This is a genomic window from Arthrobacter sulfonylureivorans, from assembly GCF_047607445.1.
GTDB lineage: Bacteria > Actinomycetota > Actinomycetes > Actinomycetales > Micrococcaceae > Crystallibacter > Crystallibacter sulfonylureivorans_A.
The window spans coordinates 1-56,458 of record NZ_JBLKRT010000016.1; the positions used below are offsets into that span (position 1 = coordinate 1).

Genomic DNA, 56,458 nt, shown 5'->3' on the forward strand with positions numbered 1-56,458 from the left:
GGGGGGGACGCCCCCAAAAACCCCCCCCCCCCCCCACCCATCTGGTCAGACGGTCTCGGGCCAGTGGAAGAAGCCGCGGCCGGTCTTGCGGCCCAACTCCCCGCGGGCGACCATCTCCCGCAGCAGCGCCGGAGGCTCGAAACGCGGCCCCAGCGTGGCCGCCAAGTGCTCGCTGATGGCCAGCCGGACGTCGAGACCGACCATGTCCGTCATGCGCAGGGGGCCGACGCCGTGCTGGTAGCCCAGGATCATGCCATCGTCGATGTCCTCCGCGGTGGCGATGCCTTCCTCGACCATGCGCATGGCTTCCAAGCCGATGGCGACCCCGAGCCGGCTGGTGGCGAAGCCCGGCGAGTCCTTGACCACGACGGGCTTACGGCCCAGCCCGATGGTGCAGGCGCGGGCCAGCTCGAGTGAGTGTTCGGAGGTGGCCGCCGTCGTAATCAGTTCGATGAGCCGCGTTTTCGGTACCGGCTGGAAGAAGTGCATGCCGAGGAAATGCTCCGGCCGTTCAAGCGCCAGCTGCAGTTCGCCGATGCTCAGCGAGCTGGTATTGCTGCACAGCAGCTCGGGCTGAAGCACCCGCTCCGCCTGGGCGAGCACGGACGCCTTCAACTTCGGGTTCTCCGGCACCGATTCGACGACGAATCCGGCCGGTTCAAGCGCTTCGACGGAGGCCACCGGATTGAGGGTGCCCGATCCGCCCGCTTCGGTGACGCGTCCGGCGGCGGCAGCCCGCTGTTCGTCCGAGGGGTCAACCAGGTCGACGTGCCAGCCGGCGGCAACAAAGGTTTCCGCGATGCCGGCGCCCATGGTGCCTGCGCCGAGGACCACGGCCCGGTGGTTGAAGTGGTAGGCAAAATCGATCAATGTATCCATCCCTACAGTTTTGGAGCGAGTTGGAGGCCGCCGGCGACGTGCAGCACTTCGCCGGTGATGAAGGAGGCGCCGTCACCGGCAAAGAAGGCGGCGGCCCGGGCCACATCGTCCGGCGAGGCGGTCCGCCGCAGGGGCGTCTGCTCGATGTAGCGCTCAAAATTCGCGGCACGGTCCGCGCCCATGCCCATCCCGTCCACGAAGGCGGTGTCCACCGGGCCTGGCGCGACCACGTTGCAGGTGCCGCCGAACGGGCCGAGTTCCTGGGCGACGCTGCGGCACAGGCCCACGATCCCGGCCTTGGACGCGGTGTAGGCCGGGTTGCCGCCGGAGAGCCAGGTGCGCGATCCGATCATCACCACCCGGGGCGCCTCACTGGCCTGAAGCCAGGGCATGGCGGCGGAGGTGACCAGATAGGAGCCGCGCAGGTTGATGGACAGGGTCCGGTCAAAGGCATCCAGCGCTGTCGTCGTCATGCCGCCCGGCGGGGCGACACCGGCATTGTTAACGACGACGTCGATGCGGCCGAGTTCTTCGCCGATGCCGGCAACGGCCGTGTGCACCGATTCCGCGCTGGTGACGTCCATTTCCTTGGAGGAGGCGCCCGGAATCTTGGCGGCGGCCGTGGCAGCACGTCCGGCATCCGCGTCGGCCAGGACAACGCGGAAACCGTCTTCGGCTAGCCGGGCGGCGATTGCGCTGCCGAACGCGCCGGCGCCGCCGGTGATCACGGCGACGCGGGATGATGCAGACATCGGAAGTGGTCCTTTCGCAAGTTGGGGTGAGGAAATTTTAGGCCGCTTGTAGGCGGACCACGGCTTCTTGACGGCGACCTGTAACGACCCGGCGCGGCCCGGTGAGCGCGGCCGCGAGGTCCGGTCCGGGTACGTCCACGTAGAAGGGGCCGCCGCCGAGGGCGCCGAGCTTCTCCGGCGTGCAGACGATCAGCATTTCGGCCGGGGACAGCCTGGCCAGCAGGGCCTCGTCGAGTTGCTGGTTGCCCCGCCCGAGCAGGAAGCCCTGACCGCCGACAGGGGAGAGCAGCACCTGCAGGCGGTGGCCGGCCGTGACCTGATGCAGTTCGGCGGCCGAGCAGTCGGTGGCGACCAGCCGGCCGCGGTGCAGTACGTCGACGCCGAGCAGGGTGGAGTCCAGGCCCATCCCTGCCGCCACGGCGGCCACGGTGGTTCCCGGGCCGAGCAGGCACATGGCCTCTGGGTCGATCCGCCCTGCGCACTCGGCGGCGATCCCGCCAAGCACCTCGCGCGGCTCGGAACGAGAGCCGACCTTGCCGCCCTGCATTTGCGCCCGGGTGCCCAGCACGCGCAGCTGCCCATACAGCGTGGAACTGATGATGCCTTCGCGCCGGGCTTGCTCGTCGATGTCGACCACCTCGGCCACGCTGGTGGTGCCGACGCCGCGGGCGGCGTCGGCCAGAATACCGGCCGCGGACTCAGGGGAGCGGGCGAAGACCCCGGACTGCATCTTGACCCCGGCGGGCAAACCGAGCACGACGTCGTCGGGACCGAGCCCAGCCGCGACATCACGGGCGGTGCCATCGCCGCCGGCGAACACCAGCACGTCGACGCCGCGCGCGGTCAGGGCCGCGGCGGCCGCGGTGGTGTCCGCCGCGGTGGTCGGCGCGTGCGGGGTGGCACCGGGCCACGGCACGACCGCGTCGGGCTCCCACCCGGCGGCACGGGCCGCGTCTTCCCCCAGCGGTCCGGGAGCCGCCAGCAGCCACACCGGAACATCGCGGCGGCGTAGCTCGCGCAGCATCCGGCCCATCCTGGCAGCACTGCGCGGCACCGAACCGCGGCGCAGTGCCTCGGCTTGGATATCCGTGCCGTCGCTGCCCTTAAGACCGGCGGGCCCGCCCAGACCGGCCACCGGATTCACGATCAGGCCGATCCGGAGCGGGCCCGCCGCGGTGCTCATCGGTGGTGTGCCTTCGGGGGCCGCTGCCGCACCGGCAAGTCGGTAGCCGGCTGCCAGCGCGGTACCGCGGCGAACTCCTCGCCCTGGTACTTGCGCCGGTAGGCGCGCCACGACGTCGCCCAGGTGTCCGGGTCAGTGGTGGCGTCCACATCCACGGTGTGGATGCTGCTGCGGTAGGGGGCTTCCTGCAGCAGCGCCGGGTTGCTGCGGGCCTCGGCCGCGGTGTGCCGCAGCGCCTCGATGTACTCGTCCAGCTCGCGCTTGGAGTAGGACTCGGTCGGCTCGAGCGTGAGCGGCTCCGGGACCACATAGGGGTGGTGGCTGGTCCAGTAGTGCATGCCGTAGTCCGCCATGCGGGCTCCGATCTGCGAGGAGCTGACGCCGGTCTCGCCGGCGAGCTTCTCCCACGAGTAACGCACCTGCTCGATCCGGTGCTGGCCGGCCGCATAGGGGGCGGTGACGCCGTCGACCTTCAGCAGTTGGGCCAGCACGTAGTTGTTGTTCAGTACCGCGATCTCGGAAACCTGCCGCAGCCCTTCCGGGCCGAGCGAACGGATCCAGGTGTAGGCGCGGATCAGGTTCGGGATGACTCCGTGGAACGGGCGGATGTCGGCGGTGGCCGACTCCGAGGGCTTGGCCCAGGCGTAGCCGTCGGAGGTGCGCTCGACCCGCAGCCCGGGCAGGAACGGCGCCAGTTCGTCGGTCGCGCCGATCGCGCCGGCCGCGGGGCCGCCGCAGGCGTGCGGGGTAGAGAACGTCTTGTGCAGGTTGAAGTGGCACAGGTCGAACCCTGCTTCGCGTGCCCGGGCGATGCCCAGCAGCCCGTTGGCGTTCGCCTGGTCGTAGACGCAGATGCCGCCCACGGCATGCACCGCGTCCACGTATTCGGTGATCCGTGGGTTGAAGATCCCGGTGTCCTCCGGGTTGGTGATGAACAGGGCGGCGGTCCGGTCGGAAATCACTGCCTTCAGCGCATCCAGATCGGGGAAGCCGTTCTCATCCGGGTACAGCGTGATGACCTTGTACCCGGCGGTCTTGGCGGTGGCCGCGTTGGAGGGGTGGGAGAAGATCGTGGTGATGATCTCGTCGCGCTGGTCGGCCTCGCCGCGGCTTTCGTGGAAGGCCTGGACGATCTTCACGTTGCCGTAGATGGCGGCGGAGCCCGATCCGGCCTGCAGGCTGACGGCATCCATGCCGGACACCTCGGCCAGGTAGGACTCCAGCTCGTGCAGGATCTGCAGGGTGCCCTGCATGGTGGAGGTGTCCTGCAGCGGGTGGGTGTGCACCGACTGCCCGGAGCCGGCGAAGCGCTCGTTGACCTTGGGGCTGTACTTCATGGTGCAGGTGCCTTGGCCGATGTCCACGTTCAGGTCCGCGCCCAGTGTCTCCTGCGACAGCCGCAGGTAGTGCCGCAGCACCTGGGACTGGCCGATCTCGGGCAGGCCCGGTGCGTCGCTGCGGCGGAAGACGGACTCGGGGGTGGCTTCGAGCGCGGCGGGATCTTCGGCGGGCACGTCGATGCCGCGGTGCCCCTCGGCGCTGAGCTGGAAGATCAGCGGTTCGTCCCAGCGGGCCGCGTGGTAGTCGCGCAGCAGCGGCTTCTCCACGGGCAGGGCCGGGAGCGGCGCTGCGACGGCGGTGGGTTCGGTGTCGATCACGGTCATGACAGGATGTCCTCCAGTGCGCTGGCCAGCAGGGTGATGTCGCCGAGCGAGTGCAGCTCGGTCACGCAGTAGATGGCGGTGTCCTCGGCTCCGGCGCCGAGCACCGCGGGGGCAGCGGCCCCGCCGTAGATGCCGCGTTCAAGCAGCGCGGCGTTCACCTCGACAGCGGAGCGGCCTGGGAACCGGACGGCGAACTCGCGCCAGTGCGGGCTGTCGGTGTGCAGCACTTCGACGCCGTCGACCTCCGCCAAGGCGTCCATCGCCTGCCGGGTCCGCACCGCGATGGTGTCGCCCAGCGTGCGCATGCCCTCCGGACCCATCAGCGCAAGGTAGGCGCCGGCGGTAATGCCCCACAGCGCCGCCGCCGTGCCGACCCACTCGATGCCTTCCTCGCGCATGGCCAGTGAAGTGCGCTCGTAGGCGACGTCGCAGAACCCCAGCTCGCCCTCGACACGGGTGGGAGCCAGCCCGAACAAGCGGGACGGGAATTCGAAAACGAAGCGTTCGTCGTCGTGCGTGGCAATGAAGCCGCCGTGCGCGCCGCCGAAGTGCATGCCCAGGCCCAACGACTGAATGTCGCCGCAGACAATGTCGGCGCCCCAACTGGCCGGCGCCGCGGTAAAGCTCAGGCTCAGCGGGTCGGTGGAGCAGACCAGCAAGGAGCCGTTGCCGTGCGCCAACGAGGCGATAGCACCGGCGTCGGCTTCGATGACGCCGAGCATGTTCGGGGTCTCCAGGAACACGGCGGCGGTGTTCTCGCTGAGGAGGGCGGCCACGTCCTCCAGATGGATGCGGCCGGTAGCCGACCGTGGTGCAACGAAGTCGATGTCCAGCGCACCGGCCAGGAAGGTCTGGATCTTCGCGCGCTTGCCGGCGGCAAGGGTGTCGGCGACGATGACCCGGCCGCGCCCGGTGATCCGGCCGGCCATCCGCAGTGCTGTTGCGGCGGCCTGGTAGCCGTCGTACGTGGGGACGTTCACCACGTCCATCTCGAGCAGCTCGGCCATCAGCGAGGTGTACTCGAACAGGGCCTGCCACTTGCCGTGGTCCTCGTAAGGCTCGCCGGCGTAGGCGGTGAGGAACTCGGCGCGCTGGTTGATTTCATCGCACACGGCCGGGACGTGGTGCGGGTAGCAGCCAGAGCCCAGGAAGGACAGTGCGACGGTAGTCGGCTGGTTCTTTGCCAGCAGCCCGCTCATGTGGCGCTGGAGCTGCGACTCCGCCGACAGTGCCGGCGGCAGGTCCAGCGGGCGCTTCATGCGCAGTTCGTCCGGGATGGACTCGAAGAACTCGTCGATAGATCCGACCCCGATGGTGTCGAGCATGGCCTGCTTGGTAGCGGGGGCCGAGTTGGGGACGTAGGGGTGCACGGGCACAGTTCCTTGGTCCATGGATACCTCCTGGTGGTGCGGCGGGTGCCGGAGCGTGTTGAGTACGAACCTACGTGTCGACGGCGACACAGGGTGTATCCGCGGTGGACAAACTTTCGCCAATGTTGTCCATGCTGGACATTCGGGTCCTCGCGGCGTGATGCCTAGAGTGGGGAGGGTGAAGCTGGATCTGATCATCAAGAACGCCAATGTCCTCACGCTCGACGACGAGCGCCCACACGCACATGCCGTGGGCGTTTGGAACGGGAGGATCGTCGGCCTCGACGACGATATTTCGGAGCTGCCCGCCGCGCGCATTATCAACGCCGCCGGGGCCACCGTCACGCCCGGTTTCCACGACGTGCACAACCACATGGCGGCGTTCGGCCAGCAGCTGCAGGAAATCGACGCGAGCGGATTCACCTCCGCCGACCAGCTCTACGACGCGGTCGCTGCCGCGGCCGCCGCCGAACCCGGCCGAGAATGGATCACCGGCTCGGGCTATGACCAGACCCGGATTGGCGGCCACCCGGAGCGGACCAAGCTGGACGCGGCGTCGGGCGGGCGCAAGGTCATGTTCATCCACCGCACCTCGCACATGCTGGTGGCCAGCACCGCCGTGTTCGAGGCGGTCGGCGCGCTGAGCCCGTCCTTCCCGGTCCCGTCCGGCGGTTTCATAGAGCGCGACGGCGATGGCTCGCCTACCGGCTTGGTGGCCGAGCAGGCGATGACCGCCTTCCGCGACTTGCGCAAGCCGTTCAGCGAGGCCGACCTGATCCAGGCGTTGGGGCTGGCCGGCGACCGCTACTTGGCCGAGGGGCTGACCTCGGTTGCCGAGGCCGGGATCGGCGCCTCCCCGCTGGTCGGCTCGTCACCGGTGGAGCTCGCCGCCTACCAGGCAGGGCACGAGGCCGGACGGATCCGCCTGCGCACCCAGCTGATGGTGGCGATGGAGAACTTCCACTCCGTCGTCACCGCGGCGGCGGATGACTACCATCTGGGCCTGGACCTGGGAATCCGCACCGGGCTGGGCGACGACCGGCTTTCGGTGGGTCCGCTGAAGGTGTTCACCGACGGGGCGCTGATGAGCCGGACCGCGTCCATGACGGAGAACTTCTGCGGCCATGACCATGCCGGGGTGATGCAGTTCGGCCCCGAGGAGCTGCGCGACCTCACCGTGCAGGCGCACCGCGGCGGCTGGCAGTTGGCCGTGCACGCCATCGGCGACCACGCGGTCGACGTCGCGCTGGACGTGATCGAGGCCGCGCTGTCCTCGCGGCACCGGCCGGACCCGCGGCATCGGATCGAGCACGCCTCGGTGGTGCGGCCCGACCAGCTGGAGCGCTTCGTCGCGCTCGGCATCATTCCTTCCCCGCAGGGCCGCTTCGTCTATGAGATTGGCGACGGCGTGGCCGAAGTGATCGGCGAGCAGCGCCTGCCCTGGACTTACCGACACCGTTCCTTCCTGGATGCCGGGCTGGTGGTCCCTGGCGGTTCCGACCGCCCGGTTGTGCAGGGTGCGCCGCTGCCGGCGATGCAGGCCATGGTGGAACGGCGGACGTCCTCGGGACGCGCGTTCAACCTGCACGAAGGGGTCAGCGCACTGGAGGCGCTCAAGAGCTACACCGTGGACTCCGCCTACGCTTCCCGCGAGGAGCACAGCAAGGGGCGGATCCGCGAGCGGTTCCACGCCGACCTTGTGCTGCTGGACCAAGACCCCACCGCCGTGCCCACCGAGCAGATCGGGGAGACGCAAGTGCTGGGCACGCTGGTGGGCGGCGTCGCCGAACACGACCCGCAGGGGATGTTCGCGGGTTGAGCCGGGCGGCCGGCCTGGACGCTTAGGGGTCTTCACGGGTCGAGCCGGGCGGCTTTGATGCTTAGGCTTCTGCGCGTGCCAGCGCGCAGGGGCCCTTGGGCGGTCAGTTGGCTTCGCAGGCCGGCACGGGCTCGTGGACGGTCAGCTGGCCTCGCGGGCCAGGGCGCGGAACTCGCAGGCCAGCCAGAGTTCCAGCAGGTCCGCCGAGTTGCCCAGGTCGCGCTGGGTCAGTTCCGCGATCTTTGCCAGCCGTGCCCGCATGGTGTGGCGGTGCACTCCGAGCTGGGTGGCCGCCGCCTCCACATTCGAGGTGTTCTCCAGGTAGGCGTGCAGCGCCTGGACCAGATCGCTGTTCCCGCGGGCGTCCTGCTCATCCAGCGGGGCCAACACGGTGTCCGCAAAACTGCCCCGTTCGGCCGCGTCGCCGAGCATCAGCATGGCGCGGTAGCCGGCGCTGTCCGGGAGCACGACGCAGTCCACCTTGCGGCTCGCGGCCAGGGCTTGGGCGCGGCGGGCTTGGCGGAGGCTGAGCGCCGCGCGCTCCGGGCTGACTTCGGTGCCGATGCCGGCCGGGCCGGCCCCGGTCCGGCCGATCAAATCAGACAATGCGGCAGCCACACCCGGCTCCGGGTCGCACAGCAACAGCACCCACTCGTCGGTGCGCTCGCGGGCCAAGACATCCGTGCACTGGCCCTGCAGTTGCGAGACCAGCGACGTCACCCGGGGTTCCCCGAGCGCGGCCGGGACCGCCACGGCCTGAAGCGCGGAACATTCCACACCGGCCCGGGCCAAACGCACCGTGGCCTCGACCTCCGTCAGGTTCCCGGCCAGCAGTGAATCGACCGCCCTGTCGCGTGCCCTACGCTGCTGGTACGTGCTGGAGTGCCGCAGCTCGAGCAGCACGCTCAGCAGCGAGAACACCATGGCCAGCAGAGCCCGGTCGTAGGTGGTCATGGCCCCGGACTTGACCGCGATCATCACCCCGCGCAGCCGTCCTTGCGAGCCGAGCGGTGCCACCACCGTGGACTCCGCGGCGCGGTCATCGGCAATGGTCCAGCGCAGCCCTTCGAGTGTCCGGGCCGAAATCTCGGAGCGCCGGGCGGCGAACTGTGCCTCGGCGGCGGCCCCGGTGCTCGTCAACCGCAGCAGGGTAGGGTCATAGACCGCCGCGGTAATGGTCGTATTGGCCGCCAAGGCCTGAAGCACGGCAGTCACGCCGTCGGGGCCGGTGGCGGCTTCGCTGAGCTGGCGCTGCGCCAGCAGGGCGCGGCGCAACGGCTCCATCTGCTCTTCGTTCAGGGCATCGCTGACCCGGCGAACCACCGCTTGCAACGGGGTGCTTTCGGGCACGTGAACCAGATCCAGGCCGGCGTTCTCCGCGGCGACCGGCAACCGTGGCGGCATGTTCGGATGCGGCAGGGAAGCGCCCGTGCTCAACCCCAAAGCGGCCACGCCAGCCGCGGCCAGCCGGGCGCAGTAGGCGTCGGTGGAAGCGTCATCCCGGAAGAGATCCATGCCGGTAGTCAGCAGCAGCTCGTTGCCGGCCAGCCAGGGCGTGGGGTCGGGCAGTTCACTCACATGGGCCCACTTGACCTCAGGGTCTGCGCCGATGGCGAGGCCGACGCGGGTCAGCCCCAGCCCCGGCGAAACCAGAACCGTGGATAGTCGTAACACTCTTGCCGATCTCCCCTCTGCTGCCTGCCTGCCGGGTGCTGCCAACCCGAGGTCCCAGCTTGCGTGCCGCGGCCCGTCCAAGCACTGTCCGCCACGGATAGATGGCTCCGGCAATTGTACGCGGGGGCGATGTTAGGCGGTCGCCGCCGGCTGGCAGGCTTCCGTGATACAGGTCAAGACCGCAGGAGGCGGTCGGCACTCGCATCAGGAGACCCACATGTCATCCACGAGCACTACTTCGCCCCGCGAGCTGAGGCGTGTCGCAGCGTCGGCGTTCGCCGGCACAGCGATGGAATGGTACGACTACATTCTCTACGGCACAGCGTCGGCCGTCGTTTTCACGCACCTCTTCTTCCCCGCCCACGACCTCGCCGTGGCCACGATGCTCTCCTTCGCGACGTTTGCCGCCGGCTTCATCGCGCGGCCGTTGGGGGCCGTCATCTTTGGGCACCTCGGCGACCGGATGGGCCGACGTGCCGCCGTCGTCGGATCGATCGCGCTGATGGGTCTGTCCACCGGCATCATCGGTCTGCTTCCGCCGTACGCGACGGCCGGGCTGCTGGCACCACTGGCGCTGCTGCTCATGCGGCTGTTCCAAGGTATCTCCGCCGGCGGCGAATGGGGCGGCGCCATGGTGCTGGTGCTGGAGCACGCCCCCAAAAAGAAGCACGGCATCTACGCCGCCATCCCGCAGCTGGGCTCACCCGTGGCCACCCTGATGTCCACCGGCGCCTTGGCTATCGTCGCAACCCTGCCTGAGGACGACTTCCTGTCCTGGGGCTGGCGCATTCCGTTCTTGCTGGCCTTCCCGTTCCTAGCCGTCGGGCTGTACCTGCGCTACCGCGTCGAGGAATCGCCGATCTTCAAACAGCTGCAGGCCACGCAAAACGTGGTGAAGGTCCCGCTGGTCGCCGCCGTCCGCCACACCGGCGGCCGGATGATCCTCGGCGGCATGGCCGCGCTGCTGGGCGGCTCCGGTTTCTTCATCATCACCACCTTCATGATCAGCTACGGCACAACAGTCCTGGGCATGGAGCGCCAGACCATGCTCAATGCCACCCTGCTCGGCGCGCTGGCCCAGATCGTGGTCATCATCGTCTCCGGCCGGCTGGCCGACCGTTTCGGGGCCTGGCGGATCTGCGCTTCCGGCGCCCTGATCTCCGCGGTGCTGGCTTTCCCTGTCTTCGCCCTGGTGGACACGGCCAACCCCGTGCTGGTGACCCTCGGCATCATCATCGGCATGGCCTCGCTGACCATCCCCTACGGCCCGATCGGATCACTGCTCGCCGGAATCTTCCCGGCCCAGTACCGGTACAGTGCCATGGCCGTCTCCTACAACGTCTTCGGCATCATCGGTGGCTTCCTGCCGATCATCGCGCAGACACTCCTGGTGGCCAACGGCAACTCCTCGTGGGGCGTGGCCCTGCTGCTGATGGCAGTCTCGCTGGTGAGCATGATCGGCGCGATCGGCGCCGGTTCCCGCAAGGTGGCTGCCAAGCGCGAAGCCGAGGATGAGGCCGCCGCGCTGGAGTTCGACGGCGAACTGACCAGCACCGGCCGGCACTAACAAAGCACGGAACCATTCAGCGGCACCAGGCAGAACGGACAGCAGTGAACGCAGTACAAGAAACCCCGACCACCAGCGCAGGACACCTGATCGTGCGCCAACTTGAAGCACTGGGCGTTCAGCGTGTCTATTGCGTGCCGGGGGAGAGCTACCTCGACACACTCGATGGACTCTACGACTCCACGATCCGCACCGTGGTGTGTCGGCAGGAGGGCGGCGCCGGAATCATGGCGCTGACCGAGGGGCGGCTCACCGGAACCCCGGGCATCGCCATGGTCACCCGCGGGCCGGGAGCGGCGAACGCCATGATCTCCGTGCACACCGCATGGCAGGACGGGACACCGATGGTGCTTTTCGTCGGACTGATTCCTACAGACCAGCGCGGCCACGAGGCCTTCCAAGAGTTCTCGTTGGAGGGCTGGTTCGGTTCGACAGCCAAGCGGGTTTACGTACTCGATGCTCCGGACCAAGCCGGATCCTTGGTGGCCGAGGCAATGCACGTGGCGGTGTCCGGGCGGCCCGGCCCGGTCATCATCGGCCTGCCTGAGGAGGTGCTGCGCGAGCAGGTATCCGCTCGCGTGGCACCTGCCCGCCCTGTGGCCTCTACCGAGGTCTCCGACGCGGACCTGGCTGCCGTCGAAGCCCTGATCGACGCGGCCGAGCGGCCGCTGGTGATCGCCGGCGGGGAGCGCTGGAGCCCGGACTCTGCTGTCGCGCTGGCCAAATGGGCCGAAGCGAAGGCTCTGCCGGTCGCCACTGATTTCCGCGCCTACGACGTGATCGACAACGACAGCACCAGCTACGTGGGCATGCTGGGCTACGGCCGCAGCAAGCAGCTGAGCGATTACGCCGGACGGGCGGACCTGATCGTCTACCTGGGAGCCGTGCGCTCGGACGTCCTCAGCGACGGCTACACGCTGGGGCTGGAGGCGCGCACCGTCGTGATCAGCGCCGACCCAGAAGCCACCGCGCACTTCGGCCGCACCGATCTGCAGTTGCTGGTCTCCCCGTCCCGCTTCGTCGAACGGGCCGCCGTCCAAGCGCAGTTCCGGGAAGATGCCCAGGGCTGGCTGGCCGAGGGCCGGCGGAACTGGGACACCTACTCCACGCCACTGTGCGACGGCGGGAGCGGTGTGGACCTGAGCGCGGTGATGGAGCAGCTCCGTTCGCTGCTGCCGGCCGACGCAGTGGTCACCTATGGCGCCGGCAATCACGCCATCTGGCCGCAACGCTTCCTGCCCTCGCGCTCCTACCCTTCCGTCGTGGGGCCGAAGAATGGCGCGATGGGCGTGGGCATCCCTGCTGCTGTCGCGGCGAGTCTGGTCTTTCCGGAGCGGCAGGTGCTGTCCGTCGCCGGTGATGGCTGCTTCCTGATGAATGGGCAGGAACTGGCCACCGCCGTCGCGCAGAAGGCCAACGTGGTGGTGCTGGTGGTGGACAACTCCTGCTACGGGACCATCCGGCAGCATCAGGAGCGGGAGTACCCGGGCCGCCCCAGCGCCACCGAACTGGTCAATCCCGACTTCGCGGCGCTGGCCCGGGCCTACGGAGCCTACGGACGGCAGCTGACCGACGCCGCCGACTTCGCCGAGGCCTACGCGGAGGCCGCAGCGTTCGACGGCCCTGCCCTGATCCACCTTGTGGTCGACCCTGAGACACGAGGACCTGCTATTGAAAAGGAGAGCCTGACGGCATGATCACGCTCGGAAATGTCATCAATGGGCAGGTAATCACCTGCGATGAGGTCTTGACCTTCCACGACCCGGCCACCGGCAAACCGGTGGGCACCTCGCCGAACAGCTCCGCCGAGGTGGTCGACGACGCCGTGCGGGCCGCGGCCACCGCTTTCAAGACTTGGAAGGGCAGCACGCCGGCCGAACGCCAGCGCGTGCTGCTGAAGCTGGCCGACCTGATCGAGTCGAATGCGGATCTTTTCACCGATGCGGAACTGACCTGCACGGGCAAGCCCCGCGACGCCACCCGCACCATTGAAGTGCTGCGCTCCGCCGACCAGCTGCGGTTCTTCGCCGGGGCAGCCCGCACGCTCACCGGGATGGGGCAGGTGGAGTACCTGTACGGCTTCTCCACCCACACGCGGCGCGAGCCGATCGGCGTCATCGCCCAGATCACGCCGTGGAACTATCCGCTGATGATGGCCGTATGGAAGATCGGCGCGGCGCTGTCCACCGGAAACACCCTGGTAATCAAGCCGGCCGAAACCACTCCCTACAGCACGGTGCTGCTTGCACAAATGGCCCAGGAGTATCTGCCGCCCGGAGTGCTGAACGTGGTCTGCGGGGACCGGGAGACCGGCCGAGCGCTGGTGGCGCATCCGCTTCCTGAACTTGTGGCCATCACCGGCAGCACCCGCGCCGGCCGCCAGGTCATGGCCAGCGCCGCCGACGGTCTCAAGGACGTGCACCTGGAACTGGGTGGAAAGGCGCCTGCGCTGGTGTTCGACGACGTCGACATCGCCGCGACCGCGAAGAGTATTGCCCTTCACGGGTTCTTCAACGCCGGCCAGGACTGCACCGCGATCACCCGCGTGCTGGTGCACCAGGACGCGTATGAGGAGATGTGCGAGCAGCTGGCCAAGGCAGCGGCGGCGACCACATTTGGCGGACCTGCGGATGGGGTGTCCGACATCGGGCCGCTCAACAGTTCCGCCCAACTGGAGCGGGTCAAGGGCTACCTCGACCGGTTGCCGGAACACGCCCGTGTGCTCACCGGCGGCACGGTGCACGGGCCGGGAAATTTCCTGGCCCCCACGGTCGTTGCCGGGGTCCGGCAGGACGACGAGATCGTGCAGGAGGAGCTCTTCGGGCCCGTGATCACCATTCAGCCGGTGGCCGATGAGGACGAGGCGATCGCGCTCGCCAACGACAGCAACTACGGGCTGGCGGCCAGCGTCTGGACGCGCGACCTAGGCCGCGCCAACCGGGTGATCAACGCGCTGGACTACGGCGAGACGTGGATCAACTGCCACCAGGTCTGCCCGGCCGAGGCGCCACACGGCGGCTTCAAGCACTCCGGCAACGCCAAGGACCTGTCGGTGTACGCGATGGAGAGCTACACCCGGGTGAAATCAGTGACCACAGCGCTGGCCTGACCAGAACAGTAGATCGAAGCGGCTGTCCCGGTTCTCATGCGGAATCGAGACAGCCGCTTCTACGTGATGGCCTACGCGCGGCCACGCAACGGGGCCCGGCCACGCAACGGGGCCCGGCCCTGCAACGGCGCCCGGCCATGGAACGGCGCCCGGCCTGCATGAGCAGAGCCGGGCGCCGTTCGGGTTTGCCGTTGCTTGGATTACCGAGAGGTGTAGCCCGCATCCGCGTGGATCGTGGTGCCGGTGACGTAGGACGAGGCGTCCGAGGCGAGCCAGAGGCTGGCTTCGGCGATCTCGCGGGCGTTGCCGAAGCGGTTGAGCAGGCTCAGCTGCGGGGCGTAGGCCTCCGGATCAATGCCCATTTCCTCCAGCGCGCCGCGGAGCATCGGCGTGTCAATGGCGCCGGGGGCGACGGAGTTAACTCGGATGTTCTCCGGGCCGTTCTCCAGGGCGGCGGCCTTGGTCAGGCCCACCACGCCGTGCTTTGCGGCGATGTAGGCAGGGTTGCCGGGCTGCGGCCGGAATCCGCTGACCGAGGAGATGTTGATCAGCGAGCCGCCGCCGCCTTGGGCGCGAAGCTGCTGGATTTCGTACTTGAGGCTGAGGGCAACGCCCTTGAGGTCGACGGACATGATGCGGTCCCAGTACTCCTCGTCGAACTCGTGGATCGGGGCCTGGTCCGGAGTGAGCGCTGCGTTGTTCACGGCGACGTCGAGCCGGCCGTACTTCTCGACCGTGGCGGCGACCATGGCCTTCACGTCTTCGCCCTTGGAAACGTCGACCTTGACAAAGAAGGCGTCTCCGCCGGCAGCCACGATGTCGTCAACCACCGACTGGCCCTTGTCCTGGTTGAAGTCGGCAACAACTACCTTCGCGCCGGCCTCGGCGAACAGGCGGGCGGTAGCTTCGCCCATGCCCTGCGCTGCGCCAGTCACGATGGCGACTTTGTCCTGAAGAACCGGGAATGTCATTGCGTCTCCTTAGTTTGAAGCCGTGGGACGGCGGTTTCGCCTCCCACTGATCACAGCGCCGAGCGGCAGATCGATATTCCATGCATATGCATGATGTATGCCACTTGTTGGGACGAGCGGAGGGGCCACGGGAGGCGGCTCCCGGGACGCCCCATGGAATGACTAGGATGTGGGGCATGCTGAAAGGTTCATCCACCGCGGTCGATACCGCCCGTGCCGACGCTCTTCATGCTCTGGAGATTCTCGATACCCCTCGAGAGGAGCGTTTTGACCGGATTGTCCGCGCTGCACGGGCGGTTTTTGATGTGCCAATGGTGGCCATGAACTTCATCGACCTGGACCGGCAGTGGACCAAGGCGGAGGCCGGGTTGCCGGGTCTGGAGAACACGCCGCTTGAGGAAGCGATCTGCTGGCATACCGTCCGGAAAGACGACGTCCTCGTCGTGCCCGACGCGTCGCTCGATGAACGGTTCAGCGATTATCCGTTCGTCACGTCGAATCCGAATATTCGCTTCTACGCCGGACAGCCGCTGAGGGCCTCGGGCGGAGAGCCGGTCGGTTCGCTATGCATCCTGGACACGAAGCCACGCCTCCTCAGCGACAGGGAAACCCAGGTGCTGGCCGAAATGGGACGCTGGGTCGAGCAAGAACTGGAACTGCAGCGGGAGCTGGACCACGCGGCCGAAGTGCAGCGCGTCCTCCTGCCGCGAACTGTCCCGGACCTGCCCGGATACCAGCTGGCAGGGCAGTGTGTGCCGTCGCGGTCGCTGAGCGGGGACTTCTATTACTGGCACCCGCTGCCCAACGGGCAACTCCAACTCCACGTGGTGGATGTGATGGGCAAAGGGATCCCCGCCGCGCTCATTGCGGCGTCGCTGCGGGCGACTCTGGCGGGCGCTGCCCGGTTCAGCGACCAGGGCCAAGCATTCCACCGCGCGGCCATCGCTTCGGAACAGCTGCTTTTCGACGCCGGCTCTTTCGGCACCGTCTTCTCGGCCCGCCTTGAACCATCCACCGGACGCCTTGAGTACGTGGACGCCGGCCACGGACTGGCCTTCGTCTTCAGTGCCGCCGGCTACCGCCGGCTGCACCGATCCGGGCCTCCCATGGGCGTGCTGCCGGACCAGCAGTGTGAGGTCCACAGCACGGTCCTGGAACCGGGGGAGACGCTGGTCGTGGTGTCGGACGGCTTCCTCGATTTCTTTCCGACCCTGGAGGAAACCCTCGAGCAGGTCCTTGCCGCCGGAATCGGCATCTTGCCGCCCGAACAGTTGGTGGACCGCGCCATTGCCGACGCCGGGACGAAGGGGCATGACGACGACGTCACCGTCGTCGCACTCAAGCGAGAGTAGGACGGCTAGGGTCACTTGCGAAAGGTCCGGCGTCCGGAAATAGGTCCCGTCCTACTGCGTGACTACCCGCATGGCTGCCATCGCCTGTCCGGGTAGTTGTCGTCTTAGGCTCTGGAATCCGGCCACTGCTGCTCGACGTATTCGTCGTCCGGTGAATCGCCCATGTCATCGTCCGCATGGTCGAGGTACCAATCATCGATTGATTCAGTCATCGCATCTCCTAGGCCGGGTTCACAGCTATTACGCACATTTGGGTAACGCTTATTGAACCAAAATCACCAGAAGACCGCACGTATTCGGCTAGGTAGGCGGTCGGGGTCGCCCTGTTTTGAATGGTTCGCCTGGACACTGCGTGATCTGCTAGATGGCCACTGTTTTGTGGCCCAGCGAGATCGGCACTGCAGACCGTCTATGGGACCGTGAGTTCCGATCGAGCAATTGGATTACGATGACCATTCGCCATATCAGCAGGTTCACTTCGGAATGACGAATACTATTGGTTCTTGTGTATATCGAAATGCAGAAGCCGGGGGTTCAGGGGGCCGCCTCTGTAGGGGCGCCAGGTACGTGGCGGGAGCCGGACCGGGACGTCTTGTTTCCGTTTTCTGAGGCGTTGAAGCTCTGGACGATGGAGACCATCCCCATTCTTGAGGAAGTTGCTTCAACCTACGGCGGATACATTTTCTATAAAGACCTGGCTCAACAACTTTTCGAGAGGACAGGCGTTCACACGCGGACTCAGCTTGGGAACTGGATTGGAAAGCCTTTGGGGGCCGTGTTGGGCCACTGCCTGAAGCATGACCTTCCGGCCCTGTCGTCTTTGGTCGTGCGTGCCGAAAGTGGGATGGTCGGCCACGGTTTCAACGAGTTTCTCCGTATGTCGGGCAAGGACTCGATAGAAGACCCGCTCACGTTGGAGCGCGTCGCGGCAGAGGAACGACTGAAGTGTTACCGACATTTTGGCAGTGTTCCTTTTGATGCAGAGCCCATGCTCACCCGGGAATACGCGGAGAAACTCAGCCGCAGCGAGCCGCGGCCGATGAAGTCGCAGCCAGCGTGTTCCAGCTGCGCCATGCTGCTGCCTGTTTCCGGGCAGTGTGACTACTGTGCCTAGGAGCTAAAGCTGCGGTCCAAGAATGGTGAGGATCCACATCGTCGGCCTTTCGTCTCGACGTCCGCTAGATACTCCCGGAAACAACCCACGAGATGATGATGCCGGGTAGCGTGGGAGTGTCACAGTCCCGGGCCGTCCGGGCCGGGAGAGGAGAAGCATCGTGTCCATCGTCGTCATCAACGCGCTGAAGGTTCCGGAAGGTTCGGGTGCGGAGTTGGAGTCCCGCTTCGCGGCACGGAAGCATGCGGTGGATTCCGCTCCCGGTTTCGAGGGCTTTCAGTTGCTGCGTCCCGTCGCCGGCGAGGACCGCTACTTCGTGTACACGCAGTGGGCCACGCGCGAGGACTTCGAGAACTGGCGCGACAATCGGGCGCCGCGGGACCACAACAGCACGCAGCAACCGGTCGCCAGCGGCGCGGAGTTGCTTGAGTTCGAGGTTGTGGAACTCGCAGACTAAGCGGAGGGCCGCCGTCCACGAATCAGCCCGGTGAGGCCGCCGAGGATGAGGAAACCGGCGGCCAAAGCGGCCAGGACAACCGGCGACATGGCCCCGCGAGCCAGTCCGAAGCCGGCGGACCCCAGTGCTTGTCCGGTGGCCAGCGCAATAAACAGCATGGAGGTGCCGGCACCGGCAGTGCCCGGCCACACGGTGCGTGCCCACAGGATGAGCACGCCGGAAAGGCTCATGTAGCCGGCGCCGAAGACGGCCATGCTGGCATACGCGATCAAACCGCTGCCGGTCAGCACAGACGCCGCGACGCCAGCGCTGGCGAGGGCTAGTGCGGCGGCGAAGAAGCACCAGCCGCCCCGGGTGCCCAGACGTCGGACCAGCGTTCCGGTGAAGATTCCGAGGAATCCGCCGATGCCCAGGGTAATCCACAGCCAGCCGGCCCGCTCGGGAGCGACGGAACCGGCCTCGGTGAGCAGCAGCGGGCCGAACGTCCAGATCAAGGCTGAGCCCGCACCGGCAATGACAGCTGCCACGCCAGGGACTGCCAAGAGACGCCACCGACGGCTCCCGGCCAGGGGTGACGACGCCGCTTCCATGTCCCTGCCGGCCCAGGATGTCGACGGCGGTTTCTTGCTCCTGTTGCCCGGGAGCCTCGACGTCGGCCCCGCAGTTGCTCGGGCGGCGGCCCCTAATTCCGCCCGCGGCCCGGCGGAATGCCAGACGGCTACCGCCGTCGTCGCGCACATCGTCGCCATGAACACCCAGGCCGGACCGACCGACGATGCTGCGGAGGCCACCAGTCCGGCGACGATCACGCCGACAGCCGTTCCGGAATTCACCAGCGATTGCGCCGTGGCGGAGGCACGACGCGGGACGGCCGCGTCGATCACCGGGACCAACGCCGGAGAGGCGAAGCCGCCGCCCATTCCGCCGATGAAGACGGCCACGACGAATATCGCCGGAGACCCCGCAACGGCAACCCCGAGGCACCCAAGAGCAGCGGTGGCACCGGCGAGCAGCAGGCCGGCGCGAGGAGCGCGGTCAACGAACCGCGCGGCAGCCAGCGCAGCCACGGAATAAGAGGTGAACTGCGCTGCGGCTGCCCAGCCGAGAACCTCCGCGAGTTCCGGCCGTTGCACTGCCAGGAGCGGAGCGAAGAGGCCGACTCCAAAGCGGGCCATGCCGTAGGTTGCGGCGATCAAGAGCATCCCGGCGAACGCCACGCCGAGGCCGGACGTCCGGGCTTCGCGCCCGATGGTTTCCCTGCTCATCCCCACCTCCCACTGCATAACGACCGTTACACCATAACGAGCGTTATACTAGCCCCATGGCAGTCCCTTTGAATACCCGCGACCGCATCCTGAATGCGGCCGAGGAGTTGTTCTTCCAGCAAGGAATCAGCGTGACCGGCGTGGACCGGGTGGCGGCAACGGCCGGAGTGGCGATCGTGACGCTCTACAAGCACTTCGGCTCCAAGGACAACCTGCTGCGCGAAGTGCTCGCCCGGCGGCTGGACAACTGGACCCAGCACTGGGACGAAGCGATCGCCAACGCCGACACCTCAGAGGAGCGGCTACTGGCGGTTTTCGACGCCGTCGAAACGTTCCGCGCCGCGGCCAATCCCACCCAGTGGTGCAGCTTCCTGGCCACTGCGTCGGAGCGCCCCGCGCCAGCAGCCGGCCAAGAAGATCCGGTGTTCGAGCTGATCCGTCAGGACACGCAGATGATCACGGAGCGGCTGGCAAGACTGGCGAAGGAGGCTGGCTGCCCGGACCCGGCTACCGTGGCCGCGGTCCTGCTGCTGCTGTACAACGGAGTGCTCGGCAGCCTGCTCCGCGGCGAACCCAGCAACCCGGTGGCCCACGCGCGCACTGCAGCACGCTCGATTATCGGGACCTCTCCGGCCCCGGCGCTGACGGGATGATTCTGCGCAAGGACGTCGAGGCTGCGCTCGCCGGCCCCGGTGACCGACCGGCCCCTGGGCGGCACCGACCGCGCGGTGGTCGACCGGTCTCTGCTCGGCGCTGGCGCGCCTCCTTCGACCACCGTCGGCACCGCTATCGCACGGTTTTAGCCAGGCGCCGGAAATCCAGCGGCCAAGCGCCCCGAAGGCCTCAAGGCTCCTCCCGATCAGGTTTTCTTCGGTATAGGGTCGGGCGGTATGGCGCTGCGACTGGTTCAGGTGAATTTCAAGGCGGAGGACGGCTCGGCCCTCGGCAGGTTTTGGGCGGAGGCGCTCGGCTGGGGTGTTTCCAGCGAGGGGCCAGGGGTGACCAATGTTGAGCCCGTGGGGTTCGACTGGCCGGACCCATCCGCCGTCTGCGTGGACGTGGTCAAAGTCCCGGACCCTGGGACGGTGAATTACCGGGCGCATCTCGATCTCGCCACCACGTCCGAGGCCCATCAGGTGGAGCTGGTCTCTCGCTTGCAGGAGCTCGGTGCGACGCCCGCGGACATCGGCCAAGGTGACGTGCCGTGGTCGGTGATGGCCGACCCGGAGGGCAACCTGTTCTGCGTGCTGGAGCCCCGGCCGATGTACCGGGACACCGGGCCGATCGCCGCGGTGGTAGTCAACTGCAACGATCCGCGGGCGATGGCCCGGTTCTGGGGCCAGGCGATGGACTGGACCCTGCACGAGGTGACCGACGACCATGCGCGGCTGCGCTCGGCCGAGGGCGTGGGACCGTACCTGGAATTCCTTCGCACACCGGATGCCGCGGCGTGCGGCCGAATCCACCTGGACCTGAAGCCGTATCCCGGTGACGACCAGGCGGCCGAGGTGGCCCGGCTGCACGCGCTGGGCGCTACCGAGGCCGACCTCGGCCAGGGCGAGGTGCCGTGGGTGTGCCTCGCCGATTCCGAAGGCAACGAGTTCTGCGTCCTCAGCTCCGGCTGACGCAGAACTCCTGCGCCAACCGGCCGCCGGCTGCTCGCATGGCGTCAGCATCCGAGGCAACGACGATGCTGGCGAAGTTCTCTGCGTAGCCGCCCAGATCGGGGCTGACCGAGCCCACGACGGCGTGCACCGGCTTGCCGGGGTTGCGGGCCAGGATGGCGGAGATGATCTTGCCCTGCCCGGTCTGCGAATCCAACTGCCCTTCGCCCACCACGATCAAGTCCGCCTCAGCCGCGAGCCGGTCAAAGCCGACCGCGTCGAGGATGTACTCCGCGCCAGGCACCAGCTCGGCGTCGTACTGCGCCCACATGCCGCCGCTGAAACCGCCGGCGGCCCCGGACCGCGGCACACCGCGGGGGTCCCGGGGGAGGGCAGCGGCCTGGCGGTGCAGCCGTTCGGTCAGGTCCAACACCTGCTCTGGGCCGGCACCCTTCTGCGGCCCGAACACCGCCGCGGCGTCCTCAAAGGCTGTGGTGACATCGGTGAGCACCCGAACCCGGGCGCCCCGCAGCCCGCCGTGTTCCTCGATTGCGGCGATCGCGCCGCTGCCGCCGTCCGTCGTCGCGCTGCCGCCGGCCGCCACCAGGATGGTCGATGCCCCGCGCCGCACCGCGTCGACCATGAGCAGCCCGGTCCCATAGGTGTCCGCAGCCAGCGGGTCGCGCTCGCCGGAAGTTGGCAAGGTGATCCCGCTGGCCGCGGCCAGTCCGATCACGGCCGTCCCGTCCGCGCTCAGCGCATAGGACGCGCGGAGCGGATCCCGCCATGGCCCCACACTGTCCGCCTCCACGAGAGCTGCCGCCGTCGCGTCCCGCAGGATTTCGTAGGTGCCTTCACCGCCGTCGGCCACGGGAAGTTCGACGGCGGTGCCGCCGGCTTCCCGGACACCGGCGGCAATGTGGGCGGCCACCTCGGCGGCGGTGTAGGTGCCCTTGAAGCTGTCGGGCGCGATAAGGATTTTCATGCCGTGGCTCAGAATCCGACGTTCTCGCGGCCCTTGAGGTCCAGCATCTCGCGGGCCTCGTCAGGGGTGGCGACCTCGAAGTTGAGTGCTTCGACGATGGTGCGGATGCGGCTGACCTGCTCGGCGTTGGACGCGGCGAGCTGGCCGGGGCCGATCCAGAGCGAGTCCTCCAGCCCGACGCGGACGTGCGAGCCCATCGCCGCGCCGATCGTGGCCAGCGGCATCTGGTTCTTGCCGGCGCCGAGGATGGACCATTCGTAGGCATCGCCCAGCAGCCGGTCCGCCGTGCGGCGCATGTGCATCAGGTCCTCCGGGTGGGCGCCGATGCCGCCCAGCAGCCCGAAGACGGACTGGACAAACAGCGGTCCGCGGGCCAAGCCGCGGCCGTGGAAGTGGGCCAGATTGTTCAGGTGCGAGATGTCGTAGCACTCGAACTCGAACCGGGTGCCGTTGCCGTTGCCGATGTTCAGGATGGTCTCAATGTCCTGGAAGGTGTTCTTGAAAACCAGGTCCCGGGACTTCTCCAGCCCTTCGCGCTCCCACTCGTGCTCGAACTCCTGGAAGCGGTCCAGCATGGGGTAGAGGCCAAAGTTCATCGAGCCCATGTTCAGTGACGCCAGTTCCGGCTTGAACGCCGCGACCGGACGCATGCGTTCCTCAACGGTCATGTGCGGCGAACCGCCGGTGGTGATGTTGATGACCGCGTCGGTATTGGCTTTCAGCTTGGCCAGGATGGGCTCGAAGTGTGCCGGGTCCTGGGACGGGCGGCCGTCCTTCGGGTCGCGGGCGTGCATGTGCACGATCGCGGCGCCGGCGTTGGCGGCGCCAATGGCTGCGTCGGCGATCTCATCCTGGGTGACCGGCAGGTGCGGGGACATGCTGGGGGTGTGGATGGCGCCGGTAACAGCGGAGGTGATGATGACTTTGCGCTTGCTGGCCATGATGTTGTTCCTTTGGTGGTGCGGGGTGGATCAGTAGAGCTTTTCGGTGTTGCCGTCCACGGCCATCGCCTGGCCGTTGACGTTGCGGGCCAAGTCGCTGGCCAGGAAGGCCGCCATGTTGGCGATGTCCTCGGCCTCCACCAGCCGCTCCAGCGAGGACTGCTTGTGGTACAGGTCGGAGACTTCCTCCAGCGGGCGGCCCAGCATGGTGGCCTTGGCCTCGATCACGGCGTCGATGCGCGGACCGTTGACCGCGCCGGGGCAGATGGCGTTGGCGCGGATGCCTTCGGGGCCCAGCTCGATGGCGAGCGTCTTGGTCAGGCCCACGACCGCCCACTTGGACGCCGAGTAGGGGCTGCGGCCAGCCATGCCCAACCGGCCGGCGGCGGAGGAGAGGTTGACGATGGCCGCGTCCTTCGCCTCGCGCAGCAGCGGCAGCGCGTGCTTGATGCAGTAGAACTGGCCGTGGACGTTGACGTCGAACGTGGTCCGCCAGGCGTCCGAGTCCAGCGTCTCGATGGGGCCGGTGGGCCCGGCGATGCCCGCATTGTTGACCAGCACGTCCAGTCCGCCCAGTTGGGTGCGGACTTCTTCCATCAGCAGGCGGACCTGGGTCTCGTCGGACACATCGCTGAGTGCCACGGCGAAGCCGTCCTGCTTGGCGGCGTCCACCGCGTCAGGGTTGATGTCGGTGACCATGACCTCCGCGCCGAGGTCGCGGAAGCGGGTGGCGATGGCACGGCCGATGCCGGCGGCGCCGGCGGTGACCAGGACCTTGCGTCCGGTGAAATCCATGGGGTGGTGCTCCTTGGGTAGTGCAGGTGGGGAAGTGTCAGAGGGGACAGTACGACGGCGGTGCGGCACCGCCGTCGTACGCGTCACCTGGGGTCAGTGGCTGCTGATGGTGGCCTTGGACGGGTCCTCGGCGCCGCGCTTGAGCAAGCGGGTCAGCAGCGCGCCGATGAAGCACATGCCGACGATGAACCAGAGGCCGGAGAGGGCGTTGCCGGTGGCTTCCTCCATGAAGCCCATGACGTACGGGCCGAGGAATCCGCCGAACAGGCCCACCGTGTTGACGAACGCGATGCCGCCGGCCAGCGCCGCACCGGAGAGCCTCGTGGCGGGGTATGTGAACAGAATCGGCTGCAAGGCGAAGAAGTTGAACGCGGCCAGGCAGAAGCCAATCAAGCCCATGACGGGTCCGCTGATGGCTCCGAGGGTGAAGCCGGCGACGATGCCCACCATGGTGCAGGTGGCGATCAGCCGCGACCGGGAGGCGTTGGTGGCCAGGCGCGGCAGCAGCAGGGCGCCGGCGGCGGAGAAGATCCACGGGATGGAGGTGAGCAGGCCAATCTGGATGCTGTTCAGTTCGCCGTAGCTGCCGATGATGGACGGCAGGAAGAAGCTCAGGGCGTAGACCGCGATCTGGTGCGTGAAGTAGATGGCGACGACCAGCAGGATCTGCTTGTCCTTCAGCACGTGGCGCAGCTTCGAGTTTCCGGCCGCCCGGGCGCCGGCTTCTTCCTCGGCGGCGATGCGGGCCTCGAGGTCTTCGGCTTCGGCACGGGTCAGGAACTTGGCGTCGGTCGGCTTGTCCGGCAGGAACTTCCAGACCACGAATGCCAGGACGCAGGCGGGCAGGCCCTCGATAATGAACATCCACTGCCAGCCGTGCAGTCCGCCGATCCCGTCCATGGTCAGCAGCAGGCCGCCGAGCGGAGCGCCGACGATGTTGGCAATGGAGACGCCCAGCAGAAACATGCCGTTGGCCTTGGCGCGGTCGTTGGCCACGAACCACTGGGTCAGGAAGTAGATCACACCCGGGAAGAGTCCGGCCTCGGCCACGCCCAGCAGCATGCGGAGCAGGTAGAAGGACCATTCGCCCTGGACGAAGGCCATTGCTGCGGAGATCAGGCCCCAGGTAATCATGATCCGCATGATCCAGAAGCGGGCCCCGACCTTGTGCATGATCAGGTTGGAGGGGACCTCGGACAAGGCGTAGGTCAGGAAGAACAGGCCGGCACCGATGCCGTAGGCCGTCGCAGAGATGCCGAGGTCGATCTCCAGACGGTCCTTGGCCATACCAATGTTGGTGCGGTCCAGGAACGCCATCACATAGGAGGCGATCAGCAACGGCATGATGCGCCGGAAAATGATCTTGTTGATGACGGCTGGCGGCCTCTTCGCCGTAGCCTGCGACGTAATGGACATAGCAGAGTCTTTCCTGTTGAAGGGCATGGGGGATTACTTGAAGTGCGTGGTGGGATCACCGGACGACGCCGGTGCGGTGCTTGGGTGACTAGGGTTCGGGTTTCGGCGGACCGTCCGGCTTGCAGCCGCAGGTGCGCCCGATGTGGAGATGGTGCTTGCAGAACGTGTGGGTGAAGACGTTGCCGGGCTTGGTGATCTGGGCCAGCAGCAGTTCGAACGACTTCTCCGCCATCTCCTGCACCGGCTGCACGATGGTGGTCAGGCCAATCAGGGCCGACCGGCTGTGCGGGAGGCCGTCGCTGCCGGCCACCGCCAGGTCTTCGGGAATGCGCAGGCCGAGTTCGAGCGCATGTTCCATCACGCCGATAGCGATCTCGTCCGACCCGCAGACGATGGCGCGGGGCGGATTCGGTGATGCCAGCAGCTTTTCGGCAGCGACCCGGCCGCCGTCGCGATTGAGGCGGGTGCTGATCTTGCGCTCGCCGGTGATCACCACGCCCTGCGCCGCCGCGGTACCGACGAACGCCTGTTCGCGTGCCAGCGAAGCGGTGGAGAACCGTGGACCAATGACGGTGGCAATCTCCTGGTAGCCGTGGTCCAGCATGTGCTGCATCAGCTGGGAGGCCGCCCTGAAATCGTCGATGCCGACGAAGTCGCCGGGCAAGTGGTCCGACCTACGGGATAGATAAATGTAGGGGATCCGGCGCTGCCGGAAAGTGCGCAGCGCGCGAGAGTCCTCGCGCAACGTCGCGGCGATGATGACGCCGTCCACGTTGCGGGCGGCCAGCGTGGCAGCCACCTGGGCCAAGGTGTCCGGATCGTCGCGGGTGGTGGCGACGAACACTTCAAAACCCTCGCGGGCCGTTGCGGAGATGATGCCTTCCGCCCAGCCCGTGTACATGTGGTTGACGATGTTGGGCAGAATCAAACCGACGACCCTGTTCAGGTGCGGGTCATCGCCCTGCTTCTTGGCGTGCCCGGCGGGACGGAAACCCAGTTCATTGGCGACTTTGATGATGTGCCGCCGGGTTTCTTGGGACACTCCGCCCTTGCCGTTCATGACATAGCTGACGGTGGCCGCGGAGACGCCGCAGACGCGGGCCACCTCTGCCGCCGACACCCGATGAGGACGTACCGCGGTTTCAACAGTTGAATTCACGATGCCTCCTCTCCCTGTCGCCTTCGTCACGTGATGACCATTACAGAGTAGCGAGAAGGGTTAAGCAACGTTAAGACGTTTCACTGGCGCGAAGACATTGCTACGCCGCGTCGGCCTCGTCCTTTCGTCACAGTGTGCGACCGGCGTGATGAGGCTAGGAACTTAACGTCTCTTACAGGATTCGGACCATCGGGGCCGCTTGAGGGCAGGTTCTGGCGCGGCGGTCCTGCCTCGGGCCCCTCTACGTTGCCGGCCGGACGTTAAAAACGACGGCGTCGGCTGCTTCAGCTCAGCAGTCGACGCCGTCGATGGTGCGGTTGTTACCGCCAGTGCGGCGGTCAGGCGGGGGACTCGACGAGGGCAGGCGTCTCGACGAGGGCGGGGGCGGGGTTGGCCAGGCGGCGCAGCTTGGGGATGGGGATGCGGTAGTTGAGCGCGACGGCGGTGCCGGAGCCGTCGGCGTGCGTCCAACGCATGAGCGCGGGGCCGCCGTCGGGACCGCCTTCGAGGTACTCCGGGGTGCCCTCCAGCGGGAGGAATCCGCTGGCCTTGAAGCTAAGGCCGAACTGTTCGGTCCAGAAGTACGGGCGGAACTCCAGCTCCGGGGCGTCGTCGCCGTTCAGCAGGGCCAGGGCGGCGGTCTTGCTCTGCTCGATGGCGCTGGTCCAGAGTGGAATCCGGCCGACGCCGCGGGCAGTGGGGAAGGCAGCTACATCGCCGGCGGCGACGATGTCCGTGCGCACCCGGCCGCGGCTGTCGACTTCCAGCCTGCCATTGGTCAGGAGTCCGCTGTCCGCCAGCCAGCCGGTGTTCGGGATATCGCCGATGGCGCTGACCACCAGATCAGCTTCAAGCCTGGAGCCGTCGGCCAGTTCCACCAGCGGGTGGCCGTCTGCTTCGCGCAGGCCAACGGCCTGGGACGGGGCAAGCTTGAGGCCGTGGTCCCGACCGGCGGCGAGGAAGACCTCGGAAAGATACCGTCCTAGCTGCTGGGCCATCGGCTGGCGGTGTGAAGCGAGCGTGACGTCGCAGCCCGCGGCCAGGCAGCCGGAGGCAATCTCCATGCCAAGGGCGCCGCCGCCGACCACCACCACCGAGGGCTTGTCCGCAATCCGGCGCCGCAGTTCTAGTGCGTCCTCCAGGGTGCGCAGGGTCAGCTCGTGTCGGCGCGCGGCCGGGTCTGCGCTGGCCAGACGGCGTGCCCGTGAACCGGTGGCGACGACCAGTCCGTCATACGGAAGGATGCTGCCGTCGTCGAGCACTACCGACTTGAGTTCCGGGTCCAGCTGCAGCGCCCGGATGCCCAGGAGTTCGCGGGCCTCGTGCGTCGAAGCGGGAAGCTGGTGGGAGGTCATCTCCTCTGCGTCCAGCAGCGCGGCCTTGGAGAGCGCCGGCCGGCTGTAAGGCGCGTGGTGCTCGTCGCCGACGATGGTCAACTCGCCGTCGAATCCCGCGGCGCGCAGCGAATCACTGGCCGTCAGCCCGGCAATGCCGTTGCCGACGACGACGATACGTTCCAACCGCACAGTCAGCCCAGGCGGAGTGCGGCGACCGGGCATACTCGGGCGGCCTGCTTGGCTGCTTCGAGCTGGTCCTCGTTGACGTGCACCACGTCCAGTACCAGTTCGCCGTCGTCGTCCAGATGCATCAGCTGCGGTGCGACTTCTTCGCAGAGGCCGTGCCCTTCGCAGCGCGGCCGGTCCAGGATGATTTCCATGTTGTTCTCCACTCGAATCTGCGTGTGGCTTGCTTCACACGCCGGGCTTATTGCAAGCTTGGCAGCGCCACTGGTGTTCGGCAAATGAATAGTTTTCATCCGTGGTGTGCAGCTGATGAATAGATGGTTAGACTGGGCGGACGGTGCTGGACATGCCCGCGCTCGCTCCAACGGAGGTTTCGATGTCGTCACTCGATCCGCTGGCCGATGTCCGGCCGGAGACCGCAATGGACGCCGATTTGGCGCGGCTGGCCTCCATCGACCTGAACCTGCTGGTGCCGCTGCTGGCCCTGCTGGAGGAGCGGTCGGTGACCAAGGCCGCCGGCAAGGTGGGGCTGTCCCAGCCGGCGATGAGCCACGGGCTGAACCGGACCCGCCGGCTGCTGAATGACGAGCTGCTGGTGCGGCAGGGCAGGGGGATGGTGCTCACGCCGCGTGCCGCGGAATTGATTGCTCCGTTGCGGCAGGCGCTGCACCAGACGGCGCGCATTATCAGCGCCTCGTCTTTCGATCCCGCCGTGGACACCCGGCAGATCACCGTGGCGATGACCAACAGCACCGCCTTCGTGATCGGTAGTGAGCTCAGCCGGCTCTTGGCGGAGCGCGCGCCGAACACCGTGCTGCAGTTGCGCACCACCAGCGTGGCGACCAGTGCGCCATTCGTGGAGGACGCCGCCGACGTGGTGCTGTTGCCGGAGGCGTTCCCCTCGCCTCATCCCCGCGAGCGGCTGTACGACGATCGGTGGGTGGTGGTGGCGTCGTGGAACGAGCCCCGGGACGCCGACGCCCTGCAGCTGCTGGAGCAGGTGCCGCACGTGTTTCCCGACTCGCCGTCGGAGCGGCTGCGCCCGTACGAAATCCTGGACGAGAAGAGCATTCCGTACCGGGTGCGCCAGCGGGTCTCCGACCACCTGTTCGTGCCGCACCTGATCGCGCAGTCCGGCAGCGGCGTGGCGATCCACCGCTACCAGGTGGGGCTGGAATTCGAAGGCCGGTTCGACCTACGGGTGGAGGAGTTCCCGTTCCCGGTGGAGCCGCTGGGCATCGACATGGTCTGGAACCCGTGGCTGGCCGACGGCGCCTTCAAATCCTGGCTACGGGAAATCCTGCTCGAGGCGGCCGAGCCGCTGCAGGCCCGGTACAAGCTGCCCAGCTAGCCCATCCTTCCCCATTGTGGGAGGCATCTTGGCTGCACTCATCGATGTAAGCAGCCCGTATGTGGCCTGCCTGCCAGCGCCGATCTCGGCGCCCTTTGCTGGGAGCTAGAGGTATTTCGCGTGCGGGTGCCGAGCCGGGCAAACCGGATTTTCTGGGGGCGCAGTGGCTTCGCCTCGCCGATAGGTGCTGGCCCGATACGGCATGCACCTGGCGTTAGGTTCGCTCGGCGTAGGTCGCCATGGAGACGAAGTGCGAATCTCGGTCATGTAAAGCAAGAAATGTTTGGATTACAGTCTTGATTTAGACATAAGGTGTCGATACTGTACCTCTCATGAACCCCACCAGTGATTTGCATCACAAGACTGTACTTGACCCGACAACCTTCCGTGCTGCCATGGCCGACCTTCCTGCAGCCGTATCGATCGTTACGACTACGGCCGAAAATGGGACACCCCATGGGGCGACCGTCTCAGCCGTCAGTTCGTTGTCGATGACGCCGCCTCTTGCCCTTGTCTGCCTGGATGCGTCATCGGAGACGCTCGGCGCTATGGCAGTCGGCCGTGGCTTTCTCGTCCATATCACCGCCGATGGACAGCAGGATGTCGCTTTCGCGTTCGCTAAGAAAGGGCCAGCGAAGTTTGAACAGATCGACTGGAGGCTGAGTGATTCCGGACAACCACGGCTCTCCGGATCGGCAATGGTCATGGACTGCATTGTCGAGGATCTGCTTCCCGGTGGGGATCACACTATCGTCGTCGGACGCATCGTCGACATTGATCATGACGACAGCCTTACACCGATCGTCTATCACCGACGCCAGATGCTCGCCTCGCCAGCTGCCTAATCGATTTTGGTATCGTCTCCGCCGCTCTTAGCACCGGCGGTTCGACAACTTATGACTGACCCAGAACCCACACAAAGGAGCATCTGCCCCATGGCTACTGCACTCGAATCACTCATGGACCAGCGCGCCCACGCCTTCGCCACTGCGGAACACGGAGCGTTCATCGACGGTGCGGAAATTGCACCGAGCGAAAAAACATTCAGCACCGTCGACCCGGCCACGGGTGAAGTCATTACGACAGTCGCAGAATCTGAGGACAGGGTTGTCGACCAAGCGGTCCAATCCGCTGCCAAGGCCTTCGAAGGCGAGTGGGGCAGTATGCTGCCGGCTGATAGGGAAACGGCACTGCACCGCTTTGCAAACCTGGTTGAAGAAAATGCGGCCGAATTGGCGCAGTACGACGCACTTGAAGGCGGCAAACCGATTGCGCAGGTCGAGGGCGTTGATCTTCCCTTGGCCGTCGAGCAATTCAGGTACTACGCCGGATGGCCGACCAAGATTCAGGGTGCTACCGTCCCAGTTTCAACCCCCAACGCGCATGTCTACACCCGCAGGATGCCTCTGGGCGTCGTGGCGGCTATCACCCCTTGGAACTTCCCGCTGTGCCAAGCTGCCATCAAGCTAGCTCCCGCCCTTGCAGCCGGCAACAGCGTGGTGCTCAAACCGTCCGAACTGACGTCGCTGTCTTCCCTGCGACTGGCGCAGTTGGCGGTCGAAGCCGGCCTGCCGGCAGGAACTGTCAACGTTGTAACTGGTTCTGGCGCCGGGACGGGACAGGCGCTAATCTCCCATCCGCTGGTCAATAAGATCTCCTTCACCGGATCCGAAGCAACCGGCCGACATTTGGGGGCCGAGGCTGGTCGCTCCCTGAAGCACATTTCGCTGGAGCTCGGCGGAAAGAACCCAAACATCATCTTCGCGGACGCAGATGTGGCCAAGGCGGCAGCGTATGCCGCGACCACCGCCTACTTCTACTCGGGGCAGGTTTGCTTCAGCGGGTCGCGTCTCATGGTCGAGCGCAGCGTTGTAGACGAAGTAGTTGAAGCCGTGAAAGAACACGCGAGCGCGCTGGTACTTGGCCATGGGCTTGAGCGAGCGTCGACCATGGGGCCTCTGGCCTCAGCGCATCACCGGGAAAAGGTAGAGCGTTACCTGAATACTGTTGAGGGCACCGGGGGTACTGTCGCCTTTGGCGGCTCACGTCTGGATAGGGCCGGGTTCTTCCTGCAACCCACTGCAGTGATTGGTTCTGCCGATTCGGATCCCGTGGTTGCCGATGAAATTTTCGGTCCAGTGCTCGCAATCCAGCCGTTCGATTCACTCGAAGAACTGATCCCCCGGGCGAATTCCGGCAAGTACGGCCTGTCTGCCGGAGTCTGGACGAATGACGTCCGCAAGGCCCATAACGTGGCACAACAACTAAGGGCTGGAACCGTCTGGGTCAATACCTACGCGGACTACAACGCAGCCGCTCCCTTTGGCGGGACGAAGAGTTCCGGCTTGGGTAAGGACTGTGGACCTGACGGATTGGACAAGTTCTTGGAGTCTCAGACGGTCTGGATGTCGTTGGCGTGACCGTCATTTCCCAGATCGTGGCGGGGCTGCAGCGCCTTGTAGTGAAGGTCCATGTACAGCCAGGTTTCAATTTCTCGGATTCCCGGCAGAGCCCGCACTTCGTCGTCAAGTACGCGGAGAAGGTCCTCTCCCGTGGACGTGACAACTTCGGCCAGGACATCGAAGCGGCCCGCCGTGATCGCCACGTAAGAAACAGCCTGGAGCCCAGTGAGCGACTCGGCGACGTCCGCTGCCTTCGCACCCTGTCCCAAAGTGAGCCCCACCCAGCAGGAGAACTGAAGTCCAAGCCTCAGCGGGTTGACGATGCACATCACCCGTACGGCGCCGGAATCGACCAATCTGGCGTACCGCTGCCGGATCATGGTCTCGGAGACTTCCTGCTCGGCCGCCAGTTCCCGGAAAGACGCACGGCCGTTTCGGGCAAGGCGGGCAATGATTTCCCTGTCAGTAGAGTCCAGTGCGCGGGGGCGCACCCCGGGCGTCGTGTCCTTCTTGACTCCGGAGAATCTTGCCTGCTGGTAGTGAAGCCGCAGGAACGGAAGGATTTCCACAGCCCGCACACCTGCAGTCGTGCGAATCTTTCCAGCGACGTCGTGAAGCTCCTTGCCATCCCGGCAAATGACCTCAACTTGAAGGGCGAAGGGGCCGCTTGTCACGGTGACGTAGTCGATCTCAGGGAGAGAAACCAGATACTCCGCCAAATCAGACGGAGCCCGGCTTCCGTCGACGGTGATGAGTATGAGCGCCAAGGAATGGAATCCGAGGAGGCCGGGGTCGGTAACAGCCGATATCTGTATGTAGTTTTCGGCCAGGAGATGGCTGACCCGGCGCCGCACCGTTTTCTCGGTGACTCCCACCCTCCGCGACAGTTCGGTGAAAGGGATCCGGCCGTCCACCTGCAACTGTTCGATGAGGTTCAGGTCAAGCTGGGTCAGCTCGCCGGCGGCGTCCGAACGCAAAACACCGGGAAGCTCCAGCGGCACCAGGGCCCCTCGCTCAGAGGACATAGCAGCTGCAGCATCAATGTAGTCGGCGCGTGGTCCCATGCACACCACTTTATAAGACCAGCCGGACCCCCGGTCCAGCGGAACATGCGCCACGGCAAGTCATTTATTTAACTAGTCATTTATAGGAGGAATTATGAAGGTAGGACTCTTACAAGAGGGTGATCTCGCGGGCACGACTGCCTATCACCGATATCACCAGCTTATAGACGAGGTGGCACTGGCCGATAGTCTGGGTTTCTCGACATGGGGAACCTCCGAGCAGCATTTCAGTCCGCCTAACTTTTCGGTGGCGGCGCCGGAGGTGCTATATTCCGCCATTGCCATGAGAACGCAAAACATCAAACTGCGCACCATGGCTTCTGTAATGCTTAAGTGGAACCATCCCGTTATGGTCGCTGAAAGGCTGGCTACACTCGATATCGTTTCCCACGGGCGCGCTGAGATCTGCACTGCGAGATCCAACAACTTGACTACCCTTGGCGCCTTCGGTGTAGATCCTAAAGATACCCGCGCGCAGTGGGAAGATTCGATGGATGTGCTCATGAAGGCGATGACGGAGACCAAACTCGCACACGATGGGCCGGTCTGGAAAATACCCACAGTTGAGGTCGTGCCGAAACCGGTCACGTCCCCGCATCCGCCGGTTTCCGTCGCCGCATCCAGTGTGCAATCGCACGGCAATGCCGGCCAGAGGGGGATAGGGGTCATTACCTTCGATAACTACTTTGGCTTCGATTATCTGCAGGAATGCCTGACAGCTTACAGGACATCATTTGATGCCGCGGACCATTCCGCGGTTTTGGCGCCAAACGATTACTGTGGCCTCTACGTCGCGACAGCATATTGCGCAGAAACCAGGGAAGAAGCCAGAATGATAGCCCGAGACGTGGCCATGCGCTATTTCCGTTTCATCTTGGATCTCTACATTCCGTTGTCCAAAAACCCGGCGTACGAGTATTTGGACACCTTGGAGGAACTTGTCAAGAATCAGGATGATCTCGACTGGCTCTGCAATTTCACGCCCTCCGTGATGATTGGGACGCCCGCCGACTTTATCGAACGTATAGAAAGGCTTGAGCACATGGGGATCGATGAGGTTCTCCTCCGCATCGACGGGGTCGGGCACGAAAACATCCGCAAGTCTCTCGATTTAATCGGCCGCGAGGTCATCCCGCAGGTAGACCGTTCCTTCGAGGAGGCAGTTCGATGACAACGACGCCAGCAAACCAGCAGACGCCGCCCGACACTGCGGACGTGCTTGAGGCTCAGTTGGCCCAGCTTGTCCAAGCCATCTCTGAGCCCGAAAACCAAGGCGAGGCGATGACGGCACGTGACTATGTCGCACTCCTCTTGGTCACCCTTGCCATACCCGCCATCATGATCCTCATTGGGAGCCTGCTATGAGTCTGAAGAATGATTCTGTGACCAGCGCCAAAATCAGCGCGACGGCAGTGGAAAACGGCTGGCCACAGCTCAAATCCCAACGGGCCTGGGGCCCTTTCGCGGTTTTCTCAACCTCCGTGTCCACCGCTATTGCGACGTGGTGCTTCATCATTGGCGGGTTCGCTGCATACTACCTGCCGGCAGGCCAGGGAACTCTTGCAGTGCTGGCTGGTTCCTTGATCGGAATCCTGTTCATCGTTTTGGCCTGCATGCCGGCCAGCGCGAAATACGGCATTGATGCGGTCTCCGGATCTGCTCCCCAGTTGGGCAGCCGTGGGAAATCTTTAGCCGTAGTGCTGATTTACCTGGCCACCCTGGGTTGGAACGTCTACTTGTTCGTCCTCCTGGGGCGTGCAGTCGTGTCGATTGGCGGTGCTTTTGGTGCGCAGTTGCCGACGTGGACCGTAGGCTTGGCCGGCATCGCAGCGGTAGCCGTGGTCCTCGTGCTGCTGCGCAAGGGTGCGGCGGCCGTCAGGAACTTCAGCCAAGTAATCGCAATCGCAGTTCTGATACTGGCCTTTGTGATCTTGGCACTCCTGATTAACAGCGCAGGGATGAGCAGTTTGTTGGCTGCGCCCGCTGTCGCACCGTGGGAAGAGCCGAGCGTCAACTGGGCCAGCGCCATGGAAGTTCTTATCGCGTCGAATCTGTCGTGGTGGGCCTACACCGGCGCCATGGTCCGGAACTCACCCAGTGCACGCAAATCGCTGTGGCCGGTTGTCCTAGGGCTCGGGTTGGCCGTGGGAGTAGGCTCCTTGACCGGACTTTATGGCGGACTGCTTGTGCCGGATTCTGCAGGGGACCCGACCCAGTTCCTCGTGGACGTCGGTGGTCCGGTGTTCGGGGTTATTGCTCTGGCGTTCATCATCCTTGCCAATATCGGTACCGCTGTTGTGGGAGTATACGCCGCGACGCTCGCCGTCCGGCAGTTGGCGCCTGTCCGGAAAACTTCGTGGACTACGTCGATCTGGATAGCCACTCTGCCAGCCTTCATCTTGGCGGGATTCTTCGCCCAAGCCGTCTTTGATAACTTCAGCATTTTCCTTGCTTTCCTAGGGATTGCCTTTGCTCCAATGTGCGGCATGCAGATAGTGGACTACTTCTTCCTTCGACGCCAGCAGTACGACGTCGGAGCACTGTTCAGTGCCAAATCATCTGCGACGTATTACTACTGGGGTGGGATCAACCCGGTGGGGATGGTTGCCTTCGTCGCAGGGGTCGCTACCTATCTGTACTTGCTTGATCCGGTCACTTATGTTTCGCGGGCGCCGTTCCAATTCACCACTGCCTCCATTCCAACCATCCTTGTCGCCGGTGTGATCTATTGGCTGGGCACAAAGTTCATCTTGATCCCGCAGAACAAGGGCGGCTATACGCAGAAGACCACTGCTCCAGGGCGTACGTTCTAATTTCCCTTTGATGAAAGGTGCTCGACCCATGCATGACATCTTTGTGCTCTACAATAAGCCGCAGGACCAGGAAGCGTTTGACCGTTATTACGCGTCGACACACGTAGGGCTCGTCGGTGAGCTCCCCCTCCTGAAGGAATTCACTTGGGGCAAGGTCGTAGGTGACGAGCATGACTGTTATCTAGTGGCACGCCTGACCTATGCCTCGAAGCCGGATGCTGATGCGTCTTTGGCATCGGAAGCCGGACGGGCCTCGGTGGCTGATCTGGCGAACTTCGCCCACGCCGGAGCCACGGTCATGAACGTTCCGCGGATCGGCGAGAGCTAGCCATGACTCGCAATAGCGCCGCAGACACGGTTATCCGCGCTGATCGCGTCATCACTTTAGGTGCCGTGGAACTCGAAGGGCCCGCGGCCGTGTGTATCCGCGACGGGTTGATTCAGGCTGTTGTCCCAGCCTCCGACGTCCGATCTTGGGTGGGGGACGGCACTACCGTTGTGGATCTGGGCGGACGGACGCTGATGCCAGGATTCGTTGATCCTCACGCTCATGCCGAAGTGGCTGCCAAAGCCAGCTATCAGATGGTGGATGTCCGGGCGCCGCAGTGCCCGGACATCGCCGCGGTGCTTAGAACCCTACGGGACCATCTTGCACATGCCCGCGAGGGATGGTTGGTTGGCCAGGGGAACCTATTTTTTGACCAGAAGTTAGCGGACCAGCGGTTTCCTACGCGGGAAGAGCTCGACAGCGTCAGCACGGAGATCGCGATAGCCATCCGCGCCGGCGGTCATCTAAGCATCCTGAATAGCCGCGCTTTGGAGTTGAGCGGCATTGACGATGACTATGAGGCCGTCGAGTATTCCATCACCGGGAAGCCCGCCGTCCAACGGGACGAACGAGGCCAACCCACAGGTGTCGTGACCGAAATGGACAAGCTCCTGCCCTTCCCCGGCCTAACGGCGGAGGAATCGCGCGCGGCGCTGGAGTCAGGCATCCGCGAGCTCTTCACCGCTAATGGCGTAACGACAATTGGGGAGATCTCCGAATCCCGAGACGGGCTGAAAGCCTATGATGACGCACTGGCGGAGGGGCGGATGGCAGCCCGCATCCACGTGTACCTGTGGACGCCGGGGACGGTCAGCCTTGAGGAGGCCTGCGCCCATTCGACGTGGACCGATTTTCGGTCCGCAGAGTCCTTGATCAAGATTCAGGGGGTCAAAGCTTTCTCCGACGGCGGATACTCGGCTGCACGGGCGGCTCTCAGCAAGCCCTACGCCATCGACGGGCACAACTGCGGCGAGCTGGCGTTGACGAAAGAACAGATTATCCGGCTGGCTCGCAGAACCCAGGAAGCCGGACTGCAGTTGGCTGTTCACGCCAATGGGGACCGAGCCCAGCTGGAAGTCTGTGAGGCATTGGCCGGCGTGTCGGATGAGTACCCGGAAGGGCCTCGGATCAGGATCGAGCACGCTGGCAACTTCGTCCCGGACTACAAGGGGCTCAGCGAGGCATGGAAGGCAGCTGCCATTGTGCCGGTGCCGCAACCGGTGTTCATCTACAACTTTGGTGAGTTCGTCCCCACCTACGTGGGAGCCTACGCGCGCGATTTGCAGTTCCCGTTCCGCCGCATGATCGACGATGGCTGGACGATCTCCGGCAGCTCGGATGTGTGGGTCGGGTCGGAAGTCAGCCAGACTAACCCCTTCTTGAGCATTGCCAGTGCTGTAGCTCGCCGAACTTTCCATGGTGAAGTGCTGACCCCGGACCAGGGCGTCTCAATCTATGAAGCCCTTCGCATGCATACGGTGGGAGGGGCTTACGCCCTAGGCGAGGAACATACGCGCGGAAGGCTGGAACCAGGTATGTTGGCCGATCTGATCGTCTTGGACCGCGATCCGCTGGCCGTGCCCCCCGAAGAGCTACTGGACATCAAAGTTGAAGAAGTTTTCCTCGGGGGAAAACACGTCTATAGCACCACCTCGACCCCAGGGATCGGGAATTTCTCCGCGCTGGCAGCGGCAGAGTCCTGACAATTCCGCGCGCAGGAACAGTCGACGGCGGCGCTCGCCATGGCGAGCACCGCCGTCGTTGTCCCTGTGGGGTTAGCGCGTGGTGAAGGGCAGCACCAGCCGGGACTGGTGCTCGGCGTCGCGGTAGATCTTGTGCGTGACCGGCCGGCCCACCGGCAGGTGGAAAGCATCCGGCGGGAGCAGGGCGTTGTGCTCGTCGGCCAGCGGCTCGCCGTTGGACAGTTCCACCACCAGCTTGTGGCCGGGCTTGAACGTGTTGGCGAACGGATAGAGACGGACCACGTACTCTTCGATCTTGCCCGGCTCCACCGGCACCGAGCGGGTGTGCGGGTGGTACGGGTTGCCCTCGGTGGTGCGCTGCTCGTCGAGTTCGCGGTGCGAGGCCTTGAGGTAGCCGGTGGTGATCAGCTGGCGCTTGCCGTTGGGCGCGGCATCCCAGAGGCGCAGGATGAAGTTGGTGTCCGGCTGGTCGATCTCAGCGAAGATGTGCGCCGCACCGGTGCCGATCATCTCGGTGGCCTCTTCGAAGGTTTCGGTGCTCCAGTTGATGATCTGGACCTTGTCCGTCACGGTCAGCGGTGCCTGGTAGAAACCGTCCGGCGCGGCGTACTCGGCGCCCATCAGCTCCGGCTCGGCGGAGAGCTTGTGGCGCGGACGCAGGTACAGGGGCTTGTACTCGATCTCCTTCGGCGGCCACGCCTCGGCGGTGACCACTTCGCGGGAGCCCTCGACGAAGACGCTGACGGCGGGCTCGTCCATCACGCCGTTGTCGATGCCCTTGATCCAGTAGTCGTACCAGCGGAACATCTTGTCGTGTTCTTCGATGAAGGGGCGCGACTGCATGGGCGGGTAGGGGCCAATGTCCAGCTTCTTGGGGCCCTTGAGCGCGTTGTACAGCTCGATGGTGCCGTCAAGGGTCCAGCCGCGGCCCTGGTCCAGCTGCAGCCAGACCGGGATGTCGATGTTCGGGGCCAGCGTGATCGGGTTGCGTTCCTCGTACCACTCGCCGTCGAGTTCGTTCATCACGATGTCGAACCAGGCCTCGTGGTTCTTCGGGTAGTTCAGCACGTGCACCAGGTTGGGCCAGGCGGCGACATCCGGGTCCTGCAGGCGCTGGGCGACGAGCTTCTTCAGCTCCTCGGGGGAGTACTTCTCGATCATCCGGGACTTGACGCCGTCGGTGAACGCCCAGCCGGAGTCGCCGCCGCGGCCTTCGCGGGCGGCGCGCGGCATGAACCACATGACGCCGCCGTGGTAGGTGGTTTCGTAGAAGTCGTAGTGGCCGCCGGAGACGAAGATGGCCTTCAGGTGCGGCGGACGCTCGGCCGCGGCCAGCACCTGCATGGAGCCGAAGTAGGAGATGCCCACCATGCCGACGTTGCCGTCGCACCAAGGCTGCTCGGCGACCCACTCGATGAAGTCGTAGGCATCCTGGCCCAGCGAGACGCCGCCGGCGTTGTAGTTGCCGATGTGTTCGCCGCCGGAGGCACCGGAACCACGCAGGTCGCCAATGACGTGGACGTAGTCTTCCTTGACGATCCGGGCAATGTCGCCGGCCTCGATGCAGCCGTCCCACATCGGGCTGGGGCGGCGCTGCGGCGGAGTGGTCAGCGCCAGCGCCTGCAGCTCCTTGCCGTAGGGGCTCAGGGCCACCAGCGCCGGGCGTGGCTTCTCATCCATGCCCTGGTAGGCGTCCGCGGCGAGCTCCACGCCGTCGCGCATCGGTACCCGGAGGTCCTTGCGGATGGCGATCTTTTCCCCACCGGCATTCCACGTCGTGAATTCAGTCATGTGTGCAAACTCCTTGTCAGCGGCCGAGTGCCCCGAGCCGTTGCAGGCGGGCATTCGCTCCAGACATATTATTATAATAAAGTGGATGTGGGCAAGGCCACAGCGGCTGGGCCCACAATGGTTGGGGGCTATCCAGCCGGTTTTGAAGTTGAGGAGAGCAGCATGACGCACGATGTGAAAGTCCATCCGCTGGTGTCGCCGTGGGGCCGGTTTGGCCTCTACAGCTTCTTCATCGATGCCCCGGAGCCGGCCATTGTGGACACCGGCATCACCACTTCGCCGGTGGAGGGCATGATCCCCGAACTGGAGAAGCTGGGCCGCCGGATCGAGGACGTGCGTTGGATCCTGCTGACCCACGGCCACATCGACCACCTTGGCGGGGCGCACGCGCTGTGGGAGCTCACCGGACGCAAGGCGCAGGTGGTGATCCACCAGGGCGACGCGCCGCTGCTGCGCTCCCGCCGCGCGCACGTGGACAACTACGTGCAGGTGCGCCTGCAGTACCTGGACAACCCGAACGCGATCGAGGAGCAGACGCAGGCGGCCAACAAGGTGATCTCCGGCGAGATGGAGCCCACGCTGCTGGTGCAGGGCGGCGAGAAGCTGGACCTTGGCGGCGGCGTGACCGTTTCCGTGCACCACATTCCCGGCCACACCGCCGGCTCCGTGGCGTACGTGATCGACGGGCAGAACGACGTCTTCGTCGGCGACGCGGTGCAGGCGCACGGTGCCGCCAACGGCTTCCCCGGCTATGAGGATCCGGCCGCCTACCGCAAGAGCCTGGAATACCTGCGTGACGAGGTCCGGCCCAACCGGCTGTTCCTGGGCCACCCGTACCGCGACGCGAACGGGGTTCCCTACGAGATCGGTCTCGACGCCGAGCGTGCCCGGGAGGCCCTGCAGTTCAGCATCGACCTGGAGTCCCGGATCGCCGACGCTGCCCGGCAGTGCCTGCAGGACGGGCTGCAGGCCACGGACTCCGCGTACTCCCCGTTCGAGCCGGTTGCCGAAGCGATCGGCTACACCGGGAACCCGGCGCTGGAGCCCTCCCCGTTCTTCACCACCCTGCACGGCTACCGCCAGGAGTTCGAAGCACGGCAGTGACCCTCCGGCACCGTTGATCGACCAAGGGCCGCTAGGCCCGCGTGGAGATTCGAGGCGTTCCCATAGCCCCTACCTTCCCCTCTTCCTCAAGCACTGTACGGATATGGCCCCTTTTCGCGCCGGAGAGGGGCCATATCCGTACAGTCGTTTGGGCAGGGGCGGCAGCTCGAAGAACGACGGCGGTGCGCACCTTCTGGGGTGCGCGCCGCTTTGCTGGGAGGGGCTTTGGCGCGAGGCGCTGGGAGGCGGGCTTCGCCGTCGTGCTCTTGATGATGGCATCCGGGACGTGAAGAGAAGCCGGCGGCGACCTTATGCGGACCGCGAAGCAGGAAAGCAGAAAGCGGCGGCACGGTCCGAAGACGCGTGCCGCCGCTTTCGTCAGTCCAGGGCCAGAAGCGGGCTAGCCCTTGTTCAGGAACTCCGCCGTCTCCTGGAAGGCCCGGTAGAACTCCGGTATCCAGAAGAAGTTTTGGACGAAGCCGTGGTTCGCCCCGGCATAGCGGCTCACCGTGGTGTCCACGCCGGCGTCCTTCAGGCGCTGGCCGTAGAGTTCGCCCTCGTCGCGCAGCGGGTCGTACTCGGCGGTGATGACCAGGGCCTTCGGCAGTCCGGAGAGGTCTTCGCGCTTGATCGGCGAGACCAGCGGATCGGCCGGATCCGCGCCGCTCTCGATGTAGAACGAGTTCCACGGCTTCAGGGCCGGGGTCTCCAGGCCGTAGCCGGTGGCGTTCTCGCGCAGCGAGGCGTAGCGGTCCTCGTCGAAGTCCAGGTCCACGGACGGGTAGTACAGGACCTGGTGCGTGATCCGGTCGAAGCCGTCGTCATGCGCCGTCGCCGTCACTGCGGCCACGAAGTTGGCGCCGGAGCTGTCGCCCGCCAGCGCCAGCCGGTTCCCGTCCCAGGCCAGGCTTTCGCCCTGCTCGGCGGCCCAGCGGACCACGGCGTAGCACTCCTGCAGGCTGGTGGGGAAGGGCGCCTCGGGTGCCAGCTGGAAGCCGACAGAGATGACCTTGTAACCGCTCTCCTTGGCCAGCGCGCGCGCCACGTGGTCGTGCGTCTCCAAGCTGCCGGAGAAGAAAGCGCCGCCGTGGAAGTAGACCAGCAGGCCGTAGGAATCGGCCTCGGCCGGGGTGTAGATCCGCACCGGGACCTCGCCCGCCGCCGTGACCGCCACCGAGTCCTCCACGGCGTGCAGCGGCAGCCGATCCTCGAGCGGAGCGACGAACTGCAGGTCGCCCGCGCGCTTGCCCGCAGGGTCCGGCCGGACGCTGTGGTCGAACGGCGGCAGAGTGGCGAGCAGCTTGCCGATCTCGGGGTGGATGGTCACTCGACACCAGCTCCCTTCTTGAAGGACGTGGTCTCCGGGAAGGAATCACCGATGTCGAACGGCTTGCGGGAGATGTCCTGCAGCACGTCGGTGATCGGCTTGCGCTTGGCCTGGTAGGTGCGCAGCGCGTCCTGCAGGTCGGCGCCGTCCTTGATGGCGTCGGCCAGCCAGGCGGCGTCCTGCATGGCGGAGTTGGCGCCCTGGCCCTGGTGGTGCAGCATGGCGTGCGCGGCGTCGCCCACCAGCGCCACGCTGTTGGTGTGCCAGTTCGGCTGCTTCTCGATGTCGTAGACGCCGCGGTTCGTCATCGCGGCGATGTCCAGCTCCTGGCCGATCTTCTGCAGCCGCTCGTCGAAGCCCTCCAGCAGCTGGCCGATGTACTCGTGCGTGACCTCCGGCGCCCAGGCGGTGTCCTCGCTCGGGGCGGTGATGTCGAAGGACACCTGGTTGCGGTGGCGCAGCGGCAGGAAGTACACGGTGGTGCCGTTCAGGCCAACGTAGACGCGGAAGTTGTCATTCTCCACCAGGCCGTAGGCGTCGTCGGCGGAGATCACGGCGCGCATGGCGATGGTGTGGGAGAACACCGGCTGGACTTCGCCGAAGACCTGGTTGCGGACGCTGGAGCGGATGCCGTCGGCGCCCAGCACCAGGTCGGCGGTGACCTCGACGCCGTTCTCGAACTTCACGGTGGCGGAGTCGCCGTTGTCGGTGACGGTGATCATCTTGTGGCCGATGTGCACACGCTCGGCCGGCAGCAGCCGCAGCAGGGTCTCGATGACGTCGCCGCGGTGGACCATGCGGCAGTGGTTGGTCTGGGCATATTCGTTGATGCCCGGCCACGGGTCGCGGGCGATCAGCTCGCCGTTGGATTGGTAGACCTCGATGGCCTCGGACGGGGCGGAAACCTTGGCGAACTCCTCGAACACGCCCCACTTGCGCAGCACCTCGACTGTCGGCGGGCGCAGGCCGATGCCGGCACCCACTTCGCCCAGCTCGGGGGCCTGCTCGTAAACGTGCACATCGGCACCGAGCTGCAGCAGGGCCAGGGCGGCGGAAGCGCCGGCGTAGCCGCCACCGACGATGGCAATCTTCAGGTTCTGGATTTCGGAAGTCTTCATGATTCTGTGTTCCTTCACTGGACGCCGCGTGGGCGACCTCGGGGGATGGATGGTGAGCCCCGCCGTCGTCGTCTGTGGCGCGGCGGGTGTGGAAGGTTAGGTGCTTAGGCCTTGATGGACAGGAAGTCCGCCGGGTTGTCTTCCAGCAGGAGCTTGATGGTGGCGTCGTCGATGCCGGCGGCGCGCATGTCGGGCAGCATGTCCTCGAAGATGTAGTTGATGGTGTGGCCCTTCACGCCCGGCCAGCCCAGCGGGCTGCAGTTGGCGTCGGCCGAGACCAGCAGTTTGTCCGCGTAGCCCTTGTTCACCAGGTTGACGAAGTGCTCCATCCGCTCGGCACGCTTGCGGCCCCAGAACGGCGGATCCGGCAGTTCCAGGTCGTAGCCGAAGGTGTCGAAGCCGATGCGTCCGCCCTGCTCGTAAATCCAGTCGTGCGGGGTGATCGGGGCGTTCAGACCGTCGTCGGCGTGGCCGAAGAGCACCCGGTCCAGCGGCAGGCCTTCTTCGTTGAAGATGTTCACGGCCGGTTCGGGGTCGATGGCCAGGTGGGTCAGGATCGGCACGCCGGTGACCACGGCGGCCCGCGCCGCGGCACGGTAGATGCGCTTGTCCAGTTCGGTCATCTTGCCGCCGCGGCTGACGCCAACCTTGATCACGCCGGCCTTGGCGCCGGTGTCGCCGATGCCCACGGTGATCTCGTGGATGAACACCTTCGCCAGGTAGTCCACCGATGCCCGGGAGAAGTGCGGCAGGGCGGTGTCGCCGCCGACAAAACCGGTGCAGGCCACAATGTGGACGCCGGTCTTGCGGGACAGCGACCGGTAGTAGTCGATGTCGCGGCCGTTGCAGATGCCGGTGGCGTCCACAAACGTGCCGCCGCCGTACTCGCGGAACTTCCGCAGCTTCGGCACGGTTTCCTCGTACGCCTGCTCCGGCGACTTCCACCACTTGGTGTCCAGTTCCGAGCCGGGCATGCCGTAGCCGATGTGTTCGTGGACCGCCACGATTTCCAGTTCTTCAGCCGGGATGGTTCCCAGCACGGTGTTTACTTTGGTCAAGACCCTCACCTCGTGATTAGAAAAGCTTTTGTTGATGGACGACGGCGGTGCTCGCCTGGGGCGGTCAGCGCACCGTCAGCAGGCGGCGGGGGTTGTCCACCAGGATGGTCTGCGCGTCGTCGTCGCTCAGGCCCTGGCCCTTGAGGAAAGGCACAAAGGTTGCCAGCACGTGGCTGTACGGCAGGTTGTACTCCGGCAGTCCCTTGGCAACGCCGATGGAGTTGCCGGAAAGGATGATCTTGTCCGCGTGCCCGGCCTGGACGAGTTCCAGCACCAGGTCGGCGCGCTCGCGGTCGGTCAGGTAGGCCTCGTTGTCGTCCAGTCCCACGTGGTCGATGCCGACGAAGGCTCCGCGGCCCGCGACCTCGAGGGCGAACTTGGCGGCGTCCTTGCGGTCCACATCCCCGACGAGCACGCGGTCGGCGCCGATCTGCTCGTCGAGGACAACGTCCAGGTCGTGCAGGACGTCGGCGCCGAAGCGGATGGAGACCGGCACGCCGGTGTTCTTGGCGGCGCGGGCGGAGCCGCGGAACAGCGACGCTTCGGTGGGGGTCATGCCGGAGCGGTCGGCCGTGGTGGTCACGATGCCGGCAGCGGCGCGTCGTTCAACCCGGGGGACCACCATGCCTTCGGTGACCTCCTTGCCGAAGAGGTCCTCGAACTTTTCGGCCGGCCACGGCGTCGGCGGGTTGGTCTGCGGGGTCAGGAAATAGCCCCCGAGTTCTTCCTCCGGGCCCAGGCCGGTGGAGGCAATAATGTGCACCCCGGTGGAGCGGGAGAGTGCCTCGTAGAGCTTGAGGTCGCGGCCGTGGAACATGCCGGTGCTGTCCACGATGGTCTTGCCGCCCTTGTCGCGGAAGTCGGCGAGTTTCGCGGCCAGGGCCTCGAAGATCTCGGCCCGGTCCATGGAAATGTCCGGGGCATACTGCGCGCCTGGCAGGACGGAGAGCAGCGATTCGTGGACCGCGACCACGCCCAGCTCGTGAGCAGGAACGGGTCCAAGGACCGTGTTGACGGTTTCGGGGGTGGAAGTCGTTGTATCCGTCATCGGCACAACCTTTCGTTGTACGTCACGCCGGGGCGTAGCGCGCTGGGAAGGATCATGCACCGCGACCTCTGGATGGATTCCTCGCCGAACTCGGTGCAGGCGTCGGTAAGCGAAGGAAACGAGCACCGCCGGATGGATGCCGGCGGCCGGTGGATGTGACCCCGATTACCTGTAAACTAGGTTTACACGATGTCGGGTGAAAGTCAACGCCATTACCGACCGGTTGTTCTGGGGCAGTCAGGAGGTGCTGCCGCAGGCAGCTTGCCGGGACTGAAGAGTCGCCCTGGAGAGGCCAGGGCGGCGCTTGTGAACGCTAGGTCGCGTGGGACCCGTCACCGGACTGTTCGCCGCGCTATCCTCGAGTCCGGCTGTAATAGGATCGGCGTGCAGCATCGCTCAAGCTGCGACCGTCGCCCCACCTGACGTCGGCTGAAAGGGAGACCGCCATGACTGCGAGTTCGATCATCGAGTACATCGACCAGTACGACGGTGAGGTGCGAAACCGGCTGCTGTCCGTGTACGAAATGATCCGGACGGCTGTGCCCGATGAGGCGGAAGAATCGATCAGTTGGCGAATGCCGACCTTCAAACTCGGCACCGAGCCGTTGTTTTTCTTCACCGGAACCAAGCGCCACATCGGGTTCTATCCGACTCCAGACGCGATCGCGCATTTCTCCGCAGAGCTGGCCGACTATGGAACCACTGAGCACCTGGTCCAGTTGCGCCATGACGTCCCGCTCCCGACCGAGCTCATGCGCGAGATCATCGCGTGGCGGCTCCAGCAGTTGCCTACGGGCGAGGTGTGAGTCGATAGCAGACCGCACCGCACCGGTCCGCCGCCTGACACACCCGCGCAGGCCGTCGGGGCGCTACTGGGTAAACCGGTACTTGAAGTTTTCGGCGTGGTGCAGGGCCGTGCGCCAGCCGATGGGACGGCCGCCCGCGGTGCGGAAAACCGTGTCGATGACCAATAGCGGGCTTCCCACCCCGACGCCCAAGGTGGCGGCGTTATCGGCGGTCGCCGCCGTCGCCCACGCCTCGTGTTCCGACCGGCCCAGCGTGATGCCGTAGCCTTGCTCCAGCAGTTCGAAGGCCGAGCCGCTCTCTTCCAGTTCCTGCACCGTGGGGTTGAAGTCGCGCGGCGCGCGAATGTACACGGTCGCCTCGGCCAGCGGTGCGCCCTCGACCGAAATCAAACGGGTGAAATGCAGGAGCCTCTCGTGTTCGTCGGTGCCCAGCAGTTGGCCGACCTCGGCGGGCGGTTCCACCCATTCAGGGGCGGAGACTTTCGACGACGGATGCATCCCGCTTTCCACCAGGAACTGGTAAAAACGTCCGGACTGGACATCAGCCGGCCGGTGCACCCGGAGACCCCTGGCCGGGAAGGTCCCTTTGCCTTGTTTCCGGTAGACGTACCCGTCACTGGTTAGCTCCATGAGAGCTTGCCTGATGGGCGCGCGGCTGACCTCGAACCGGCTGAGCAGTTGCGCCTCCGTCATCGGCTTCTGCGGATCCGCCACCCCGTCCGCGATCTCCCGGCGCAGGATCTCCTTGATCTGCCGGTACAGCGGGACCCCGGACGAGAAGTCGAGTTCGCCAGAAGCCATCGGTAGTCGGTCCTCCAGTTCAGGTGATGATCACATCAACCCTATGTGCTGGACCAGCCGAACGGCGGGAACTGTGCGGGCAATGGTGAGCGGGCGGTATAGGGTACGGTTCCTATTTGGTCAACGAGCGGTTGGCCTCGGGCAGCTCCAGCTTCTTTTCGCCCCTGAGTGCGCCGTCCATGGTTTCCTTCCAGACCGGTGCGGCCACTTCGGAGCCGGTCAGGTCTTCGTAAGTCTTGCCGTAGGCCGTGAGTTTAGTGAGCGGGTGCTGTGCCCCACCCCGGGGGTCACCGAGCCAAACGGCAGCCGTAAGCTGCGGCGTGCCGCCGACAATCCAGTTCGCCGCGAAGTCGTTGGTGGTCCCGGTTTTGGCCCCGGCCTCCCGGTTGCCAGCAAGTTCGATCCGCGGTCCCAGGGTTCCCCTCGGGTTGAAGGGTTCCTGGAGCACATTCGCCACGGTGTCCGCGACGGCGGGCTTGATGGCGCGATGGCAGTCGGGGTCCGGAACGGGCAGCTTCTTTTTGGTGTCGGTGGCGACTGCTTTGATCACCATCACCGGTTTGCAGACCGTGCCGTTGCTCATGAAGGCGGCATAGGCGCTGGCCATTTGCAGCGGCGTCACTTCATAGGCACCGAGCGCAAGAGAGCCCTCCCTGCCGCTCAGCTTGTCCGGGTCGATCGACGTGATGCCAAGCTTGTTGGCCATCTTGGCCGCGTTGATGACACCGACACGTTCGATGAGTTTAATGAAATAGATGTTCACCGAGGCGCGGACGGCTTGGCGGGCGTTGATGACTCCGTAGTCGACGTTGTCGTAGTTGATGTAGCCGCCCTTCGGGTTGTCCAGTTTCTTCGAGCGGTAGGGGCCGTCGGCACGGAACTTGGTGGAGGTACGAATGCCCTGCGTGAGCGCGGTGGCGAGCACGATCGGTTTCATGGCCGACCCGACCTGGAACGCGTTGCGAACGTAGACCACCTGGGTCTTGCCTTTGCCTTTGCCCCATTCGCGGTTCTGCGCAATGGCGACTACATGGCCGGTTCCCGGCTGCACGACGGCGGTGCCCAAAGCCCCGCGATTGTCATTGCCCAGCGCCTTCTCCACGGCTTTTTGTGCTGCGTTGGCAGCCTTCCGGTCCAACGCGGTGGTCAGGGTCAGCCCGCCCAAGTTGAAGCGCTGCTCGCGGATTTTTGCGGTTTTCCCGAAGGCCGGGTTGGAGAGTATTTCTTCCCGGACTGCCTCACAGTAGAACGGATACTTGGACCCGCCGCAGCCGGAGGGCTCGGAACCGCGCTTCACCCCTAGTGGTGCCTTGCGGGCGGCCTGCGCCTGGTCAGCCGACAACACGCCCCTGCTTTCCAGGACCTCCAGTACGGTGTTGCGCCGCTCGGTGGCGGCCTCGGGGTGGGTGAAGGGGTCGAAGGCGGTCGGCGCCTTGAGCAGCCCCACCAGCAGGGCCGACTGTTCATAGTTGAGTTCCGACGCCGATGTGCTGAAGTAGTAGCGGGCCGCGGCCTCCACCCCATAGGCGCGGTTCCCGAAATAGACTGCGTTCATGTAGCGCAGCAGGATCTCATCTTTGGGCAGCTGTTTTTCCAGCGCGACGGCGTACTTCATTTCGCGGATCTTGGCGTTGTAGGTATCGCCGACCGCCACCTTGTCTTCCTCCGCGTTCCGCGCATGGTTGACCAGGATGTTCTGGACCAGTTGCTGGGTGAGGGTGGAAGCGCCTTGGACATCAGCGCTGGTGATGTTGTGGAAAAGGGCCCGGGTGATGCCCAAGGGGTCCACCCCGCCGTGTTCGTAGAAGCGGGCGTCCTCGGTGCTGACCAGGGTCTTCTTGAAGGCCTCCGACACCTGGTCCAGCTCAACATCAACCCGGTTCTCGCTGTAGAAGCGGGCGAATTCCTTGCCGTCCTTGTCCAGCAGGACGGTGCGCTGCGCCAACGGACGGTCCACCGGCAGGTCGGTCGGCAGGGTTTGCCACATGTCGAGGACGGAATTTCCGACGGCGGACACTCCCACCGCCGCGGGCGCGACGAGTGCCCCCGCGGCGAAGGCCGCCACCGCCACGCTCACCAGCCACAGGTCCAGGCGGCGGCGCCGGCGCTTCTTCTTCGGGCGCCGGGCAGTCTCCATCAGGTCGTCGAACTCGACCTCTTCAGGCCTGTTGCGTCGAAAGGGCCACATGATCCGTTGTGCGAAAACCGGCCGACGGATCCGGGTGAAATCCTCCGGCGGAGCGTCGGGCAAGCAGACCCCGACGCCGGCGGTTCCCGCACCCCTCCTTCCCGACAGACGGAGCAGTATAGAAAAGGGTAGAAGCTCCAACGGCGCTGCGGTAGAGGTTTCGGGCACCTGATTTCCCCGGGTTGCTGCTCCGCCTCAACCCGCGCCCAGCCGCGCTTTTTGCGCTACCGTGAGGGCATGCCGGAGATGCCTGAAGTGCAGGGACTGGTCGATTTCCTGCGGTCGAAGCTGCTGCCGCCGGAGGGGCCAGCAGCCCGGATCGCGGACGTTGAGGTGCTGTCCTTCTCGGTCCTCAAAACCGCGGATGTGCCGCTCGAAGCATTGGGCACCCAACCGGTGTCGGATCTGGTGCGCCGGGGCAAGTTCATCATCATCACGGCCGGCGATGCGCACCTGGTGATGCACCTGGCCAAGGCCGGCTGGCTCCGCTGGTCCGATGCGCTGAAGAAGCCGGGACGGCTGCGGCCGGGCAAGGGAGCCATGGCGCTGCGGGTGCGGTTCGCGGCCGACGGCGAGGAGGCGCCCGGCTTCGACTTGACCGAGGCCGGGACCAAGAAATCGCTGGCGGTCTACGTGGTCAAGGATCCGCTCGATGTGCCGGGCATTGCCCGGCTGGGACCTGACGCGCTCGACGTCGATGCCCCGGCTTTCGCGCAGATGCTCGCCTCGCACAGCGGACAGATCAAGGGGCTGCTGCGCGACCAGTCGGCCATCGCCGGCATCGGCAACGCGTACAGCGACGAAATCCTGCATGCCGCCAAGCTCTCCCCGTTCGCCAACGCCGCGAAGCTCCACCCCGAGGACGTGGACCGGCTGTATTGGGCGATGCACCAGGTGCTTGAATCGGCGATCGAGCAAGCCTCCGGCCGGCCGGCGAAGGAACTGAAAGACTCCAAGCGCAAGGCCATGCACGTGCACGGCCGTACCGGCGAGCCCTGCCCCGTCTGCGGGGACACCGTCCGCGAAGTATCCTTCGCCGACTCATCGCTCCAGTACTGCCCCACCTGCCAGACCGGCGGCAAGCTGCTCGCCGACCGCCGGACGTCCAAGTTCCTGAAGTAGGCTACTTGGCTCCTGGCCTTCGGGTCGTGAGGTTCTTGACCGCTTGAAGGCGGACGGCGCTCCTCCCCACGGAAGGGGAGGGGCGCTGTCGTTCCCGGGCGGCTTAGGCGCCGTCGTCGTAGTACTGGCTGTTCTTGCCGTACTCCGGGTCCTGTTCGGAGCGGACCATGCGGTGGTCCTCGGGGTGGTCCAGGCAGGGGCTGTTGAAGGAGAGCACCACGGTGCCGGGGCCGCCGAGGGTGTGGTGGGCGGCGGTGGCACCGAGGTCGCCGCTGCGGAAGTAGAGTTTGCGCACATCGCCGGTTTGGGCGGTCGTTTCGTTTTTCTGTTCCCAGCCGTGTGCGGTCAGGTAGCCGGCGGCGGCGTCGAGGGCCGCATTGGCCTGCTCGGTGTCCGCAACGTCGCCGGTGGCGCGGGCAATCCAGGCGGTTTGGGTCTGCGGCTGATCGTTCTCGGGGCGCAGGCAGGTCTCTTCGCGGAGGACGTTCACCTTCAAGTCGGCGGCGGAGGAGGCCTCCGCCATGGCTTGGGCCAGCAACTGCTCCAGCTGGCGGCCGTAGTCCTGTGAGGTTGCTTGGCTCTCTGGCGGTTGGTTCTCCTGCGGCATCGCGCAGCCTCCTAGGATAATGGCGGACAGGGCAGCCGCGGTGGTGAGGGACGCGGCGAAGCCGGGCCGCCGCCGTCGTGCTCTGCCGCGCAGGCGGGACGGCCGGTGCGGTGGGAAGGACTCCCGCATGGTCATTTCTCCAGACTTTCAACCGTCACGGTCTCAAGATTGCCATAGGCGTACTCCTCGGGATTCTGCTCCAGCGGGCTGACGATGCGCGGACCATAGCGGGAGTAGGTCTGGTGGATCTGGTCCTCGACGTAGGGGCTGACCTCGGTGCCTTCGATGATGCCCTGGATATTGGTTGCCGAGGTGGAATCCCGCCGGAAGTAGTCGGTGTGCCCGCCCATCAGCGAGCCGGGGTCTTCGGGCGCGAGGAAGCCGGTTTCCAGCCGGACCGGATCCATGGCGGTGGGGCTGCCGCCGCGCCAGAAGGACGGGCCGTGGTAGCCGCCGCCGAGGAGTTGTGCGGCGGAGATCGGGTCGTCGCGGGTCTGCAGCCAGTAGCGGTTCGCGTCCGGGTTGGCCGTGTCCGCCGGACTGCCCACGTTGTGTCCGGTGCCGGCGGGCGCCACGTAGACGATGTTGGTGGAATCCAGACCTTCGCGCTCGCCGGTGCCCAGCAGCGAGCCGCCGGCGCTGTAGCCGATGTACGTGGTCCGGGCGTCGGTCCGGGCTTCCAGATCCAGCGCGTGGTCGAACGCCGCGAGCAGCGGGCCGCCGTCCTCGTTGAACGATGTGGTGATGTTGTCGCTGATCTCATCCGGCAGGTCGGTGCCTTGCCAGTAGAAGGAGACCGTGTCCGCCGAGGGCTCGCCGTTCACCGCATCCAACCGGTGTGTGTAGGCTTCCAGCTGGCCCAGGTCCGCGCCGGTCCCCGGAACCAGGGTGGCGATGGTCCGGGTGCCCGGCCCCAGCGCGCCGTCCATGGTGACGATCCGTCCGTCGCCTTCCAGACCGAGCATCACCACCTGCATCTGATGTTCGACGGCGAAGTCCAGTCCCGTGCGCAGCGTCGCCAGCCGGTTGTGCTCGGCCTGCCAATCCTCGAGGTCGGCCGTGTAGCGGTTGTAAGCCTGCTGGTAGACCGCCCGCGGATGCCCGTGCATATTCCGTGCGTCAGCGAGGTAGTCGTTGAGGTCCGGCTTGGTGCCGAGCCGCTCCTGCTGGGTCGCCACCGTTTCGCGGTAGCCAGCGGCCGTGAGGGTATTGGCGCGGATCCGGTTGGCAAACGGAACCCCGTTCAGCGCACCGAACACCGCGGGGTAGAGCAGCAGCAGGCGTTCCTGGTCATCCGGCGCCAGCCCCTTCCAGGCGTCCCGGATGGCGCTGATTCCGGCTTCGGTGAGCGCGGCGTCATTGGCCATGGCCTGGGCCATCACCGTCTCGGCGGAGCCGGGCAGCCGCCAGGCCGGCAGTGTGTTGGCGGCCAGCAAGGCAGCGCCTTCGGGGTTGGCCGCCGCCCAGTCGCGCAGTTCCTGATCGGTGAGCCCGGTCAGCGAGGCCAGGTACGATTCCGGAGTCAGCGGGCCGAAACGCTCGTTCAGGCTGCTGGTAAAACTGGCCCACGGCGGTGCCGCCGGGAGCGACGCGGAGGCGGCCAGCAGCGGGGTGGCCGGCAGCGAATCGAGGGTGCCGCCGCTGATGCCCTTGAGCGCGGCCGAGGTCTCGGAGCTCAGCGCCTGCCAGTCAGCCCGCAGCGCGGCTATTCGGCCATTGAACGCTTCCGCTCGGCGGAGGGCGCGCTCCGCCTGGTTGTCGCCTTGTGCGCCGTCGCCGTCCAGCGCGGTGGCCAGGTGGGCGGCGAGTGCGGGCCGTGCGGCAGCCAGCTCCTCCGCCTCCGCCTGCAGCGGTCGGCCCGCGGAAACGAACGCTGCCAGGGCGTCGCGGGCCGAGGCCAAGGCTGCGGTCCATTCCTGCATCGGACCGTCCAGTTCGGCCAGCGCGGCGTGGACCTCCAGATCGGTGTCCGGCTGCCGGTAGGCGTCCTTCAGCCCCGACCACGCAGCGCCCGCATCCACCAGGTAGCTGCCCGCGGAGGCAGCGCGCCGCGACATCTCCTCCACAGCGTCCGACAACTGGTCCCACGGCACATCGAGCTCAGGGACAGTGCCCAGCCTGGTGGTCACGGCTGCGGCACCGGGCCGAAGCCGCGCGCTGCAAGCACCGGGGCGTCACCGGCATTCAGCGATTCGGCGAAGTCGACGGCGGCAGCGGACATCTGCCCGTCGGCGTCGACGAACAGCTCGGCCGTCTCCGCCACCACCCGGGACTTGCCGTAGACCAGGCCGGCGATCCGCTGGCCAACTTCGCTCCGCGGCGACCAGAACCCGGCGAACGCTTCCGCCACGTCGGCGGCGCTGCCAAACAACGACGCCGCCTGCTCGCCGGCCGCTGCGGCGTCACCTGCCGCCTTGTCCAGCGACTGACCGTCGGCGGCCACATCCACCAGGACCATGTGGAGCTGCCTGGGATTGATCCGCCAGCTTCCCATGCCCGCCCACCCTCCTTGGTTAACCGTTCCTCGGCCACTGTTCCATGAAGCCGCCATGAACTGAATGGGGAGCACTCCCCATGGAGGGAGCAGGGCTGCTCCAGCTACTTGCCTGGCGGAGCTATTGCGGCCAGGACGCGATCCAGCACCTCGCTGCGGGACCCGAACGCGTCGACTACGTGCCAGCCCGAGGACCTAGCCATCCGCAGGTACGCCTCGCGTGCCGCCCGCAGATAGGCCGTCGACTCGGAATCCTCACCTCGCGCGCTGATCCGCGCCTGCGCTGTCTCGGCTGGCAGATCCAGCAACACCACCGCATCCGCCCGTGGCAATATCTGGACCAGCCAGGGCAGGAAGCGTCCCCGGGGCAGGCCGCGCACGGCGCGCAGCACCTGTTGGCACTGCAAGTGCCGGTCCATCACTGTGGTGCCGGGGAACACGGCCGCCCGCAGCTGGGCGGTCAGCACGTTGATCAGGCGCACCGTTGACTCGAACCGGTCAGCCCAGCGCGGCGCAACGCCGATGCCACAGCGTTCAGCGACCCGGGACAGCCAACGCCGTCCGGCCGGATTGCGCACCAACTGGGCAGCCCTGCCCGCGGCCTGCTCGGCCGTGACCAGCGCCGCCGCCGTCGTCGTTTTCCCTGCCCCGTCGATGCCGAGGACGACGACGGTCCTGCGCGCGTGCAGACGTGGGCGGTGTCTGGTTTCGGTTGGCAAGGGTCCCTGCTCTCGTCTGGTCTCCCCGTGACAACGAACGCCTGGCCAGGATCAATTCCCCGTCCGCCTGTGATGTAAGTCCGACCGTGACGTAGCGAAACGTAACGCCGGGACGCGGTAGAACCGCACGCATTATTGACTGGAAGACCAGCGCCCAGCCACCGAAAAGGACCAACTCCATGACCGATGCCGCCCCGCAGCCCTTCCGCTTGGGTTTCCTGGCCTTTGTTGAGCACTCCGGAATTGGTGGCGGCCGGTCCCGGGGCCTAGATGAGGGGCTGGAGCTCTTCGAACTGGCAGAGGACCTTGGCTACGACGTCGGCTACGTCCGGCATCGCCATCTGGAGCACTACCTCTCGGCGCCGCTGCCGTTCTTGGCCGCGGCCGCCCAGCGGACCAGCAGGATCCGGGTGGGCACGTCGGTCACTCCGATCCGTTTCGAGGACCCCGTCCGGCTGGCCGAGGAAGCCGGCACCGTGGACCTGTTGACCGGCGGCAGGCTGGAACTGGGGCTGAGTTCCGGCTACTCCAACAATGAGGGAACGTTCGCGCAGGCCTACGGCTCGATCGACGGCAGCCTGCGGGCCGTGGTGGACGAGCGTGTCCAGCGGTTCCTGCACGCGGTGGAAGGCCGGACGGTTGCCGTCGCCGACGAGCAGGTAACGTTCGCCAAGGCCGGCGCCGAGCTGCCGGTCCAACCGGTCAGTCCGGGCTTGCGCGGCCGGATCGCCTACGGTGCCGGGTCGCTGGCCAGCGCCGAACGTACCGGACGGCAGGGATTGGGCCTGCAGCTCTCCACGCTCAACACCGAGGTCACCGAGCTGAGCTTTGAGGAGGCCCAGTTGGCGTCTATCGAGGCCTACCGGGCAGAGCATGCCAAGGCCGCCGGCTGGCGCTCGCACGCATCGGTGAGCCGGCAGATTGCGCCCTACACCAATGCACAGGAACAAGCGGAACTGCAGTGGCTGCTGGACCGCGACGCGCAGCGCCAAGGCGGCAACCCGGACCTGCCGTTCCAGTTCGGCCGGGTGGTCGCCGGTTCCGGCGAGCAGGTCGCGGCAGCGCTGGCCGGCGATGTAGCCCTCGCGGCAGCGGACGAGTTGGTCATCGCGTTGCCCTTCGACTACCCGGCCAGTGTGGTGCGCCGAATCCTGACCGTCGCGGCCCGGGAGGTCGCGCCGGCGCTCGGCTGGCAGCCCGCGGACCGGGAAGTACTGAGCCAAGACGTCTAGGACCATCACGACGGCGAACAAACCGCCTCAGCTTTTCCACCGCCCGAAGGGCAAGTGAACGGGCCACCCCGTCGACACCACTGGAGGAAATCTTTACCGGATCTTTCGGGCCGCCCTGAGCCGCGTGGGGCATACTGTCGGTCTCTGCTTCACGTGGTTTGGGGGAACTGCATGGAACGTCCGGGAGAGCTGGGGGATATTCCGCGACCGACGACGGTCTCGACCGAGTACTCACCCTTCATGGAATTCGATCCGACCAAGCTGTCGTGGTTGGCCGCGCCGAGTCCAACAGTGGAGCGGATCGGCCGCAGCTACGGCGCACTACGCTTTCTGGTGATCATCGGCGCGATGCTGCTGAGCCTTGTCCTGACACTGGTTCTGCTGGCCGCGATGCCGGGTGCGGCGTTCGGCCGCGCACCCGAGTTTTTGCCGGTCGCCGTCGTTCTGGTGCTGATTCTGTGGTTAGGCATCGGTGCCGTCGCCCGTTTTTGGCGCCAGGCGGTGTCCAAGAAAACTGCCCGGCAACTGGTCTTCGGCGCACCTGGCGACGCCTTGGTCAGTGGTTGGACCCGCTTTCGGCGAGAGGACATCGCCAAAGGTGTGGAGGGCGAGCGGTGGACGGCGCAGGCGCTGGAAACGTTGCTGGCCATTCCCGGGACGCGCATCCTCCACGGGTTGCGGTTCCCGGGCAGTCATGTGGCGGACGTTGATCACGCAGTAATCAATGGGCACCGGGTGGTGTATATCGACTCCAAGTTCTGGAAGCCCGGGCAATATCAATGGGTCGATAGCGAGACACTGGCTTCCGTCCATCCGCGCGGGCTGAGGCGGAGGACCATTCACATGGATGTTCTCCAGACCCACCCGCTGACCGCCAAGGTCGGGGCTGAAATGAGCTGCCATGTCATAGTCCATGCGAACGCCCCGGGGGATGTCACGTTCACACCGGGGAGCCAGATTTCCCCGACTGGAATTCCCATTACCGGGGTGCAGGAAGGGATCGACATGATCGGCCATTGGTTGCTGCAGGGTAAGAAGGCAGGAACGGTGGACCGATACGCTCTGGCCAGGCTGCTATCGCTGCGAAAGCGTGCCCGCACTGACGCCGGGACACGGCGGGGCAGCAGCCCCTTATTAACGGTCCAGCGTAGGCCAGCCGCCAACTTCCGAGCGCGCAGGTCCTCCCGCGGCTTCCGGCCGTACTGAGGCGCAGACTTCGGTATCAGCCGTCTCCCCGGACTGCGGGCGTGAGCAGCTGCTCCAGTAGGCTGAATCTCAGACGTGAGTGACCGGGAGGGTGAGATGTCCGAGGCGACGGTGGCCGAGGTGATGGCCGAGCTGGCCACGCTGGAGGATCCGAAGATGCGCGAGGCGAACGAGAAGCGCGGCGACGATCACGGCGTGAACCTGTCGAAGCTGCGTGCGGTCGCGAAGCGGCTGAAGACCCAGCAGGATCTGGCCCGCGAACTGTGGGCAACGGACAACACCGCGGCCCGGCTGCTGGCCCTGCTGATCTGCCGGCCGAAGGCCTTCGAACGCGATGAACTCGATGCCATGCTGCGCGAATCACGTGCTCCCAAGGTGCACGACTGGCTGGTGAACTATGTGGTCAAGAAAAGCCCGCACGCCGAAGAGCTGCGCGTGGCCTGGACCGCTGATCCGGATCCGGTGGTCGCCAGCGCCGGCTGGGCCTTGACCACCGAACGGGTGGCAAAGAAACCCGAGGGGCTGGACCTGCCGGGACTGCTGGACACCGTCGAGGCGGAGATGAAGGACGCGCCGG

At 65.9% G+C, this 56,458-nt stretch carries 50 protein-coding genes (1 of these 50 cut by a window edge); 23 read left to right on the plus strand and 27 right to left on the minus strand.

Going from position 1 to position 56,458, the window contains the following annotated elements; translation table 11 throughout:
- Positions 1–45: 45 nt before the first annotated feature.
- From ACMX2H_RS09415 to gcvPA, 5 genes are read right to left on the minus strand one after another with little or no spacing between them, the layout of a single operon-like run.
- Entirely contained in the window at positions 46–879 is an 834-nt protein-coding gene (locus tag ACMX2H_RS09415; RefSeq protein WP_414960238.1) for a 3-hydroxyacyl-CoA dehydrogenase family protein, read from the minus strand.
- 2 nt (positions 880–881) lie between these two features.
- The gene (locus tag ACMX2H_RS09420) at positions 882–1,631 is read right to left on the minus strand and encodes an SDR family NAD(P)-dependent oxidoreductase (protein ID WP_414960239.1); all 750 of its coding nucleotides are present in this window, start codon (positions 1,629–1,631) and stop codon (positions 882–884) included.
- A 37-nt stretch (positions 1,632–1,668) separates the two neighbouring features.
- Positions 1,669–2,814 (minus strand): ATP-NAD kinase family protein, encoded by a 1,146-nt coding sequence (locus ACMX2H_RS09425; protein ID WP_414960240.1) that lies wholly within the window; start codon positions 2,812–2,814, stop codon positions 1,669–1,671.
- Positions 2,811–4,478, minus strand: a complete 1,668-nt coding sequence (gcvPB, locus tag ACMX2H_RS09430) for an aminomethyl-transferring glycine dehydrogenase subunit GcvPB (RefSeq protein WP_414960241.1) — start codon at positions 4,476–4,478, stop codon at positions 2,811–2,813. The genes ACMX2H_RS09425 and gcvPB overlap by 4 nt, the downstream gene beginning before the upstream one ends.
- Complete coding sequence (gene gcvPA, locus ACMX2H_RS09435) at positions 4,475–5,869, minus strand: aminomethyl-transferring glycine dehydrogenase subunit GcvPA (RefSeq protein WP_414960242.1); 1,395 nt, start codon at positions 5,867–5,869, stop codon at positions 4,475–4,477. Before gcvPA ends, gcvPB begins: the two co-directional genes overlap by 4 nt.
- 157 nt (positions 5,870–6,026) lie before the next feature.
- Here gcvPA and ACMX2H_RS09440 point away from each other — a divergent pair, with 157 nt between their 5' ends.
- On the plus strand, positions 6,027–7,667 hold the full coding sequence (locus ACMX2H_RS09440) for an amidohydrolase (protein WP_414960243.1): 1,641 nt from the start codon (positions 6,027–6,029) through the stop codon (positions 7,665–7,667).
- Between the two features lie 141 nt (positions 7,668–7,808).
- Here the strand turns inward: ACMX2H_RS09440 and ACMX2H_RS09445 are convergent, their stop codons facing one another.
- Positions 7,809–9,341: a helix-turn-helix domain-containing protein gene (locus tag ACMX2H_RS09445; RefSeq protein WP_414960244.1), complete on the minus strand. Its 1,533-nt coding sequence runs from the start codon at positions 9,339–9,341 to the stop codon at positions 7,809–7,811.
- A gap of 217 nt (positions 9,342–9,558) precedes the next feature.
- Here ACMX2H_RS09445 and ACMX2H_RS09450 point away from each other — a divergent pair, with 217 nt between their 5' ends.
- The 3 genes from ACMX2H_RS09450 to ACMX2H_RS09460 are packed head-to-tail and all read left to right on the plus strand — an operon-like array spanning position 9,559 to position 14,017.
- The gene (locus tag ACMX2H_RS09450; protein WP_414960245.1) at positions 9,559–10,908 is read left to right on the plus strand and encodes an MFS transporter; all 1,350 of its coding nucleotides are present in this window, start codon (positions 9,559–9,561) and stop codon (positions 10,906–10,908) included.
- Positions 10,909–10,952: 44 nt separating this feature from the next.
- Positions 10,953–12,605: a thiamine pyrophosphate-dependent enzyme gene (locus ACMX2H_RS09455; RefSeq protein WP_414960246.1), complete on the plus strand. Its 1,653-nt coding sequence runs from the start codon at positions 10,953–10,955 to the stop codon at positions 12,603–12,605.
- Positions 12,602–14,017: an aldehyde dehydrogenase family protein gene (locus tag ACMX2H_RS09460; RefSeq protein ID WP_414960247.1), complete on the plus strand. Its 1,416-nt coding sequence runs from the start codon at positions 12,602–12,604 to the stop codon at positions 14,015–14,017. The genes ACMX2H_RS09455 and ACMX2H_RS09460 overlap by 4 nt, the downstream gene beginning before the upstream one ends.
- 200 nt (positions 14,018–14,217) lie before the next feature.
- Here the strand turns inward: ACMX2H_RS09460 and ACMX2H_RS09465 are convergent, their stop codons facing one another.
- Positions 14,218–14,988, minus strand: a complete 771-nt coding sequence (locus ACMX2H_RS09465) for an SDR family NAD(P)-dependent oxidoreductase (RefSeq protein WP_414960248.1) — start codon at positions 14,986–14,988, stop codon at positions 14,218–14,220.
- A 176-nt stretch (positions 14,989–15,164) separates the two neighbouring features.
- Here ACMX2H_RS09465 and ACMX2H_RS09470 point away from each other — a divergent pair, with 176 nt between their 5' ends.
- The 3 genes from ACMX2H_RS09470 (at position 15,165) to ACMX2H_RS09480 (ending at position 17,911) form a co-directional block, all read left to right on the plus strand.
- Positions 15,165–16,340, plus strand: a complete 1,176-nt coding sequence (locus ACMX2H_RS09470; RefSeq protein ID WP_414960249.1) for a PP2C family protein-serine/threonine phosphatase — start codon at positions 15,165–15,167, stop codon at positions 16,338–16,340.
- Between the two features lie 628 nt (positions 16,341–16,968).
- Positions 16,969–17,454, plus strand: a complete 486-nt coding sequence (locus ACMX2H_RS09475; protein ID WP_414960250.1) for a hypothetical protein — start codon at positions 16,969–16,971, stop codon at positions 17,452–17,454.
- 160 nt (positions 17,455–17,614) lie between these two features.
- A complete protein-coding gene (locus ACMX2H_RS09480) occupies positions 17,615–17,911 on the plus strand; it encodes an antibiotic biosynthesis monooxygenase family protein (RefSeq protein ID WP_414960251.1) in 297 nt (98 codons plus the stop codon).
- On the opposite strand, the gene ACMX2H_RS09485 is transcribed toward ACMX2H_RS09480, so the two are convergent.
- On the minus strand, positions 17,908–19,176 hold the full coding sequence (locus tag ACMX2H_RS09485) for an MFS transporter (RefSeq protein WP_414960252.1): 1,269 nt from the start codon (positions 19,174–19,176) through the stop codon (positions 17,908–17,910). The two genes, ACMX2H_RS09480 and ACMX2H_RS09485, sit on opposite strands and share 4 nt — an antisense overlap.
- 56 nt (positions 19,177–19,232) lie before the next feature.
- On the opposite strand from ACMX2H_RS09485, the gene ACMX2H_RS09490 reads away from it, so the two are divergent.
- Together ACMX2H_RS09490 and ACMX2H_RS09495 are read left to right on the plus strand one after the other, a co-directional pair.
- Positions 19,233–19,829 (plus strand): TetR/AcrR family transcriptional regulator, encoded by a 597-nt coding sequence (locus tag ACMX2H_RS09490; protein ID WP_414960253.1) that lies wholly within the window; start codon positions 19,233–19,235, stop codon positions 19,827–19,829.
- A 237-nt stretch (positions 19,830–20,066) separates the two neighbouring features.
- A complete protein-coding gene (locus tag ACMX2H_RS09495) occupies positions 20,067–20,801 on the plus strand; it encodes a VOC family protein (protein WP_414960254.1) in 735 nt (244 codons plus the stop codon).
- On the opposite strand, the gene ACMX2H_RS09500 is transcribed toward ACMX2H_RS09495, so the two are convergent.
- The 7 genes from ACMX2H_RS09500 to ACMX2H_RS09530 form a co-directional block, all read right to left on the minus strand.
- Positions 20,788–21,765 (minus strand): glycerate kinase, encoded by a 978-nt coding sequence (locus tag ACMX2H_RS09500; RefSeq protein ID WP_414960255.1) that lies wholly within the window; start codon positions 21,763–21,765, stop codon positions 20,788–20,790. The genes ACMX2H_RS09495 and ACMX2H_RS09500 overlap by 14 nt on opposite strands.
- Positions 21,766–21,773: 8 nt before the next feature.
- Positions 21,774–22,706 (minus strand): 3,5-dioxohexanoate:acetyl-CoA acetone transferase, encoded by a 933-nt coding sequence (gene kce / locus ACMX2H_RS09505; protein WP_414960256.1) that lies wholly within the window; start codon positions 22,704–22,706, stop codon positions 21,774–21,776.
- Positions 22,707–22,736: 30 nt separating this feature from the next.
- Positions 22,737–23,501, minus strand: coding sequence for an SDR family oxidoreductase (locus tag ACMX2H_RS09510; protein ID WP_414960257.1), 765 nt, complete (start codon positions 23,499–23,501; stop codon positions 22,737–22,739).
- Positions 23,502–23,594: 93 nt separating this feature from the next.
- On the minus strand, positions 23,595–24,917 hold the full coding sequence (locus tag ACMX2H_RS09515) for an MFS transporter (RefSeq protein WP_414960258.1): 1,323 nt from the start codon (positions 24,915–24,917) through the stop codon (positions 23,595–23,597).
- 88 nt (positions 24,918–25,005) lie between these two features.
- Positions 25,006–26,076, minus strand: coding sequence for a LacI family DNA-binding transcriptional regulator (locus ACMX2H_RS09520; RefSeq protein ID WP_414960259.1), 1,071 nt, complete (start codon positions 26,074–26,076; stop codon positions 25,006–25,008).
- 338 nt (positions 26,077–26,414) lie between these two features.
- On the minus strand, positions 26,415–27,602 hold the full coding sequence (locus tag ACMX2H_RS09525) for an NAD(P)/FAD-dependent oxidoreductase (RefSeq protein ID WP_414960260.1): 1,188 nt from the start codon (positions 27,600–27,602) through the stop codon (positions 26,415–26,417).
- A 2-nt stretch (positions 27,603–27,604) separates the two neighbouring features.
- Entirely contained in the window at positions 27,605–27,793 is a 189-nt protein-coding gene (locus ACMX2H_RS09530) for a ferredoxin (RefSeq protein ID WP_414960261.1), read from the minus strand.
- 182 nt (positions 27,794–27,975) lie between these two features.
- Here ACMX2H_RS09530 and ACMX2H_RS09535 point away from each other — a divergent pair, with 182 nt between their 5' ends.
- The 3 genes from ACMX2H_RS09535 (at position 27,976) to ACMX2H_RS09545 (ending at position 31,370) form a co-directional block, all read left to right on the plus strand.
- Positions 27,976–28,950, plus strand: a complete 975-nt coding sequence (locus tag ACMX2H_RS09535; protein WP_414960262.1) for a LysR family transcriptional regulator — start codon at positions 27,976–27,978, stop codon at positions 28,948–28,950.
- Between the two features lie 332 nt (positions 28,951–29,282).
- A complete protein-coding gene (locus tag ACMX2H_RS09540; RefSeq protein WP_414960263.1) occupies positions 29,283–29,795 on the plus strand; it encodes a flavin reductase family protein in 513 nt (170 codons plus the stop codon).
- A gap of 90 nt (positions 29,796–29,885) precedes the next feature.
- Positions 29,886–31,370 carry an aldehyde dehydrogenase family protein gene (locus ACMX2H_RS09545; protein WP_414960264.1) on the plus strand — a complete coding sequence of 495 codons (1,485 nt, stop codon included), beginning with the start codon at positions 29,886–29,888 and terminating at the stop codon, positions 31,368–31,370.
- On the opposite strand, the gene ACMX2H_RS09550 is transcribed toward ACMX2H_RS09545, so the two are convergent.
- On the minus strand, positions 31,343–32,416 hold the full coding sequence (locus tag ACMX2H_RS09550; RefSeq protein ID WP_414960265.1) for an Lrp/AsnC family transcriptional regulator: 1,074 nt from the start codon (positions 32,414–32,416) through the stop codon (positions 31,343–31,345). The genes ACMX2H_RS09545 and ACMX2H_RS09550 overlap by 28 nt on opposite strands.
- A gap of 94 nt (positions 32,417–32,510) precedes the next feature.
- Between ACMX2H_RS09550 and ACMX2H_RS09555 the strand changes: the two genes are divergently transcribed.
- From ACMX2H_RS09555 to ACMX2H_RS09575, 5 genes are read left to right on the plus strand one after another with little or no spacing between them, the layout of a single operon-like run.
- A complete protein-coding gene (locus ACMX2H_RS09555) occupies positions 32,511–33,587 on the plus strand; it encodes an LLM class flavin-dependent oxidoreductase (RefSeq protein WP_414960266.1) in 1,077 nt (358 codons plus the stop codon).
- On the plus strand, positions 33,584–33,781 hold the full coding sequence (locus tag ACMX2H_RS09560) for a hypothetical protein (RefSeq protein WP_414960267.1): 198 nt from the start codon (positions 33,584–33,586) through the stop codon (positions 33,779–33,781). Before ACMX2H_RS09555 ends, ACMX2H_RS09560 begins: the two co-directional genes overlap by 4 nt.
- 17 nt (positions 33,782–33,798) lie before the next feature.
- Positions 33,799–35,229 carry a purine-cytosine permease family protein gene (locus ACMX2H_RS09565; RefSeq protein WP_414960268.1) on the plus strand — a complete coding sequence of 477 codons (1,431 nt, stop codon included), beginning with the start codon at positions 33,799–33,801 and terminating at the stop codon, positions 35,227–35,229.
- Positions 35,230–35,257: 28 nt separating this feature from the next.
- Positions 35,258–35,557 (plus strand): EthD family reductase, encoded by a 300-nt coding sequence (locus tag ACMX2H_RS09570; RefSeq protein WP_414960269.1) that lies wholly within the window; start codon positions 35,258–35,260, stop codon positions 35,555–35,557.
- A gap of 2 nt (positions 35,558–35,559) precedes the next feature.
- Positions 35,560–37,260 carry an amidohydrolase gene (locus tag ACMX2H_RS09575; RefSeq protein WP_414960270.1) on the plus strand — a complete coding sequence of 567 codons (1,701 nt, stop codon included), beginning with the start codon at positions 35,560–35,562 and terminating at the stop codon, positions 37,258–37,260.
- A gap of 72 nt (positions 37,261–37,332) precedes the next feature.
- On the opposite strand, the gene ACMX2H_RS09580 is transcribed toward ACMX2H_RS09575, so the two are convergent.
- The gene (locus ACMX2H_RS09580) at positions 37,333–39,051 is read right to left on the minus strand and encodes a CocE/NonD family hydrolase (protein WP_414960271.1); all 1,719 of its coding nucleotides are present in this window, start codon (positions 39,049–39,051) and stop codon (positions 37,333–37,335) included.
- A 162-nt stretch (positions 39,052–39,213) separates the two neighbouring features.
- On the opposite strand from ACMX2H_RS09580, the gene ACMX2H_RS09585 reads away from it, so the two are divergent.
- Complete coding sequence (locus ACMX2H_RS09585; RefSeq protein WP_414960272.1) at positions 39,214–40,155, plus strand: MBL fold metallo-hydrolase; 942 nt, start codon at positions 39,214–39,216, stop codon at positions 40,153–40,155.
- Positions 40,156–40,555: 400 nt separating this feature from the next.
- Here ACMX2H_RS09585 and ACMX2H_RS09590 read toward each other — a convergent pair whose 3' ends face one another.
- From ACMX2H_RS09590 to ACMX2H_RS09605, 4 genes are all read right to left on the minus strand, one after another.
- Positions 40,556–41,482, minus strand: coding sequence for an alpha/beta hydrolase (locus ACMX2H_RS09590; RefSeq protein ID WP_414960273.1), 927 nt, complete (start codon positions 41,480–41,482; stop codon positions 40,556–40,558).
- A complete protein-coding gene (locus tag ACMX2H_RS09595; RefSeq protein WP_414960274.1) occupies positions 41,479–42,600 on the minus strand; it encodes an FAD-dependent oxidoreductase in 1,122 nt (373 codons plus the stop codon). Before ACMX2H_RS09595 ends, ACMX2H_RS09590 begins: the two co-directional genes overlap by 4 nt.
- A 104-nt stretch (positions 42,601–42,704) precedes the next feature.
- Complete coding sequence (locus ACMX2H_RS09600; protein ID WP_414960275.1) at positions 42,705–43,667, minus strand: phosphotriesterase family protein; 963 nt, start codon at positions 43,665–43,667, stop codon at positions 42,705–42,707.
- 55 nt (positions 43,668–43,722) lie between these two features.
- On the minus strand, positions 43,723–44,706 hold the full coding sequence (locus ACMX2H_RS09605; RefSeq protein ID WP_414960276.1) for a phosphotriesterase family protein: 984 nt from the start codon (positions 44,704–44,706) through the stop codon (positions 43,723–43,725).
- Positions 44,707–45,152: 446 nt separating this feature from the next.
- Between ACMX2H_RS09605 and ACMX2H_RS09610 the strand changes: the two genes are divergently transcribed.
- Positions 45,153–45,512 carry an iron chaperone gene (locus tag ACMX2H_RS09610; RefSeq protein ID WP_414960277.1) on the plus strand — a complete coding sequence of 120 codons (360 nt, stop codon included), beginning with the start codon at positions 45,153–45,155 and terminating at the stop codon, positions 45,510–45,512.
- Positions 45,513–45,575: 63 nt separating this feature from the next.
- Here the strand turns inward: ACMX2H_RS09610 and ACMX2H_RS09615 are convergent, their stop codons facing one another.
- The gene (locus ACMX2H_RS09615) at positions 45,576–46,313 is read right to left on the minus strand and encodes a GntR family transcriptional regulator (RefSeq protein WP_414960278.1); all 738 of its coding nucleotides are present in this window, start codon (positions 46,311–46,313) and stop codon (positions 45,576–45,578) included.
- 112 nt (positions 46,314–46,425) lie between these two features.
- Positions 46,426–48,501 carry a transglycosylase domain-containing protein gene (locus ACMX2H_RS09620; protein ID WP_414960279.1) on the minus strand — a complete coding sequence of 692 codons (2,076 nt, stop codon included), beginning with the start codon at positions 48,499–48,501 and terminating at the stop codon, positions 46,426–46,428.
- A 237-nt stretch (positions 48,502–48,738) separates the two neighbouring features.
- Here ACMX2H_RS09620 and ACMX2H_RS09625 point away from each other — a divergent pair, with 237 nt between their 5' ends.
- The gene (locus tag ACMX2H_RS09625) at positions 48,739–49,623 is read left to right on the plus strand and encodes an Fpg/Nei family DNA glycosylase (RefSeq protein ID WP_414960280.1); all 885 of its coding nucleotides are present in this window, start codon (positions 48,739–48,741) and stop codon (positions 49,621–49,623) included.
- A gap of 103 nt (positions 49,624–49,726) precedes the next feature.
- Here ACMX2H_RS09625 and ACMX2H_RS09630 read toward each other — a convergent pair whose 3' ends face one another.
- From ACMX2H_RS09630 to ACMX2H_RS09645, 4 genes are all read right to left on the minus strand, one after another.
- Positions 49,727–50,365, minus strand: coding sequence for a hypothetical protein (locus tag ACMX2H_RS09630; RefSeq protein WP_414960281.1), 639 nt, complete (start codon positions 50,363–50,365; stop codon positions 49,727–49,729).
- Complete coding sequence (locus ACMX2H_RS09635; RefSeq protein WP_414960282.1) at positions 50,362–52,359, minus strand: alpha/beta hydrolase; 1,998 nt, start codon at positions 52,357–52,359, stop codon at positions 50,362–50,364. The genes ACMX2H_RS09630 and ACMX2H_RS09635 overlap by 4 nt, the downstream gene beginning before the upstream one ends.
- Positions 52,356–52,724 (minus strand): hypothetical protein, encoded by a 369-nt coding sequence (locus tag ACMX2H_RS09640; protein WP_414960283.1) that lies wholly within the window; start codon positions 52,722–52,724, stop codon positions 52,356–52,358. The genes ACMX2H_RS09635 and ACMX2H_RS09640 overlap by 4 nt, the downstream gene beginning before the upstream one ends.
- 104 nt (positions 52,725–52,828) lie before the next feature.
- A complete protein-coding gene (locus tag ACMX2H_RS09645) occupies positions 52,829–53,443 on the minus strand; it encodes a dTMP kinase (protein ID WP_414960284.1) in 615 nt (204 codons plus the stop codon).
- A 179-nt stretch (positions 53,444–53,622) separates the two neighbouring features.
- Here ACMX2H_RS09645 and ACMX2H_RS09650 point away from each other — a divergent pair, with 179 nt between their 5' ends.
- From ACMX2H_RS09650 to ACMX2H_RS09660, 3 genes are all read left to right on the plus strand, one after another.
- Positions 53,623–54,675, plus strand: coding sequence for an LLM class flavin-dependent oxidoreductase (locus tag ACMX2H_RS09650; RefSeq protein ID WP_414960285.1), 1,053 nt, complete (start codon positions 53,623–53,625; stop codon positions 54,673–54,675).
- A gap of 171 nt (positions 54,676–54,846) precedes the next feature.
- Positions 54,847–55,881: a nuclease-related domain-containing protein gene (locus tag ACMX2H_RS09655; RefSeq protein ID WP_414960286.1), complete on the plus strand. Its 1,035-nt coding sequence runs from the start codon at positions 54,847–54,849 to the stop codon at positions 55,879–55,881.
- A gap of 96 nt (positions 55,882–55,977) precedes the next feature.
- Positions 55,978–56,458, plus strand: the 5' portion of a protein-coding gene (locus ACMX2H_RS09660) for a DNA alkylation repair protein (protein WP_414960320.1). The gene runs 188 nt beyond the window's last position; only the first 481 of its 669 coding nucleotides appear in the window; it begins with the start codon at positions 55,978–55,980; the stop codon falls past the right edge of the window.

Coding starts and splice junctions, on each gene's coding strand:
- ACMX2H_RS09415 (WP_414960238.1), bottom strand. CDS start 879: ATGGATACATTGATCGATTTTGCCTACCACTTCAACCACCGGGCCGTG.
- ACMX2H_RS09420 (WP_414960239.1), bottom strand. CDS start 1,631: ATGTCTGCATCATCCCGCGTCGCCGTGATCACCGGCGGCGCCGGCGCG.
- ACMX2H_RS09425 (WP_414960240.1), bottom strand. CDS start 2,814: ATGAGCACCGCGGCGGGCCCGCTCCGGATCGGCCTGATCGTGAATCCG.
- gcvPB (WP_414960241.1), bottom strand. CDS start 4,478: ATGACCGTGATCGACACCGAACCCACCGCCGTCGCAGCGCCGCTCCCG.
- gcvPA (WP_414960242.1), bottom strand. CDS start 5,869: ATGGACCAAGGAACTGTGCCCGTGCACCCCTACGTCCCCAACTCGGCC.
- ACMX2H_RS09450 (WP_414960245.1), top strand. CDS start 9,559: ATGTCATCCACGAGCACTACTTCGCCCCGCGAGCTGAGGCGTGTCGCA.
- ACMX2H_RS09460 (WP_414960247.1), top strand. CDS start 12,602: ATGATCACGCTCGGAAATGTCATCAATGGGCAGGTAATCACCTGCGAT.
- ACMX2H_RS09465 (WP_414960248.1), bottom strand. CDS start 14,988: ATGACATTCCCGGTTCTTCAGGACAAAGTCGCCATCGTGACTGGCGCA.
- ACMX2H_RS09470 (WP_414960249.1), top strand. CDS start 15,165: ATGCTGAAAGGTTCATCCACCGCGGTCGATACCGCCCGTGCCGACGCT.
- ACMX2H_RS09475 (WP_414960250.1), top strand. CDS start 16,969: ATGGAGACCATCCCCATTCTTGAGGAAGTTGCTTCAACCTACGGCGGA.
- ACMX2H_RS09485 (WP_414960252.1), bottom strand. CDS start 19,176: ATGAGCAGGGAAACCATCGGGCGCGAAGCCCGGACGTCCGGCCTCGGC.
- ACMX2H_RS09490 (WP_414960253.1), top strand. CDS start 19,233: ATGGCAGTCCCTTTGAATACCCGCGACCGCATCCTGAATGCGGCCGAG.
- ACMX2H_RS09495 (WP_414960254.1), top strand. CDS start 20,067: ATGGCGCTGCGACTGGTTCAGGTGAATTTCAAGGCGGAGGACGGCTCG.
- ACMX2H_RS09500 (WP_414960255.1), bottom strand. CDS start 21,765: ATGAAAATCCTTATCGCGCCCGACAGCTTCAAGGGCACCTACACCGCC.
- kce (WP_414960256.1), bottom strand. CDS start 22,706: ATGGCCAGCAAGCGCAAAGTCATCATCACCTCCGCTGTTACCGGCGCC.
- ACMX2H_RS09510 (WP_414960257.1), bottom strand. CDS start 23,501: ATGGATTTCACCGGACGCAAGGTCCTGGTCACCGCCGGCGCCGCCGGC.
- ACMX2H_RS09515 (WP_414960258.1), bottom strand. CDS start 24,917: ATGTCCATTACGTCGCAGGCTACGGCGAAGAGGCCGCCAGCCGTCATC.
- ACMX2H_RS09530 (WP_414960261.1), bottom strand. CDS start 27,793: ATGGAAATCATCCTGGACCGGCCGCGCTGCGAAGGGCACGGCCTCTGC.
- ACMX2H_RS09535 (WP_414960262.1), top strand. CDS start 27,976: ATGTCGTCACTCGATCCGCTGGCCGATGTCCGGCCGGAGACCGCAATG.
- ACMX2H_RS09540 (WP_414960263.1), top strand. CDS start 29,283: ATGAACCCCACCAGTGATTTGCATCACAAGACTGTACTTGACCCGACA.
- ACMX2H_RS09545 (WP_414960264.1), top strand. CDS start 29,886: ATGGCTACTGCACTCGAATCACTCATGGACCAGCGCGCCCACGCCTTC.
- ACMX2H_RS09550 (WP_414960265.1), bottom strand. CDS start 32,416: ATGGGACCACGCGCCGACTACATTGATGCTGCAGCTGCTATGTCCTCT.
- ACMX2H_RS09555 (WP_414960266.1), top strand. CDS start 32,511: ATGAAGGTAGGACTCTTACAAGAGGGTGATCTCGCGGGCACGACTGCC.
- ACMX2H_RS09560 (WP_414960267.1), top strand. CDS start 33,584: ATGACAACGACGCCAGCAAACCAGCAGACGCCGCCCGACACTGCGGAC.
- ACMX2H_RS09570 (WP_414960269.1), top strand. CDS start 35,258: ATGCATGACATCTTTGTGCTCTACAATAAGCCGCAGGACCAGGAAGCG.
- ACMX2H_RS09575 (WP_414960270.1), top strand. CDS start 35,560: ATGACTCGCAATAGCGCCGCAGACACGGTTATCCGCGCTGATCGCGTC.
- ACMX2H_RS09580 (WP_414960271.1), bottom strand. CDS start 39,051: ATGACTGAATTCACGACGTGGAATGCCGGTGGGGAAAAGATCGCCATC.
- ACMX2H_RS09585 (WP_414960272.1), top strand. CDS start 39,214: ATGACGCACGATGTGAAAGTCCATCCGCTGGTGTCGCCGTGGGGCCGG.
- ACMX2H_RS09595 (WP_414960274.1), bottom strand. CDS start 42,600: ATGAAGACTTCCGAAATCCAGAACCTGAAGATTGCCATCGTCGGTGGC.
- ACMX2H_RS09605 (WP_414960276.1), bottom strand. CDS start 44,706: ATGACGGATACAACGACTTCCACCCCCGAAACCGTCAACACGGTCCTT.
- ACMX2H_RS09610 (WP_414960277.1), top strand. CDS start 45,153: ATGACTGCGAGTTCGATCATCGAGTACATCGACCAGTACGACGGTGAG.
- ACMX2H_RS09615 (WP_414960278.1), bottom strand. CDS start 46,313: ATGGCTTCTGGCGAACTCGACTTCTCGTCCGGGGTCCCGCTGTACCGG.
- ACMX2H_RS09620 (WP_414960279.1), bottom strand. CDS start 48,501: ATGTGGCCCTTTCGACGCAACAGGCCTGAAGAGGTCGAGTTCGACGAC.
- ACMX2H_RS09625 (WP_414960280.1), top strand. CDS start 48,739: ATGCCGGAGATGCCTGAAGTGCAGGGACTGGTCGATTTCCTGCGGTCG.
- ACMX2H_RS09630 (WP_414960281.1), bottom strand. CDS start 50,365: ATGACCATGCGGGAGTCCTTCCCACCGCACCGGCCGTCCCGCCTGCGC.
- ACMX2H_RS09640 (WP_414960283.1), bottom strand. CDS start 52,724: ATGGGAAGCTGGCGGATCAATCCCAGGCAGCTCCACATGGTCCTGGTG.
- ACMX2H_RS09650 (WP_414960285.1), top strand. CDS start 53,623: ATGACCGATGCCGCCCCGCAGCCCTTCCGCTTGGGTTTCCTGGCCTTT.
- ACMX2H_RS09655 (WP_414960286.1), top strand. CDS start 54,847: ATGGAACGTCCGGGAGAGCTGGGGGATATTCCGCGACCGACGACGGTC.